This is a genomic window from Dyella japonica DSM 16301 (assembly GCF_001010355.1).
GTDB classification, from domain to species: domain Bacteria; phylum Pseudomonadota; class Gammaproteobacteria; order Xanthomonadales; family Rhodanobacteraceae; genus Dyella; species Dyella japonica.
Window position 1 is genome coordinate 57,672 of record NZ_JPLA01000049.1, and the last position, 52,854, is coordinate 110,525.

Here is a 52,854-nt window from a genome sequence, read left to right on the forward strand (position 1 = left end):
GCACCTTGTGCCCGAAGGGTTCGGCACTGCTCGATATTGTGCATGCGCCCACGCGCCTCAAAGAGCCGCGTTACCGCGCGCCCGGCGGCACCGAGTTCAAGACCGTTTCCTGGGACTTCGCGCTCGATCGCATCGCGCGTCTGATGAAGGACGACCGCGACAAGAACTTCATCGCGAAGAACGCCAAGGGCGACACCGTCAATCGCTGGACCAGCGTGGGCATGCTGGCGGCGTCGGCGTCGTCCAGCGAAACCTCCTACCTGACCTGGAAGGTGGTCCGCTCGCTCGGCATGGTGGTGTTCGACAACCAGGCGCGTGTCTGACACGGACCGACGGTGGCCAGTCTGGCCCCATCATTCGGTCGCGGTGCAATGACCAACACCTGGCAGGACATCAAGAACGCCAACGTCGTGATCGTCATGGGTGGCAATGCCGCCGAGGCGCATCCGTGCGGCTTCAAATGGGTGATCGAGGCGAAGATCGAGAACGGCGCCAAGCTCGTGGTGGTCGATCCGCGCTTCACGCGCACGGCCTCGGTGGCCGATTACTACGCGCCGATCCGCCCGGGCACCGATATCGCCTTTCTCAATGGCGTGATTCGCTACCTGCTGGAGCACGACAAGATCCAGCATGAGTACGTGCGCTCGTACACCAATGCCAGCCTGATCGTGAAGGACGGTTTCGATTTCCAGGATGGCCTGTTCACCGGCTACAACGAGGAAACGCGTACCTACGACAAGTCGACCTGGGACTACGACCTGGACAAGGACGGTTTCGCCCGCTCTGATGACACCTGGCAGGATCCGCGTTGCGTCATCAACCTGCTCAAGCATCACGTCTCACGCTATACGCCGGAGATGGTGTCGCGCATTTGCGGGACGCCGCAGGACAAGTACCTGCACGTCTGCGAATTGATCGCCAGCACCAGCGCACCCGACCGGGCCATGACCAGCCTGTTTGCGCTCGGTTGGACGCAGCACTCGGTGGGCGCGCAGAACATCCGCAACATGGCGATGATCCAGCTGCTGCTGGGCAATATCGGCGTGGCGGGCGGCGGCATGAATGCCTTGCGCGGGCACTCCAACATCCAGGGTTTGACCGACGTCGGCCTGCTGTCCAACCAGATGCCGGGCTATATGAACCTGCCCACCGACAAGGAAACGGATTTCGACATCTACATGTCGACCCGTCAATTCAAGCCGTTGCGCCCGGGCCAGATCAGCTATTACCAGAACACCCGCAAGCTGTTCGTGAGCTTCATGAAGGCGTTCTACGGCGACGCCGCCACGCAGGAAAACCACTGGGCGTTCGACTGGCTGCCCAAGCTCGATATCCCGCTGTACGACATCATCAAGGCGTTCGAGATGATGAACGCCGGTCAGATGACCGGTTACATCTGCCAGGGCTTCAATCCGCTGCAGGCGTTCCCGGATCGCGGCAAGATCCGCCGCGGCCTGAGCAAACTGAAGTTCCTGGTGACGATGGATCCGCTGGATACCGAGACCTCGCGTTTCTGGCAGGATTTCGGTCCGCAGAACCCGGCCGATTCGGCCAAGATCCAGACCGAAGTATTCCAGCTGCCCACCACCTGTTTCGCCGAAGAAAACGGCTCGCTGGTCAATTCGGCGCGCTGGCTGCAGTGGCACTGGAAAGCGGCGGAAGGTCCCGGCGATGCGATGTCCGACATCTGGATCATGAGCGGCATCTATCACCGCCTGCGCGAGCTGTATCGCAAGGAAGGCGGCGCCTTCCCCGATCCGCTGCTCAACCTCACCTGGAAATACACCGACCCGCTGAGTCCCGATCCGGAAGAGCTGGCGAAGGAAATGAACGGTCGCGCCCTGGCCGATCTCACCGACGCAACCAGCGGCGCAGTGACCAAGGCCGGCACGCTGCTCGATGGCTTTGGACAGTTGCGCGATGACGGCACGACCTCGTCCGGTTGCTGGATCTTCTCCGGCTCGTTTACCGAGAAGGGCAACCAGATGGCGCGGCGCGACGCCACCGATCCACGCGAGCAAGGCATCGCGCCGAACTGGGCGTGGGCGTGGCCGGCGAACCGGCGCATCCTGTACAACCGGGCCAGCGCCGATCCCACCGGCAAGCCGTGGAATGCGGCCAAGCCGGTGATCTCGTGGAACGGCACAAAGTGGGTGGGCATCGATGTGCCCGACTACACGCCCACCTTGGCCCCGTCGGCGGGCGCCAGTCCTTTCATCATGAACGACGAAGGCCTGGGTCGCCTGTTCGCCCGCAAGCTGATGGCGGAAGGGCCGTTCCCCGAGCACTACGAGCCGCTGGAATCGCCGGTGGAGAACCCGCTGCATCCCAAGGTGCAGAACAACCCGGCCGCCCGCGTGTTCGCCGATGATCGCGCCGCGTTTGGCAGTCCAAAGAACTTCCCCTATGTGGCCACCACCTATCGCCTCACCGAGCACTTCCACTTCTGGACCAAGCACGCGCTGATCAACGCGATCCTGCAGCCGGAGGAATTCATCGAGATCGGCGAGGTGCTGGCCAAGGAGAAGGGCATCGAGCAGGGCGGCTGGGTGAAGGTGTCGTCCAAGCGCGGCGAAGTGATATGCAAGGCCTATGTGACCAAGCGCATCAAGCCGCTTACGGTGGACGGCAAGCCGACCCACGTGATCGGCGTACCGCTGCATTGGGGCTTCACCGGCCAGGCCAGGAAGGGCTATGGGGCCAACACGCTGACGCCGTCCGTGGGCGACGCCAATACGCAGACGCCGGAGTTCAAGGCGTTCCTGGTCAACATTGAAAAGACCACGGCGCCCGTCGCCGCCTGAGGAAGCCGTCATGTCCGATCTGCAATCGCAAGATTACATCCGGCGCTCCGCCTCCACGATGACGCCGCCGATGGCGCGCAGCACCGAGGAGCAGGTGGCCAAGCTCATCGATGTGACCCGCTGCATCGGCTGCAAGGCCTGCCAGTCGGCCTGCATGGAGTGGAACAACCTGCGCCAGGACATCGGCCACTTCGAAGGCTCTTATCAGAATCCCAATGATCTGAGCCCCGACGTGTGGACGCTGATGAAGTTCGCCGAGTACGAAAACGAGGAGGGCAATCTGGAGTGGCTGATCCGCAAGGACGGCTGCATGCACTGCGAAGATCCCGGCTGCCTCAAGGCCTGCCCGGCGCCCGGTGCGATCGTGCAATACGCCAACGGCATCGTCGATTTCATCAGCGACAAATGCATCGGCTGCGGCTACTGCGTGAAGGGTTGCCCGTTCGATATTCCGCGCATCAGCAAGAAGGACCACAAGTCGTACAAGTGCACGCTGTGCTCCGACCGCGTCGCCGTCGGCCTGGAGCCAGCCTGCGTCAAGGCATGCCCCACCGGCGCCATCATGTTCGGCACCAAGACCGACATGGCGCATTGGGCCGGCGAGCGCATCGTCGATCTCAAGTCACGCGGCTTCGAAAAGGCCGGCCTGTACGACCCGCCGGAAGTGGGCGGCACCCATGTGATGTACGTGCTGCATCACGCCGACAAGCCCTCGCTGTATTCGGGCCTGCCTGACAATCCGCGCATCAGCGCCGCGGTGGAAGCGTGGAAAGGCATCGCCAAGCCGCTGGCCATGGTGGGCATCGCGCTGGCTGCGGTGGTGGGCTTCTTCCATTACATCGTGAAGGGTCCCAATGAAGTGACCGAAGAGGACGAGGTACAGGGCGAGCGTGCGCTGGAAGATGCCGCGGAGAAGACGCCATGAACCACCCCAAGACCGTCATCATTCGCTACACCACGTCGCAGCGCGTCAATCACTGGATCAACGCCATCTGCTTCACCCTGATGGTGCTGTCGGGCCTGTCGATGTTCCACCCCATCATGTTCTGGCTGTCCAATCTGTTTGGTGGCGGCCAATGGACGCGGGCGATCCATCCGTGGATAGGCTGCGTGCTGATGGCCAGCTATATCGGGATGATCGTGCAGTTCTGGCGCGCAAACCTGTGGCGCCAGGAAGACACGGCTTGGATGAAGTCCGTGCCGGCGGTGGTCGAGGACGACGAGGAACATATCCCGGCGGTGGGCCACAACAACGCCGGCCAGAAGCTGGTGTTCTGGTCGATGACGCTGCTGATTCCGACCTTGTTCCTCACCGGGCTGGTGATCTGGGAAGTGTATTTCGGCGAAGCCACCTCGATTTCGGTGCAGCGTGCCGCCGTGCTGATCCATAGCACCGCGGCCTTCCTTGCCATCATCATCTGGATCATCCACGTCTATGCCGGCATCTGGGTGCGTCATTCGGTGCGCGCGATGACGCAGGGCTATGTGACACCGGGCTGGGCCTGGCGCCATCATCGCAAGTGGCTGTGGGAGCTGGCATCCGGCCAGAGCGGCAAGAACAGCATCAGGAAGCGTCCATGAAGCAGGCAGGCGCACCGCCCGAGGGCAAATGGACTGGCCCGCAGCACGCCGGCGTCCGTTCGCCCGATCCGATTCTGCTGGCCGATCCAGCCAGGCGTTTTTCAGCCACGGCGCAGCGCCTGCAGCAACTGGCCGACGGGCATCCGATGCAAGCCTGGCTGCAGTTCATGGCGATGCTCTCGCGTGCGCAGCACGAGGTGGCAACCACGTTGGCGCCGGCAGCGGAACTCAGCGCGGCGTGGGTGGCCCAGGCGGTGGAAGCGCGCCTGCCGCCGCTGGCTGCAGACGGTCATCGTCGCGATGCGTCCTGGCGCGCCGGACTGGCGCTGCTGCTTGAGCGCATCGATCGCAGCGGTCTGCCACCGGCGGCCGTGCACGCGATCGAGCAACTGCAACGCAGCGATGCCGCCATGCTGGACGAACTGGCCGATCACTTCCTGCGTGGGGAAGTCGATGCCGGCGAAGTGGCCGCGATGGTCTTCATCGCCGCGGCGCTGCAAGTGTATTTCACCTGCTCGGCGGCGCGCCTGCGGGCCGGGGATTTGCGCCTGCTGGAAGAGCGCGCGCTCTGCCCATGCTGCGGCTCGCCCTCGGTGTCGGGGGTGATCACCGCCACCGGCGTGACGCCGGGCACGCGCTATCTCTCGTGTTCGATGTGCTCCAGCGCGTGGAACCACATGCGTGCGGTCTGCATCACCTGCGGCGGCACGCGCAAGCTGTTCCTGCAGGGCATCGAAGATGACCCGGGCATCGTCAAGGCCGAGACCTGCGCCGAATGCCACACCTACGCCAAGGTCCTCTACCAGCTGAAGGACACGCAGGTCGACCCGTATGCGGACGATCTCGCCTCGCTGGGCCTGGATATTCTGGTCACCGAAGCAGGCTTCGCCCGCCACGCGCCCAACCCGCTGCTGCTGGTGGGCGATGGCGAAGCGGTGGCCGAGTAGCCACCGCCATCGCGTGCCTCAGTGCAGGCTCAGCCCTGACGCGAGCGCGCCACCCAGTATGCCGAAGCCGACCACGGCAGCGGCGATCGTCATCAGCAGTTGCAGATTGAAGGAACGCCCGACCATCACCAGCGAGGGCAGGCTGACCGGCGGCAAGGTCATCATCAAGGCCGCCGCGGGTCCGGCGCCGATGCCCAGTGCCAGCATGGCCTGCACGATCGGCACTTCGCCCGCGGTGGGGATCACGAACAGCATGCCGGCAATCGCCAGGGCCGCGATCCAGAACCACTGATTGCCGATCTCCGGCCCGATATGCGGGAACATCCAGGCGCGCGCCGCCCCCAGCAGCAACACGATCACCACGTATTCGGGGATCAGCCGCACCGTCATCCTCAGGAAGATGCGCCCCCAGCGCTTCAAGGTGTCGCCCCATGACACGGGTTCGGACTCCAGCGGCAGCGCCGGGATCGGCACGTCCGCGCCCGGCGTCGACATCCGGTTCGCCAGATAGCCCAGACCGAACACCATCGGCACGCTCAGCAGCAGGCGCAGCCCGGTCCAATACCAGCCGAGCACGAAGCCGGTGAAGATCAGGGTCGCCGGATTCAACATCGTGTTGCCCAGCCAGAACGCGACCGCGGCGCCCGGCGTCGCCCGATGCGCACGCAGGCCCACCACCACCGGCGAGGCGCAGCAGGTGCACATCATCCCCGGCACTGCCAGCAGCCCGCCGGCCAGCACGCTGCCAAAGCCGTAACGGCCGAGCACGCGCTCCACCCAACGCACCGGCAGCAAGGCCTGCACGCCCGAACCCAGCAGCAGACCCAGCACCATTGCCTGCCAGATGGCCTTGCCGTAGGCCAGGGCATAACCGAGCGCGGCGCTCCAGGACGGCGCCGGTGCGCTGGCCTGGTCGCCCATCAGGATCGAGTGGCCGATCGAATGCTGGGACGCGGCCACAAAGGCACGCCCGTAATACGGATGCCACTTCACATAGAACAGGCCGGCAATGGCCAGCAACAGGAACACGGACCAGCGGACATGACGCGCTGTTTGAAGTGCGGCAGACATGGACATCCCCACGAACAGTCGTGACATCACGGCCCTGACAGGGCACGCCATTGCCACCTCTGCCACAGGCCGGACGCACTGTGCAGGGGCAAGCCCATCGCGGCTGCTGGTGCAGTCGCGCGAGTGAGCATGCTACGGCATTCGGCCAATGTCACCCTAGCGAACGCCATAGCCACGCCCGCTCGTGAACCCGATGTGCACGCGGGTACGATGACGATGCGCCTTGACCGGCTTCAGCGCGCCCAGCAGCATAGGGACAACCCTAGCCATCATCGGCGTGCACTGAAGAGTGCCGTTGATGTCACTGGAAAAGCGCCATGGCGGAACCTGATGTCGTCTCGCTGCGCCAACTTCCTGCGGTTGCCACCGTGCTGGCAACGGCCGAAGCGGCGCTTTTGCTGGAACGGCACGGACGCGTGGCGACCACCGACGCCATCCGCCGGATGATCGACGACGCCCGCGCCGCCTTGCGTGCGGCATCTGGCGCGGCGCCCGGCGCCGACGAACTCGCCCAACGCGCCGGCGCCTGGCTGGATGCACGCACGCCCGGCCTGCGCCCGTTGTTCAACCTTACCGGCACCGTGCTGCACACCAATCTCGGTCGCGCAGTGCTGGCCGAGGCGGCCATCGATGCGGCGGTGGATGCGATGCGCCACGCGGTGACGCTGGAATACGACCTGGACGAAGGCGGTCGCGGCGAGCGTGACGATCACCTGCGCTCCCTGCTGTGCAGCCTGACCGGCGCCGAAGACGCCACCGTGGTGAACAACAACGCCGCGGCCGTGCTGCTTTGCCTCAACACCTTTGCGCTGGGCCGCGACGCCGTGGTTTCGCGCGGCGAGCTGATCGAGATCGGCGGCGCCTTCCGCATGCCGGACATCATGGCCCGCGCCGGCGCGCACATGGTGGAAGTGGGTACCACCAACCGCACGCATGCCGCCGACTATCGCAGTGCGCTCAACCCGCGCACCGGCATCGTGCTCAAGGTGCATACCTCCAACTACCGCATCCAGGGCTTTACCGCGGAAGTAGGCGCCGCGGAGCTGGCGACCATCGCCGATGCCGCCGGCGTGCCGCTGCTCAATGACCTGGGCTCCGGCAGCCTGGTGGATCTGTCGCGTTACGGGCTGGCCAAGGAGCCGACCGTGCGCGAGGCGGTGGGCGAGGGCGCGCGACTGGTCACCTTCTCCGGCGACAAGTTGCTGGGCGGCCCGCAGGCGGGCTTCATCGTCGGCGACCGTGCGCTGATCGAACAGATCAACCGCAATCCGCTCAAGCGTGCACTGCGCGTGGACAAGCTGCGCCTCGCTGCGATCGAGGCCACGCTCAAGCTCTATCACGATCCGGACCGCCTGGCCGAACGGCTGCCGACGCTGCGTTTTCTCGCACGCCAGCAGAGCGATATCCAGGCGCAGGCACAGCGCTTGCTGCCTGCGGTGATAGAGCGTCTCGGCGACGCCTTTGCCGTGGAGGTCGAGGACTGCCTGAGTCAGGTGGGTTCCGGCGCCTTGCCGCTGGATACGCTGACCAGCGCCGCCCTGGCGATTCGTGCACGTGGCAGCCAAAGCGCGCTGGAGCGCTTGACCGCCGCGCTGCGCGCACTGCCGCGTCCCATCATCGGGCGCGTGGCCATGGGTGCCTTGCGCCTGGATCTGCGCTGCCTGGCCGCGCAGGACGAGCGCGCGTTCCTCGACGCGCTCGCCCAGCTTCCAGCCGCCGCCACGCACGCTCCATGATCGTAGGCACCGCGGGCCATATCGACCACGGCAAGACGGCGCTGGTGCGCGCCCTGACCGGCGTCGAAGGCGATCGCCTGAAGGAAGAACAGCGCCGCGGCATCACCATCGACCTGGGCTTCGCGTTTCTTCCGCTGGAGGACGGCAGCATCCTCGGCTTTATCGACGTGCCGGGCCACGAGCGTTTCGTGCACACCATGGTGGCCGGCGCCAGCGGCATCGATATCGCGCTGCTGGTGGTGGCGGCCGACGATGGCGTGATGCCGCAAACGCGGGAGCATCTGGCGATACTCGACCTGCTGAAGGTCGAGCGTGGCCTGATTGCGCTGACCAAGGTCGACAAGGTGACGCCCGAGCGCATCGCCGAAGTCAGCGCCCAGATCAGCGAGGCGATCGCAGGCACCGTGCTGGAAGGCGCCGAGCTATGGCCGGTTTCCTCGGCCACCGGTGCCGGTGTCGACGCGCTGCGCGATCGACTCGTCGCCCAAGCGCAGGCCCTGGGCGAACGCGCCAGCGACGGTCGGTTCCGCCTGGCCATCGACCGCGTGTTCACCTTGTCCGGCATCGGGCTGGTGGTGACCGGTACCGTGTTGTCGGGCGTGGTGCGCGTCAAGGACCAGGTGTTGCTCAGTCCTTCAGGGCTCGCCGCGCGTGTACGTTCGGTGCACGCGCAAAATCGCGAAGTCGAGTGCGGGCGGGCAGGTGATCGCTGTGCACTCAACCTCGTCGGCGAAGATATCGGCAAGGACGCGATCCATCGCGGCGACATGGTGGTCGATCCTCTCCTGCACGCACCCACCGACCGCATCGACGCGCGCCTGCAACTCCTGCCGGACGAACCCAGGCCAATCGGCCAATGGTTTCCGGCGCGGCTGCATCACGCCGCGGTGGAAGTGGGCGCTCGCATCGTCCTGCTCGAAGGGCAGCAGCTATTACCCGGACACATGGCCGATGTGCAGTTGGTGCTGAGTCGTCCGATTGCCGCTGCGGCGTTCGACCGCTTTGTGCTGCGCGATGTCTCCGCCCAGCGCACCCTGGGTGGCGGGCAGTTTTTCGATCTGCGCGCACCGTCGCGACAACGGCGAACGCCGGCGCGTGAAGCACAGCGTGCGGCGCAAGCGTTGTCCGATCCGCAGCTGGCCTTTGCCAGCCTGCTGGAGGCACCGCCGTTCGCCTGGGATCTGCTGGCCTTCGCCCGCGATCGCGCGCTCTCCGACACTGTGATCGACGGCATCGTTGCAGCCCTGGCACCGGTCATCTTCCAAGCCGACGACGAACGCATCGCCATCAGCCAGACGCATTGGCCGTCCTTCGTCGCCAACCTGATCGAGCGGCTGGCAGCGTTTCACGCGGGCAATCCGGATGTCCAAGGCATGGGGCGCGAGAAACTGCGGCTGGCCGTGCAGCCGAAGTTGCCGCCGGCGGCCTTCGCGCTGGCCTTGCAACATGCCGACCTGGTGGGGCGTGTGGTTCGTGACGGTGCCTTCGTGCGATTGGCGAGTCATTCCCTGCAGATGAATCCGGCCAGCGAGGCGATGTGGCAACGCATTGCGCCGCTCCTGGGCGGCGATGAACGCTTCCGTCCGCCGCGCGTGCGCGACATCGCCGGTGTGCTGTCGCGCCCCGAGGTGGAGATTCGGCAGCTGATGCGCCTGGCCGCACGCATGGGCCTGGCCGACGAAGTGGCACACGACCACTTCTTCCTGCGCGCAACCATGCACGAGATGGTGATGATCGCGGCGGATATCGCCGCCCATGCCAACGACGGGCGATTTACCGCGGCGCAGTTCCGCGATCGCCTGGACAATGGTCGTAAAGTGGCCATCCAGATACTAGAATTTCTCGACCGGCAGGGCGTTACGCTCAATCGCGGTAGCATGCGCAGGATGCAGGCGCGCTCCCTCGACTTGTACGGACCCGCCTCGTCGTGATCGCGCAACTTAGGAAGAGCATCGTCTCCGGTGGGGCGTCCGGACTTCAAATCCGGGTGAGGCAGATAAGACTGTCTCGGGTGGGTTCGACTCCCATGCTCTTCCGCCACTCCTGGCGGTCGCCTTACACCACCTCGATGCCTGGCGCGCCGTCACTGAGCGTGCCGATGATGCTCGCACAGGGATAACCCGCCGCCTCGATCTGCGCGCGTATCGCCTCGGCCCGTTCGGGCTTGCACGCCACCAGTAGGCCGCCCGAGGTTTGCGGATCGGTCAGCAGGGCGCGGCGCCAGTCCGGCAAATCCGCGGGCAGGGTGACGCCGTCGCTGTAGCTGTTCCAGTTGCGGTTGGAAGCGCCGGTGACGTAACCCGCCTCGGCCAAGGCCGGTGCCTGTCTGAAGTACGGAATGCGCGCCTGTTCCAGGCGTATGCGCAGGCCGCTGCCACGCGCCATCTCCAGGCCATGCCCCAGCAGACCAAAGCCGGTGACATCGGTGATCGCATGCACATCCTCGTCCTTGCCCAGTTCGCAACCGATACGGTTGAGCAAGGTGGTGGACACCAGCATCTCGGTATACGCGTCGGCGGGCAGCGCCTGCTTCTTGAAGGCTGCCGAATAAATGCCGACACCGATGCCCTTGGTCAGGATCAGCGCGTCACCGGCGCGAGCCGTGGAATTGCGCCGCACGTTACGTGCCGCGCACAGACCGACCACGGCAAGGCCGTAGATCGGCTCGGCCGAATCAATCGAGTGGCCGCCCGCCACTGGAATACCCGCCTGCGTGCAGACCGCTTCACCGCCGGCAAGAATCGCTCGCACCGTCTGCACGTCGATCTTGTTCAGCGGCATGCCCAGGATGGCCAGGGCCATGATCGGCTTGCCGCCCATGGCGTACACATCGGACAGCGCATTGGTGGCGGCGATGCGGCCGAAATCGTAGGGATCATCGACCACCGGCATGAAGAAGTCGGTGGTGGCGATGATGCAGGTACTTTCATCCACCTGCCACACGGCAGCATCGTCGCTGGATTCCGTGCCCACCAGCAGATGCGCGTACGGCATGGTTGCAGGCTTGTTGGCGAGCAGCTCCTGCAACACCGACGGCGCCAGCTTGCAGCCACAGCCACCGCCGTGGGCCAGATCAGTCAAGCGAACGGAGGTCATGCACGCTCCTCCCGAAGGCACGTGGGCCAGGGTTCGCGCAGCATAGCGAAAAGCGGCTAATGGTGAAGTGTCGCTGGGCGTCAGGCGTGCGGACTGCGCATGACCGCCGAACCCTTGAGCCGCCAGGGGCAGCCGCCGAGGCTGGCTTGTCACAAAGAGGCAAGGGCCGCGCCACCCGCCGGAGGTCGCCATTCGGGCCTCGGCGGCAGACCTCGCCGACAGCATGCCCGCTATTCGGGTACTTGCTCAGTGAACGGGAAACCACAGCACGAAACGCGTGATGCCCTGGAGCTGACTGTCTACCGTGACCTGGCCGCCATGAAGTTCCATGATGCTTTTCACGATGGACAGGCCCAGCCCGGTCGAGTTTGCCGAGTCGCTGCGGGATCGATCCACGCGGTAGAAGCGGTCAAACAGCTTGTCCAGATGCTCTTGCGGGATACCTGCGCCGGGATTTTCCACCGCGACCGTAACCGCATCATTCGTCTGCCGGGCAAGTAGCGTGATGGTTTGGTCCGGCGGGGTATAGCGCAGGGCATTGGATAAAAGGTTGCCCACGGCACGGCGGAACAGTTCGCGATCGGCCATGAGCGTGGCGGAGCCCTGAATATCGATGCTGACGCGTGCGTCCGAAGCGATGCCTTCGAAGTAGTCGGCAATACGCTGCAACTCCTCGCCCACATCGAGCGCCGAGCGCTGCAGCGCGAACTGGGGGTTGTCCGCTCGCGCCAGGAACAGCACGCTTTCGATGGTCCGACTGACGCGGTCGCATTCCTCGATATTGGATCCGAGCAAGGCCTGGTACTCCGCCGGCGTACGCGTGCGGGCCAACGCAACCTCGTTGGTGCCGCGCAGGTTGCCCAGCGGCGTGCGCAGGTCGTGGGCAAGGTCGACGGTGAACTGCCAGACCCGCGCGAAGCCGCCCTCGAGACGGTCGAGCATCTCGTTCAAGGCATGGGAGAGGGCGTGGAGCTCGGTCGGCGCGTTGCCGGCCGACAGGCGTGTATGAAGATTCTGCGCATGGATGGTGGCAGCTTCGGCGGCCATGGATCGCAAGGGCCGCAGTGCCCGGCGCACCAGCAGATGACTCAGCACCATGGCCGCGAGCATGCCCGCCAGCAGGCGCAATGCCATGTCTCGCCGATACCGTCGCAGCAGCACCTCGCGGTCAGCGAGCGAGCGCGCCACCATGATGGTCACATGCGCACCGTCGCGCATTTGCCCCACCACGGCCACGCCACGAATGGGCAGGCCCTGATCGCCATGCCAAGTGTGCAGCATGGTGGCGACGATGCGCTGACCGACGGGCACGGCACCGTTGGCGTCGAGTGGAAAGCCCATGGGATTGTGGTCAACGATGACTTGTCCCGCATCATCGATCATGCGCAAGGCATTGCTGTTGTCACCGAGCACGCTGACCACCATCCGATCCTGATGGGTCTTCAGATCAGCGATGGAGTCCAGCTCGGCGACCAGCCGGCGAAGATGGCGTGCCGAAAGCACGAGGTTGGTCTCGTCCTGCTCCAGGATGCGTTGCTCGGCCGCCCGATAGAGCAGCCAGCCCACCAGGATGAAACACACCGCGGTGATCACCGTGAAGGTGACGGTCAAGCGCGTGGCGAGGGAGAGGCGACGCATCAGTCGTCCCCGCGTTCTTCATCGAGCACGTAGCCCATGCCGCGTACGGTATGGATCAGCTTGGTGTCGTGACCGTCGTCGATCTTTGCGCGCAACCGGCGTATGGCGACCTCGACCACGTTGGTATCGCTGTCGAAGTTCATGTCCCACACATAGGAGGCGATCTGGGTGCGGCTCAATACCTCGCCGCGCCGTCTCGCCAATAGCTGCAGCAGCGAGAATTCCTTGGGCGTCAGATCGATGCGCTGACCGTTGCGCCGCACACGCCGCCGCACGGCATCGATCTCCAGATCGCCGATATGGACGTGTTCGATATCGCGCGGCGGTCCGCGTCGGAGCAGGGTGCGGATGCGCGCAAGCAGCTCCACGAAGGCAAAGGGCTTGACCAGATAGTCGTCGCCGCCGAGCTCGAGGCCGCGGACACGCTCTTCCAGTTCGTCGATGGCGGTCAACAGCAGGACCGGCGTGTCCTTCTTGGTGCGAAGCCGACGCAACACCTCCCACCCGTCCATGCCAGGAAGCATGACGTCGAGAACCACCAGGTCGTAATCCTCTTCGAGCGCCTGGTGCAGGCCATCGATGCCGTTGGCCACCACGTCCACGGTGAAGCCCGATTCTTCGAGTCCCTTCTTCAGGTACTCGCCGGCTTTCTTCTCATCCTCGATAACCAGCAGGCGCATGGGGGCTCTCGCGTGGTGCCTGGGCCGATCATACGCGGGGCGCCCGGGAGGCGTGATTACAGATTTGTCAGGTGGCGGTCAGGGGCATGCAAGCGCCTGGAATCTAGCCTCATCCCTGACCTGATCTGTCCAAGACGGAGCCTGCTATGTGGATCGTCCAACTGGCGCTGCGCCGGCCCTATACCTTCATCGTGCTCGCCCTGCTGCTGGCCATCATCGGCCCGCTCATGGTGCTGCGGACGCCGACCGACATCTTTCCCAACATCAATATTCCGGTGTTGAGCATCGTGTGGTCGTTCAACGGCTTCTCGGCCGACGACATGACCAACCGCATCACCACCCCCTATGAGCGCGCCCTGACCTCCGACGTGGACAACATCGAGCACGTGGAGTCGCAGACGGTCAACGGCACGGCGGTGATCAAGGTGTACTTCCACGAAGGCGCGGACATCAATCGCGCGATCGCCGAGGCGTCGGCCAATGCGCAGTCGATCCTTCGCGTGCTGCCGCCGGGTACCTTGCCGCCGCTGGTGATCTCGTACAACGCCTCCACCGTACCGATCCTGCAGCTCGCACTGTCCAGTCATACCCTGCCGGAGCAGCAGCTGTATGACCTGGGCAACAACTTCATCCGTACCCAGCTGGCGACGGTGCAGGGCGCCGCCATTCCGCTGCCATTCGGCGGCAAAGTGCGGCAGATCATGGTCGACATCGACCCCAAGGCCTTGCAGGCGCATGGTCTGTCGCCGCTGGACGTGGTCAATGCGGTGAACGCGCAGAACCTGATCCTGCCCGGTGGCACCGCCAAGATCGGCGAGCTTGAGTACAACGTGAACCTCAACGGCAGCCCGACCTCGGTCGATGCGTTGAACATGATGCCGGTGAAGGCGACGGACGGTGGCGTCACCTATCTGCGCGACGTGGCGACCGTGCGCGACGGCTTTGCACCGCAAACCAATATCGTGCGCGTGGACGGTACGCGATCGGCCTTGCTGCAGGTGGAGAAGTCCGGCGACGCCTCGACGCTCGACATCATTGCCTCGGTGAAGGGCATGCTGCCGAAGATTGCCGCGGGTCTGCCCAAGGCGCTGGATATCAAGCCGGTGTCCGATCAGTCGGTCTTCGTGAGTTCGGCCGTGGCGGGTGTGGTGCGCGAGGGCCTGATCGCCGCCGGACTCACCGCCGTGATGATCCTGCTGTTTCTCGGCAGCTGGCGATCAACGCTGATCATCGCGATCACCATTCCCCTGTCGGTGATGACATCGTTGATTGCACTTTCCGTGCTCGGTCAGACCATCAACATCATGACCCTGGGTGGCCTGGCGCTGGCGGTGGGCATCCTGGTCGACGATGCCACCGTGGCCATCGAAGCCATCAGCCACCACCGGGACCTGGGCAAGTCGCTGCATGACGCGATCATCGATGCGTCGGCGCAGATCGCGCTGCCGACGCTGGTATCGACGCTGTCGATCTGCATCGTGTTCCTGCCGATGTTCCTGCTGTCCGGCGTGGCGCGCTATCTGTTCGTGCCGCTGGCCGAAGCGGTGGTGTTCGCGATGCTGGCGTCGTATTTCTTCTCGCGCGCCCTGATTCCCACGCTGGCCATGTACATGCTCCGCAACGATCGCGCGGCTGATGGTGCTGGACAGGGGCGTGCCGGCGCACTGCGTCGATTCCAGCAGCGCTTCGAGCGCGGCTTCGAAGGCTTTCACGGGCGCTACCAGGGCGCGTTGCGGACGGTGCTTGCCCATCCGCGCCGGTTGGCGGTGATATTCGCCCTGGTCTGCGGCGGTTCGCTGTTGCTGGTGCCATTCCTTGGCCGCGATTTCTTCCCGACCTCGGATACGGGCGAAATCCGCCTGCATCTGCGGGCCCACACCGGTACGCGCATCGAGCAGACGGCGCGGCTCGTCGATCTGGTGGAGCAGCGCATCCGGGTCATTATCCCGCAGCGCGAGCTGGGCAGCGTGCTGGACAACATCGGCCTGCCGGTCAGCGGCATCAATATGACCTATGACTCTTCCTTGCCCGTCGGTTCGGCCGATGCCGATGTGCTGATCTCGCTCAAGCCCGACCATCGCCCCACGGAGGAGTACGTCAGCGCGCTGCGCGAGCACCTCAATCACGATTTCCCCGGTGTGACGTTCTCGTTCCTGCCGGCCGACATCATCAGTCAAACGCTGGACTTTGGTCTGCCGTCGCCGATCGACGTGCAGGTGGTGGGCAATGACAAGGAGGGCAATCGCAAGGTTGCCGAGCAATTGTTGGCCCAGCTGCGCCACGTGGATGGCCTGGTGGATCCGCGCATCCAGCAGCCGAACGACGCGCCATCCATCAATGTCGACGTCGATCGCGTGAAAGCGATTGAAGCGGGTTTCCAGCAGCGCACGATTGCGCAGAACCTGCTCATTGCATTGTCGGGCAGTGCGCAGACCACGCCCAACTTCTGGTTGAACCCGAAGAATGGGGTGAGTTATCCGCTGACCACGGAAGCGCCGCAGTACACCATCGATTCGCTGCAGGCGTTGGGCAATATTCCGTTGAGCGCAGGCGGCAGCAAGCAGGTGGTGCCGCCGATCCTTGGCTCGCTGAGCACGCTCAGCCGCACTTCGCAGGACGCGGTGGTGTCGCACTACAACGTGCAGCCGGTGATCGACATCTTCGCTGGCGTGCAGGGACGCGACCTGGGTGCGGTGGCGGGCGATATCGATCGTCTGGTCGCGACGGCCAAGGCGCAGCTGCCGGCGGGCTCCAGCATCGCGGTGCGCGGCGAAGTGCAGACCATGCAATCCTCCTTCAAGGGCCTGATGCTCGGGCTCGCGTTTGCGGTACTGCTGGTGTACGCGCTGATGGTGGTGAATTTCCAGTCCTGGACCGATCCGCTGATCATCATCAGCGGACTGCCGGGTGCGCTCGCCGGCATGGCCTGGATGCTGTTCGTGACCCGTACGACGATCAGCGTGCCTGCACTCACCGGCGCCATCATGTGTATCGGCATCGCCACGGCCAACAGCATCCTGGTGGTCAGCTTTGCGCGCGATCGGCTCCAGGAGGGCGCGACGGCGCTGCAGGCGGCTTTCGATGCCGGCAGCACCCGTTTCCGTCCCGTGCTCATGACGGCGCTGGCCATGCTGATCGGCATGCTGCCGATGGCGCTGGGCCTGGGCGACGGCGGTGAGCAGAACGCGCCCTTGGGTCGCGCCGTGATTGGCGGCCTGATGTTCGGCACCGTGGCCACGCTGGTGTTTGTCCCGGTGGTGTTCGCCGCCGTGCACGCGTGGCTGGGCCGCCGCCAGCAGTCCTTGCCCGCACTTCCTTCCCCGCTTCCGACGCCCTGATGGGAGAGTCACCATGACCGCGCTCATTCCAGTTCCGACATCGTCACGTTCGCGTCTGCCCATCGTTCTGCCGCTGGCCGCCATCTGCCTGGCGCTGGCCGCCGGTGGATTGCCGAGGCTCTCTGCACACGCGGCGGTGGTACGCCAGACGGCGGCGCTCAGCACGCCCACGGTCGCCGTCGTTGCCCCCGATGCTGCAGCGCTCCACCAATCGCTCGTCTTGCCAGGCGACGTGGAGGCCTTCCAGGAAGCCAGCATCTATGCGCGCACCAGCGGCTACCTGGGGCAGTGGCTGACCGACATCGGCACGCATGTTCACAGCGGACAACTGCTCGCCGAAATCCAATCGCCCGAAGTTGACGCACAGCTCGCGCAAGCCCGCGCGGACGCAGCGACGGCGTCGGCCAATTACCAGATAGCCAAGGTCACCGCCTCCCGCTGGGAGAGCATGCTCAAGAGCAACGCGGTATCCGAGCAATCCAGCCAGGAGAACGTGAGCACGATGAAGGCCAAGCAGGCCATGCTTGCGGCCGCGCAGGCGAACGTGGACCGATTGCAGCAGCTGCAGTCGTTCGAGAAGGTCTACGCGCCTTTCGACGGTGTTGTTACCGTGCGCAATATCGATGTCGGTGCGTTGATCGATGCCGGCAACGGCGGCACGCCGGCCGCGCTGTTCAAGCTGGCCGAAACGGACAAGCTGCGCATCTTCCTCAACGTACCGCAGGACGATGCCGCCGATGTCCAGTTGGGTGCGCGGGCAACACTGACGCTGCCGCAATATCCGGGACGAACCTTCGTGGGCAGCGTCGCCCGCACCGCAGGCGCGATCGATCCGGTCAGCCGCACCCTGCGCGTGGAGGTGGATATGGACAACGCCGATGGCGCCGTTCCGCCCGGCGCCTATGCCCAGGTGAGTCTGGCCCTTGCAGCACCCAAGGCCATGCTGTCGTTGCCGGCCAATACGCTGCTGTTTCGTCCCTCGGGCGTGCAGGTGGCGACGGTCGATGGCAAGGGGCAGGTGCGCTTGATGCCGGTCACGCTGGGGCGGGACTTCGGCACGCGTGTCGAGATTCTCAAGGGCTTGAGTGGCAAGGAGCGCGTGATCGTCAATCCGGGTGATGCCGTCAGCAACGGGCAGAGCGTGAGCATCAACGCTCACCCGGCCGATGCGAGTTGAGCGAGGAGGCATAGTCATGCGCAACCCATCTCTTTCACGCGTTGTCTGCACGCTGGCCGTGGCTGTCGGGCTCGGTCTGTCGGTGGGCTGCACGCCGGGACCGGCCTATGTGCGGCCATCGATCAGCGTGCCGGACCATTTCAAGGAGGCCGTGCCTGAGGCATCCGAACCACAGCGTGCGGCGCCAGGCTGGGTTCAAGCCCAGCCGAACGACACGGCGCGCCGCGGCGACTGGTGGACCTTGTTCCATGACCAGACGCTCGACCAGCTCGAGGCACGCGTCGACGCAGGCAATCAGTCGATCGCCAAAAGCATCGCCAATCTGCAGGCCGCCAAGGCCGAGGAAAAGGAAGCACGTGCCGCGTACTACCCGACCATCACGGCCGGTGTCGCTGCTGACCGCAACCACACCTCACAGAACGTCGTGGGTCGTTCGTTGGCCGGCAAGACCGTGTCGGACTATCAGGCCGGACTGGACGTCTCCTGGGAACCGGATCTGTTCGACCGCATCGGTCACCAGGTCGACGCTGCGAAGGCGCGTTACCAGGCCGACGAGGCGGATCTCGCCTCCGTTCGACTGGCCATGCATGCGGAACTCGCCATCGATTATGTGGACCTGCGCAGCGTCGACGCAGAGACGGCCTTGCTGCAGCAAACCGTGGCCGACTTTACGCAGGCGCGCGATCTCGTGCAGGTACGATTCACCGGCGGCATTGCATCGGATTCGGATCTGGCCGAAGCAGAGACCCAGTTGCAGGTCGCCAGCGCGCAGCTGGTGGACCTGGGCGAGAGTCGCGCACGTTTTGAACATGCCATCGCCACCTTGATCGGCGTGGCACCGGCCGAGTTGTCCATTGCCGCATCCACCAGTGCGATCGCCATGCCGGCTGTGCCTCCGGGCCTGCCATCGACCTTGCTGCAGCGACGTCCCGACATTGCTGCCGCCGAGCGGAGGGTGGCCGCCGCCAATGCCGATGTCGGCGAGGCGACCTCCGCTTTCTTCCCCGACTTGCTGCTCTCTGCATCAGGCGGTGTCGAAGCGTCGCGGTTCACCCAGCTGGCAACGCTGCCCAGCCGCTTCTGGGCGATTGGACCGGCCCTCGTGGGCACCTTGTTCGACGGCGGTCGCCGCAAGCAGGCGCTGCACCAGGCCGAGGCCCGCGAAGACGGTGCCGCTGCCGATTATCGACAGACCGTGCTGTCGGCGTTCCAGGATGTGGAGGACAACCTGTCCTCGGTGCACGTGCTGGGCGAGGAGGCGGGCACGCAGCAGCGAGCGGTCGAGGCCTCCGGTCGTGCCGAGCAACTCGCACTGACGCGCTACAAGGCGGGAGCCACCGATTACCTCGAAGTGGTCACCACGCAAAGCGTGAGCCTTGATCAACGGCGCGTCTACGTCGAACTGTCACGCCGCCAACTGGAGTCGGACATACGCCTGATCAAGGCGGTGGGTGGCGATTGGGACGCTGGCAGCTTGTCGGGCAACGTCGGAACCGTCGCGCAAGAGCACAGCTGAAATCACCTGAGCAACAGTGACGCCACAACGCACCACGCGACGGCGATCAGGGCGGGCCATCGCGCCCAGGTGAGCCCTGCAAAGGCGACGGCGGCAATGGCCAAGTCCTTGCCGCCGTGCACTGCGCTGACCCACACGGGGTTGTAGAGCGCCGCTGCAAGCAGACCCACCACGATGGCGTTGACGCCGGCCAGCATGCGCGCCGCCCATGCCTTCGAAGCCAGTGCGCGCCAATACGGAAGCGCGCCGGAAACCAGGAGCAATCCCGGCGAAAAGATCGCCAGCACGCTCACCGTGGCGCCCAACCATGCCGAGTGTCCCTGGTAGATCTGCTGACCCAGGAAGGCCGACACGGAGAACATCGGGCCCGGCATGGCTTGTGCGGCGCCGTAACCGGAGAGAAACGTGCTGGGCGTGACCCAGCCCGGATCCACCATCGCCTGCTTGAGCAAGGGCAAGACCACATGCCCGCCACCGAACACGAGCGCGCCGCTCCGATAAAACGCGCACGCCACTTGCACCAGCAAGGGCAGGGCAGAAGTTGCTGCAAGCGCGACCGCCAGCAACAGACCATGGGCGAGCAGCAGCCAGCGGCCCGACTTCGCGCCATAGCGCAGGGAAAAGGCTTCACCTGGCCGACCATCCACATGACGGCACACCCACAGGCCAAGCGTCGCACCACACACCACAGCGGCCAGTTGCATCCATGGGCTCGCGCTGACGACACATACGGCAGCCGCGGCGAGCGCAAGCAGTGCGCGTTGCCAATCAGGGCACAGTGCGCGAGCCATGTTCAATACGCCCTGCGCAACCACCGCGACAGCGACCAGCTTCAGGCCATGAATCGCGCTCTCGCCCCAAGGCCCCGCCAGGTGGCTGCTCCATGCGGCAAAGGCGAACATGAGCAGGGCGGAGGGCAGGGTGAAGGCGACAAAGGCCGCCAAGGCACCCATCCAACCTGCGCGCAGTAGTCCTATCGAAAACCCGAGTTGGCTGCTGGCCGGCCCTGGAAGGAATTGGCACAGAGCGAGCAATTGGCCGAAGTGCTCCTCATCCAGCCAGCGGTGTCGCTCCACGAACTCGCGATGAAAGTAACCGACGTGCGCGATCGGACCGCCAAACGAGGTGAGCCCGAGTCGCAGAAAGACGCGCCCGACTTCCAGGGGATGGCCGATATCGTCGGCATGGGCAGGCTGGGTCGGAAGCGAATCCATGTGCCACGGAAGCATGCGTCAAAGGAAGCCGCTATGAGACCGCATCGTGCGCAAGAAGGGGAGTGCCACGGCACGATCGGCTGCGCCCAGATAAAAAACTGGACTGCGCCATGCACCGACTCCGAGGGGCATCGGTGCCTGCGCAGCCAGTCGTCCGAAAGTCCCGTCGCCTGCCAGGACGAAAAGGAACAAACACGGATCACCTGGCCATCCGCCTGCTGGCCAGGTGGTATGGCCACGGAAGCTAAGCGCTCTGCGATGTCGACCGGATCGCCAGGCGACGCAAGGCCAGGCGAAGGCCGATGCGGTAGCCGCTTTCGATATTGCCGTTGATGATGACGGTGGCGACGGGAGGCTTGTGCAAGCCGGCGCAGCATTCGATGCCATCGCCGAAATCGTCGTGCACGTCGATATAGGGCGCACGCAGATCGTCGATCGCCGCACTCAGCCCGGCTTCGGGATGCGCGCGCATCTCGGGCGCCAGGTCGCCCGGATCGAGCAGCACGAATTCGGTCGCCTCGGACTTGGCCTCACCTACCAGTGCTATGAAGTTGCCCAAGGCGCCGCAGGCACGCATTTCGAGGATGCGTCCGGCCTGCAGGGCTTGTTGCTGAAGGTTGTAGAGCAGATCAGCGGTGAGGGAATGGCCGCTACTGTGCGGCCCACGGACAATCAAGATACTCACGACATCGCACTCGACACGGCTACTCAGAGCGAACGTCCCATAGTGCGGCTGCGTGCCGTAAAGGCGCTACGTCAGAACAGGCGCAGCGGCGTAAATTTCCCGCAAGATGGGAGGGCGCGGCACAGGGTGCGGTGAGCCGATGGATGGAGTCTTTGGCGCCACGGGGCAAGGTAAATCCGCATCGAGCGATCCCTACTCGCCCGCATACAGGGCGATGGCGATCGCCGCCTTGCGCGCCGCGCCAATCGCGTCGATCTCTCGTCGATAGGTGAGTGGCGTGCTGCCGGACATCATCGGCCGCCCCCGGGGCATCACCCAGAATGTCCCGCGAAACTCGCGGCGACCATGAACCATCTCGAGCACGGCATCGACGTCGAGCGATTCGATAAGACCATCAGTCATGGGGCATGCATTGCCAGACGCGGGGGGCCGCACATAGTGCTGCATCCACATGTCGAACGGATGTCAATCGCAAGAACCGGATGGAGATCGTCGCAATCCACGAGTTCGTGCGGCAATGCGCCGCCATCAAAGTTTCCAGTGAGCTAGATCGCAGCAGGTACTAGCGTCGCCACGTCACGCCGGGGCGGGGCGCCGAACATGCGCGAGTACTCGCGACTGAACTGCGAAGGGCTTTCATAACCCACTTGATAAGCCGCCGACTCCGCCGTGGCGACACCGCTCACCATCAGGTGCCGGGCTTCCAGCAAGCGCAATTGCTTCTGGTATTGCAGTGGCGTCATGGCGGTCAGTGCCTTGAACTGGCGATGGAAGGCGGAGGGGCTCATCTGCGCGATGGAAGCCAGGTCTTCGATACGCACGGCCTCGGCAAACTGATCGCGCAAGGCATGGATGGCCCTGATCACGCGTTCCGCGTGACCGTTCGCCAGCGCCAGGCCAGCCACCTCGCCACCGTGTGGACCGGTGAGCAGCCAGTAGCAAAGTTCGCGCATGATCATCGGCGCGATCACCGGGATGGCCTGCGGCGTGTCGATCAGGCGCACCAGCCGGTACACGCATTCGGCCATGTATCCCTGGAAATGGGTGACGAAAATGCCGTGCTGCACCTTGCTTACCGGTGGCGGCGGCGCCTCGAGTCCTTCCAGCACCTCGCGCATCACCGCCAGATCAAACTCCACGATGATGCCCAGGTATGGCTCGCTGGGACTGGCCTTGACCACACGGCTCAGCGCCGGTGTCTCCACGCTCACCACCAGCGCCTGCCCCGGTTTGTAGTCAAACCGCTGGCCACCAAACGTGGTCCATTTGGCGCCCTGCACGACGACGCAAAGCGCCGGCTTGAAGACCAGGTGCGCGGGGTGCTTGCGATGATCCGAGCGCAAAAAGGTGAGGCCCGGGACCGGAGTCTCGAAAGGGCCGGACCCCGCTTGCGAGTCGGTGTAGCGTTTGACGATGTCGGTCAAGGCGTCTGGCATAAGGCGCGCTCCCAGCGTGCAGAACGCCATGCTAGCCCCATTTTTGGCGGCCCGATCACCGCCGGGCAGGATTAGGCAAGAAGGTGGTCAGTTCCGGCATTTGGTGCGGACAGAGGCGCGCCTAAGCTGATGCCCATCCTGATCACCTTGGAGATAGGCATGACCATCCTCGCTGCACGCACACCGGAACAGAAGATCGCCATCGTCACCGGCGGGAGCCGCGGACTGGGACGCAACACCGTGCTCAACCTCGCCGCGCGCGGCGTCGACAGCATTTTCACCTACCGCTCCAACGAGGCCGAAGCCGCGGAGGTGGTGAAGCAGGTTGCGCAGTCGGGGCGGCAGGCGGTCGCCCTGCGTTTGGATACCGGCAACGCGGCGGATTTCGATGCGTTCGTGAGCCAGGTGCGTGACGCACTATCGACGCTGGGCGCCGAGCGCTTCGACTACCTGGTCAACAATGCGGGCACCTCGCATCACGCATCGATCGACGCCACCACCGAGCAGGAGCTGGACAGTCTCTACCAGGTCCACTTCAAGGGCGTGTTCTTCCTCACCCAGAAGCTGCTGCCGCTGATCAACGACGGTGGCCGTATCCTGAACATTTCCAGCGGCCTGACCCGCGTCACCATCCCGGGCAGCGCGGCGTACGCCTCGATGAAGGGCGCCGTCGAGGTACTTACCCGTTATCTCGCCAAGGAACTCGGCGCGCGCGGCATCGCCGTCAACACGCTGGCCCCGGGCGCGATTGCCACCGATTTCAGCGGCGGCATGGTCCGCGACAATCCCGAACTCAACCAGCGCGTCGCTGGCATGACGGCACTGGGCCGCGCGGGCGTACCCGACGATATCGGCCCGCTGATTGCGTCGCTGCTGGGTGAGAGCCATCGCTGGGTCAATGGGCAGCGTATCGAGGCATCGGGCGGCATGGTGCTCTAAAGCCTGGCCTGCGTTACGCCGCCCGCGATCTCCAGGATCAGGCCGGCGTAAACGCAGCGATGTGCTCGCGTGCGAATTCGGCTGCGGTCATGGGTGCGCGGCCCACCAGTTGCTCAAAGGCGTCGGTCATCCGGTCGTAGCGATGTTCGCGGTGCAGCTGAGCCATGACGACAAGATGTGCGATCAGGTGCGCTGGCTGTTGGGCTTCGTGCAGCTTGGCTTCCCACATCTGCGATGGCACATTGACGTATTGGATAGTGCGGCCCAACGCCTCGCTGAACTCTTGCGCGAGCTCGGTCATGGTCAGCGATTGGGGGCCAGTCAGTTCGTAAATTTTGCCGATATGCGGTGCTGGGTTGGTCAGCACGGCCGCAGCAGCTGCACCCACATCGGCCGCGGCGATGGGCGAGGTCCTGCCATCGGCAAACGGAAAGCGGATGGCGTTGTCGTCGCGTATGCCCTTGGCGGCCTGCAGCAGAAACAGGCCGTCGAAAAACGCGGTCGGGCGCAGATAGACCACGGGCAGGCCGGACCAGCGCAGCATTTGTTCGGCGAGCCAGTGCTGTTTCTGTTGCGGGCTGCGGGTGGTTTCTGTCTCGCTCATCTGCGACAGGGTCATCTGCGCGAGATTGACGAACGCTTTCACGCCCAGGCTTTTTGCGGTGACGGCGACGTTGGTCGCTGCCTCCAGATAATCCGGCGATACCGACATCGTGAAGTAGACAACGCTGCAGCCTTGCATGGCCGCACGCACGGCAACGATATCGAGCATGTCAGCCACCACGACGTCGGCGCCCAGCGCCCGCAGCCTGTCTGCGCGTGAGTCTTCCCTGCGAACCATGGCGCGCACGCGATGCCCTTGCTTCAACAGGATGCCGATGGCCGTTCGTGCCGTCGAGCCGACACTGCCGGCGGCGCCGGTCACAAGGATGGTTTCCTGATGCATCTCTTTCTCACTTTGGAGGGGAGCGGGAACAGATCGATGGAAGCCATGGCGCGCCCACGAATGGCCAGCGCGCTTCTGCTACGATCTATGTAGGAAAATACATAGTGGCATCACGTCCTAACTATGTCAAAAAATACATAGATACCCGTGCGGGTGGCTTGGAGACGGTGGGATAAACACATGATTGATAAGAAAGAAACCGCAGCAGGCAAGGAAAAGCCGCTGAAGCATGTCCTGCTCGCCGGCATCCATAACGAGCCGCGGTCGGGCTATGAGCTGACCAAATGGCTGCAAATCGTCGGCCAGCATTGCTGGTCGGTCGAGCACAGTTCGGTCTACCCGGCTTTACGCGAGCTTGAACAAGACGGACTCATCCAATCGCAGCGCGCGCCCGGAACGCGTGGACCGGAACGTTCGATTTACAGCCTGACCGATGCGGGCCTTGAGAAACTGCGCACCTGGGTGGCGCAGGGCTCGCCGCGTCCGACGATCAAGGACGAACAGATGCTTCGCGTGTTGTGTTTCGATTTATTGCCACGCGAAAAAGCTTTGCAGCAAATCCGTGAAGTACGTGCCGAGCATCAGGCGCAACTGGATTTCTTTCTCGCCAGGCAGGCGGTGCTGACCGAGCAACAGCTTGGGCCGCTGTTGGTGACACGCCGTGGCGTCATGGCGGAACAGGCTTATATCGCCTGGTGCGATGAGGTGGCGGACATGATCGACCGCAGGCCGGCTTAGCGCGCACCAGGCGCGCATTTGTCACTGATCGGACATCTGCATTGTCATATTCACCCGGCCTTTGCATAGATTCATAAAGCCTTCGCGTTATCCAACTGACATAAGCTACCGTTACCATTTTTCGGGATATGCGAGTGACCGCGTTCGATGCAAGAACCCGTCATTCGGTCTTCTGGAAGCACTTCATGTCGCACGCCTGGTGGGCGCTCGTGTTGTCGGGTTGGCTTTGTTGGGGGACGAGCCATGCAGGTGGATTACAGGCATCAATCGCTGCTGGCAGTGCCGTCGGTGTCTATGCGTTCGATATCGGTCCGCAGCCGTTGAGCACCGCGGTGAAAGCGTTCAGTGATATCACCGGGCAATCGTTGCTGGTGGATGAGCGGTTGCTGGTCGGCAAGGTGTCGCCGGGAGTGCGTGGCCAGTTCACGACCGAAGACGCGCTGCGCCGGTTGTTGGCCGGTACCGGCCTGCGCGAGCGCTATGCCTCCGACAAGGCGTTCACGCTGGAATCGTTCGGCAGCAGCAGCGCGCAGGGATGGAATGAGAACGACGCCCAAGGCGCGATCGACAATACCTGGGAAGTGTATGGCGCCTCATTGCAGGCAGCCCTTGAACGGGAATTGTGCCGGGTACCGAATGCCAAACCCGGTACTTACCGGCTGGCCTTGCAAGTATGGATAGACGAAGAGGGCAGGGTGAATCGGGTGCGTTTGCTGGGCACGACCGGATTGCAGGCACGCGATGCCACCATCAGTGGCGCGCTTGAAGGCGTGCATGTGGAACCGCCGCCGGCAGGCCTGGGTCAGCCCATGACGCTGCTGCTCCTGCCCGCGAACAAAGCGCACCCGCTGCGCTGCGAGGCCCCCGTGGCCTCGCGCAGCTGAGGCATCGCGATGGTGCCTTCGTCCCTGTCCTTGCTTGGCTTGTTCATGGAGTGGCAGCCGGAGCTGCGCCGCCGCCTGCGTCGCCGCCTGGGCTCCGAAGAACTGGTGAACGACGTCCTGCAGGAAACCTATCTGCGCGTGGAGCGGATGGGCGACAGCTCGGTCGTCTCGCACAATCCCGAGGGCTATCTGTTCCGGATGGCCTTGAACGTGGCTGCGGACCAGCGGCAGGCCGACGCGCGTTACCTGACCGGCGAGGAAGTGGAAGATCTGCTGCACTTCGCCGATGACGCGCTCGATCCGGCACGCATCGTCCATGCGCGGATGGAGGTGGCCGCGCTCGAGCAGGCCATGGCCGAGCTGACCGAGCGCCAGCGCGCCATCCTGATCGCGGCGCGGGTCGACGACCTGCCGCAACAGGACATCGCCGACCGGTTCCGGATCTCGGTCCGCATGGTGGGCAAGGAATTGAAGCGGGCGCTGGAACATTGTGGACGGCGTCTCGATCGGCGCGTGGTCCAGCGGTTCGGTCCCGGGGCCGGAAAAGAGTCTTAAGGGTATGAGTTCACGTTCTTCCGCCATGGGCCACGATTCGGCGCTGCACCGCGAGGCGCGCGATTGGCTGCTCGTGCTCACCTCGGGGCGCGCCACTACGGACGATGCCTCCGGCTTCAAGCAGTGGTGCGCGCAGAGCACGGCTCACGCCCAGGCCTTCGCCGAAACGCGTCTGCTCTGGGAAAACCTGGGCACGGCGGCACGCCATCAGCGCGAGCAGGAACAAACCGTAGCCAAGCGCGCGCGGATGAGTCGCCGCGCCTTCCTGGGCGGCGCCGTGGCCGCGTCGGCGGCGCTGCTGGTGGCCCGCTCGCCCTTGAACCTGTGGCCGAGCCTGCCCGACGTGATGGCCGACTACCGCACCGCCACGGGCGAGCAGCGCCAGATCGAATTGAGTCCCGGCGTCGTCGTGGAAATGAACACGCAGACGGCGATGAACGTGCGCATGTCCGAAGGACGCGCCGTCGGGATTGAACTGCTGACGGGGGAAATCCAGTTGCAGGTTTCGGGCGGGCATGCCGGCATCTTCGAAGTGAATGCATTGCAGGGAGGCATCCACGCGGCCTCGGGCACGCTGTGCAACGTGCGTTGCCTTGATGGCCGGGTCCAAGTGACCGGCCTGGACGGAAACATCCGCGTGGCTTACCAGGGACGGTCGGAGCAGTTGGGGCGTGCGCAACAGACGGGCTATGGCAGTGAGGGCCTCTCGCCCGTGGCGCCAGCCGATACCGAGGAGGCCATTGCCTGGCGTCGTCGCGTGCTGGTGTTCGACAACCGCCCGCTGTCGGACGTGATTGCGGAGATCAATCGCTATCGGCCCGGCAAGATCATCCTCACCAACGACGAACTGGCGTCACGCAAGGTGCACGCCCAGGTATCGCTCAACCAGCTTGGCGACGTCGCCTCGCTGATCCACCAGGCCTTCGGTGCGTCGGTGCGCTCCTTGCCCGGCGGCATCGTACTGGTCAGCTGATCCTTTCCCATGACGTCTATCGATGGCCGCGCCTGGCGCGCGTGCCACGTGCGTGATCGTGCGCCCGTTGCGTGACGGCTTGAATGACAGTTTGGTGTCTGCAACTGCGAAAACAGGCTGAAACAGTCGCTGACATGAATTTTTCGTGACTTGGTTCAGTCCCTTCGTCAGTCCTCCGTCTTTCTGGGCAAGGACGAATGCTGGGGCTGGGATGCCCACTTTCTCTTCCGTTCGGGATGGTCCCGGGCGGCCGTATCGGCAAGAGGGAAGGGTGAGCCTGCGGGCTCGCCCAGGGAAGGCTTTGCGTGATGGGATCGAACGACGTCTGGCCGTTTGGAAGGCCGTCCACAGGAAGTGAGCGCGGCGCCGTTCATCGACGTGGCCATGTTGCGCATGGCACGGGATTGAGCGTCGCCGATACATTCGAAGCGAATCGGACATCCTCTTGTCGCCTTCCGGTTAGAACCGCGGGCATACCCTTGCCTGTCGCGCTCGCGCGAAGCGTGCCGCGAACGCTCAGGGGGCGGGTGTGCGCATGATCGATGGCAAGGGAATGGCATGGCCGGCGCGTTTCAAGCCGCTGGCCTTCGCGCTGATGTGCGCTTTTGGCGTCGCACATGCACAGCAAGGCGGTGGTGCTGCCGCGGCGCCTGCGCGCTTCGACGTCAACGAATACCTGGTGCGCGGCAACCATCTGCTCGACGCCGTTGAGATCGAGCAGACCGTCGAGCCGTATCTCGGCCCGGGCCGCAGCCTTGACGATGTGCATGCCGCGCGCGACGCCCTGCAGAAGGCCTACCAGGCCAAGGGCTATCAGTCGGTCGTGGTTGAAGTGCCGCCGCAACAGGTGAAGGACGGCGTGCTGTTGCTGCAGGTCACCGAGAACAGCATCGGCCGCGTGCGCGTGGAAGGGGCGAAATACCACTCGCCTGAAGCGATCCGCGAGGCCGTGCCTTCGCTGGCCGAAGGTCATGTTCCGAACTTCACCCAGGCGCAGGCCGAACTGGCGCAGGTGAACACGCAGCCTGGCCAGCAAGTCGTGCCGATGCTCAAGCCCGGTACCTTGCCGCAGACGATGGACGTGACGCTGAAGGTCACCGACTCCTATCCCTTGCACGCCAGCGTGGAAGTGAACAACGACCACAGCGCCGACACGCCGGAGCTGCGCACCGTCGCCAACGTGCGCTACGACAATCTGTGGCAGGCGGGTCACACCATTTCCGCCACGTATATCGTCGCGCCGCAGGATCGCCACGCGGCCGAGGTCTATGCGCTGTCCTATCTCGCGCCGCTCAACAGCGATTGGGCCTTGCTGGGTTCGGGTTACAAGTCCAACAGCAACGCGAACACGCTGGGCGGCACCACGGTGCTGGGCAAGGGCAACTCCGAAACCCTGCAGGCGACGCGCAACCTGCCGCTGTTGGGTGCCTACAGCCAGTCGTTGTCGTTCGGCATCAGCCACAAGCACTTCGACCAGAACATCACGCTGGGTGAGCAGACATCCAAGGTACCGATCACCTACTACCCGCTCAGCGTGACCTATAACGGCCAGCGCAGCGGCGACAGGTCGAACCTGGCATTCACGCTCACCGGCAATCTCGGCTGGAGCGGCCTGGGCAGCTCGCGCACCGAGTTCGACAACCTTCGCTACAAGGCGAAGGACAACTACATCTATGTGCATTCGGACATCAACTACACGCACTTGCTTGGCGGGGACTTCTCCATCGCCGTGCGTGGCAGCGTGCAGCTGGCCGACTCGCCGCTGATCTCCAGCGAACAGTTCGCCGCCGGCGGTGCCAGCAGCGTGCGCGGCTATCTGTCGGCCGAGGAAACCGGCGACAACGGCGCGGTGGCCTCGGTGGAACTGCGCAGCCCGTCACTGGCCAGTGCGGTCGGACACTTCGTCGACGACTGGCGCTTCCATCTGTTTCTCGACGGCGGACGCGTGCTGCTGATCGATCCGCTGCCCGACCAGCAAAGCCGCTTCAACCTGGTCAGTACCGGCGTCGGCACGCGCTTCAGCCTGTTCCGCGTGCTCAACGGCGAGCTCGAATTTGCCTATCCGCTGCACGACGGCACCCGCACGCGTGCCCACAACGGGCAGGTGCTCTTCAGCCTGAAGGCCAACCTGTGAAGGACCTGGCCGCGAACCGCTCAAACCATGGATTCCCGACGCTTAGGGGTGGAACTACGATGCGTTACCTGATCTTTGCATGCCTGCTATGCCTTTCGTGGATGGCGCGTCCTGCCCTGGCCGCCGACGTTTCCTGGTGGAACGACGACTGGACCTACCGCAAGCCCATCACCATCGATACAACGCCCAAGGGCGCCAGCATGACGCCGGCCACCGGCCGCGTGCCTCTGCTGGTGCGCCTGCATTCGGGCAACTTCCAGTTCGACGGCGTAGCCAAGAATGGAGCCGACCTGCGCTTCATCGCCGCCGACGGCAAGACGCCGCTGAACTACGACGTGGAAACCTTCGATCCCGTCATGGGCGTGGGCCAGGTCTGGGTCGACACCGCCGACCTGCCGTCCAACGGCCAGCAGACCATCTGGATGTACTACGGCAACACCAAGGCGCCGGTGCAGAGCAGCGGTGCCGCCACGTTCGATGCCGACTACACGCTGGTCTATCACTTCGACGAAGCCGCCGGCAGCCCGCCCAAGGACGCCACCGCCTACGCCAACAACGCGCAGAAGGGCGTGGTGCGCACGGTCGACGGCGGTATCGTCGGCCGTGCCGCGCGCTTCGATGGCACCGCAGCGGTCGAAGTGCCGGCGAGCACCTCGCTCAACGTCTCCGACGGCGGCGCCTTCACGTTCAGCAGCTGGATCAAGCTCGATGCCGTGCCGACCGCGCCCACGGCGATCTACGTGCGCCGCCAGGAAGGTCGCGCCTTCATCATCGCGCTGGCCGATGGTGCACCGTACGTCGAGGTGGATGGCGAGCAGCCGCTGCGCACCCCGGCGGGTGAAGCGCTGAAGCCGGGCCAGTGGACGCATCTTGCGGTGACGGGTGAAGCCGGTCACGTGCATCTTTACGTCAACGGTCGCTCGTATGGCGAAGTGGCGGCATCGATGCCCGCCCTGAGTTCGATCGCCACCCTCGGTGGCGATACGGCTACCGCCTCGGGTGCGCCGCTGGCCAATCTCAGCGGTGAGATCGACGAGCTGCGCCTCTCGCGCGTGGCGCGTCCCGCCGCCCTGATAGCCATGGACGCCGCCTCGCAGGGCGCCGAATCGCGCCTGCTGCAATACGGCGAGGACGAGAAGAAGTCCGGCTTCGGCTTCGGCTACTTCGGCATCATCGTCAAGTCGGTGACGGTCGACGCCTGGGTGGTCATCGCGATCCTGATGGTGATGGGCCTGATCTCCTGGGTGGTGATGTGGAACAAGGGGCGCTATGTCAGCACCGTCACCAACGCCAACGATCGCTTCCTCGATCGCTTCCGCAGTCTGGGCAGCGACTTGTTGGGCATGTCCGATGGCCAGAATCTGGGCAAGGAATTTGCCGAGTCCTCGCTGTATCGCCTGTATGAAGTGGGCAAGAAGGAAGTGTGGCGCCGCCGCGACGGCCACGGCCGCGTGGTGATCGCCAGCGAATCGATCGAAGCGATCCGCGCCGTGATGGATTCCACCCTGGTGCGCGAAAACCAGAAGCTGTCGCGCTCCATGGTGATGCTGACCATCGCGATCTCCGGCGGTCCGTTCCTTGGCCTGCTCGGCACCGTGGTCGGCGTGATGATCACCTTTGCCGCCATTGCCGCGGCGGGCGACGTCAACATCAACGCCATTGCGCCGGGTATCTCGGCGGCCTTGCTCGCCACCGTGGCCGGCCTGTTCGTCGCGATTCCCGCGTTGTTTGGCTACAACTACCTGTTGACCCGCAACAAGGCAGTGACCGCGAACATGCAGGTGTTCGTGGATGAATTCGTCACGCGCCTCGCCGAGCTCCATCGGGATATCGACCAGACCACGGTCACTGCCTGAGGAGAATGGCCATGCAGGTTCAAGACGACGACAAGCCGTACGACGACATCAACATCACGCCCATGCTCGACCTGGCGTATGTGTTGCTGGTGATCTTCATCATCATGACCACGGCCTCGGTGCAGGGCGTGAAGGTGAACCTGCCCAAGGCCAGCACGTCGGTCAGCCTGGCCAAGCCGCAGACCAAGGCGATCACGGTGTCCGACAGCGGGCAGATCTTCCTCGATGCGTTCCCGGTGTCGCTGAGCGAGCTGGAGCAGCGCCTGCGCACGCAGAAAGCCGTGACGCCGGATTTCCCGGTCATCGTCAAGGGTGACTCCAACGTGCAGTACCAGAAGGTGGTCGACATTCTCGATCTCCTGCGCCGCCTGGATCTCTCGCAGGTCGGCCTGGTCACCGGCAAGCAGCAAGGCTGACGGTGCGAGGGCCACCCATGAACGCACCGGCACCAAGGAATGGCGGATGGAAACGCTGGCGTGGACGCATCGGCGTCGCCTCTGCCGTGATCATCGCCGGGCTGCTGCTGTGGCAATTCGCCGGCCATCAGGTGGGTGTGCGGCGCTCGGCGCCGCGCATCGCCACCATCACGCCCTTGCCGCCACCGCCACCGCCGCCCAAAGAAAAGCCACCCGAACCGAAAAAGGTCGAGGAAACCAAGCAGGAATTGCCCAAGCCCAACGAACCGATGAAACCGGTCGATGCGCCCAAGCAGGCACCCGACCTGGCCAAGCAGGTGACCATCAACGGTCCGGCGCAGGCGGGCAACGACTCGTTCAACATCGGCGCGGGCGATGGCGGCGGCATGGTCGGCAGTGGCGGCGGCAACGGTGTCGGCGGCGCGTCGTATGAGCAATACCTCGGCTACGCGCTGCAGCAGGCCATCGAACGCGACGACCGCACGCGCCGTCTCGCCTTCGACGTGAAGGCCAGCCTGTGGATCGCGCCCGATGGCCGCGTGTCGCGCATCGAGCTGATCACGCCGAGCGGCTCGTCCACCACCGATCACGCGCTGATCGAAGTGCTGCAAGGCCTGCATATCGATACGCCGCCGCCTCCGACCATGCGCATGCCGATACGCGCGGCCATCCGTGGACGTCGACCGGTATGAACCTCACTTCTTTGTTCTTGTTTTGCTTGCCGCAGGGCAACACCACGCATTGGAGAAAGTCATGAGTTCCAGGAATGCTCTGCGCGCAGGCGCGCGCCTCACGCGCCGTGCACTGTGCGCCAGCATCGCCATGCTGTTGGCAGTCACCTCGCTGTCCACGCTGGCGCAGGATGCCGCGCCGTCGCCCAACGCCACCATCAACCTGATCCGGCTGATGGTGAAGAAGGGCTTGATCACCCAGTCCGACGCCGACGGCCTGATCTCGCAGGCCAATGCTGAAGCGGTACAGGCGCAACGCACGGCGGCCACCGCGCAGGCAGCGCGGCCGCCGGTCGACGGTGCGCAGCCGGGTGACGTGCGCGTCACCTATGTGCCGCAAAGCGTGCGCAACGAAATCCGCGAGCAGGTGAAGCAGGAAGTCGTCGCACAGGCCAAGACCGAGCACTGGGCCACGCCCAATGCACTGCCGGAATGGCTCGATCGCATCAGCTGGTCGGGCGATATCCGCGTACGCGACGAATCGTGGCTGTATAGCCGCAGCAATTCGCCGTACTTCATCGACTACGCCGCGCTCAACAAGAACGGCCCGTTCGACATCAACCAGATTTCGCAGGGCGTCAATCCGCCGATTCTCAACTCGCAGCAGAATCGCATGTCCATCCTGGACATGCAGGCGCATCTGGCGATGACCGCCAAGGTCGCCGACACGGTGACAGCGGGCGTGCGCATCGGCACCGGCAACGACAACAACCCGGTGTCCACCACGCAGGCGCTGGGCGGCGGCCTGGTGAAGAAGGATCTCTGGCTGGATCGCGCCTGGATCCAGTGGCAGCCGTACAGCTGGGGCTCGCTCACCGCCGGCCGCATGGCCGATCCGTTTTTCGTCACCGACCTGATCTATTCGCCGGAACTCAACTTCGACGGCATCGCCGGCAAGTTCCATGTGCCGTTCAACAACGAAATCGACGGCTTCGCCACGGCGGGCTTGTTCCCGATCCAGTACACCGGCAACAACACGCCGTCGCAGGCGTTCGGTTACGACAAGAACCATTCGGACGAGCGCTGGATGTCCGCGTTGCAGCTGGGCGCAACCAGGCATATCGACGACGACATGAAGTGGAGCGCCGCGCTGGCGTACTACTACTTCGAGGGCATGCGCGGCAAGTTGTCCGAGCCGTGTCCCATCTATACCGGCATCAACTATTGCAGCACGGACGACGATGCGCCGTCCTACATGCTCAAGGGCAACACCTTGTTCCTGCTGCGCGACATCGTGCCCGATCCGGCCTCGCCGAGTAACTATGCGCAGCCGCAGTTCGTCGGCCTGTCGTATGACTACCACCTGGCCAACGTCACCTCCACCTTCGACTTCAAGATCGGCGAAACGCCGGCGCGTATCCAGGCCGACTACGTGCGCAACATGGCGTATCACGCCAAGGATGCGCTGACGCGCTACGCCAACGGTCTGGGCACGCCCGTGAACAACTACGACAGCGGCACGTCGGCCACGGAGACTGGCCCGTACAAGAGCGGCCCGGTGGGCTGGCTGGTGCGCGGCATCCTGGGCAATCCCAACCCGATGGCGGCGAACGATTGGAACGTCACCTTCGGCTACAAGTACCTGCAGCCCGATGCCGTGCTCGACGGCCTCACCGACGTGAACTTCCACCTCGGCGGCACCAACGCCAAGGGCTTCATCTTCACCGCGGACTACGGCATCGCCACGCGTACCTGGCTGTCGGCGCGCTACTTCAACGCCAAGCAGGTCTACGGACCGCCGTTGGCGATCGACGTGGTGCAGCTTGAGATCAACACCAAGTTCTGAGGAGGTTGCCCATGAAAGCCAAGTCACGTTTCTACCTGTTGCTGATCCTGCTTGGGCTGACGGGCTCGCTACATGCGCAAAGCCTCGAGGAACAGTTGCGCAGCCAGCTGCGTGATGCGCGCAGCCAGCTGCAGGATGTGCAGAACGACCAGGCCAGCTGGCAGGCGCAGAAAGCCTCGGCCGAAAGCGAACGCGACCAGGCCCGCAAGGCGCTGGAGCAGGCGCAGGCCGAGCTGGCCCGTTACAAGTCCGGGGCGGCCGGCGACGGCGTGGCCTTGAAGAGCGAGCGCGATGCGCGGCAGCGTGCGGAAGAAGCGCTGCAGCTCGATCACAAGGCCGTCGCGGAGCATGCGGCGCGCCTGCAGGATCAGCAGACCCGCAACACCGCCTTGACGACGCAGCTGGATGCCGCCACCAAGGAGTTGAGCACGTGCACCGCGCGCAACGAGGCGCTCTACAAGATCGGCAACGAAGTGGTCGATGCGTACGCGCATGTCGACATGACGACGATAGTCGCATCACGCCAGCCCTTCGCCGCATCGGCACGCGTCAAGCTGGAGAACGCAGCGCAAGGGTATGGCGATCGCCTCTACGAGCAGCGCTACAAGCCCGCTGTCGGGGCAGCGCAGCCGTGAAGGCGCGGCGCGCAGGCGAGCGAAAGCCGCCTCGCGCGTGGCGGTACATCGTTTTGTTGGGGGTTCTGGCGTCCGCATGCGCCGAACAGGTGACGGCGGCCGAAGGGCCGTCGTCGTCTTCTTCGGTCGCCTCGCCCAGCTGCGTGGACGTGAGCATCAACCAGCATGCGGTGCTCGCCTTCGACTGTCTCAGCCGCGCGCTGGCCACCGGCTCGCAGCAGCCTGCCGCGCCGCCGCCTGTGCTCGACGCGGTGGCGAACGATCCGTCGAACCGGCAGGTGGGTCAGTACAACTTTTCCGCGCTGAGCCATCGCATGGGCTCCAACCTCGGCAAGTCGGTGTATCCGCAACGTCCGCCGGCAGCCGTGCCCGCGCCGCCCGCCGTGCAGCTGGCGCCGGGGCATTGAATGCGCGCGCATGACAGCCGATGTGACGGCTGGGTGTCGATGCGGATGCCCATCACAGGCCGTGTGCGCGCTCATGAAGTTTTGGTGACAACGGTTCAGTCCCGCCACATGGGGGACGTCTTTACTTCCGACATGCGGCGTATTTGAGCGGGGCTTTCCGAGAGGGAAGAGGGTCTCGTCGCGTCAGACACGCGAACGCCAGCAGCCATGCATCGACAAGGATAAGGTTCTCGTGAGCAAGCCGGTCAGGTCGCAACAAGTTTCCACCCCATCGTCGCGCGCCATACCTGGCCGACGCCCCCTGGCGCAATGGATTGCCGCCGCACTGGCGATGAGCGCCATGCACGCGCATGCCGGCGCGCCGCCGCTGAGCCAGGCCTGGCTCGCCGGGCAGCGCAACGCCAATACGACACCCACGCCCAACGCCGGCGCCGCCAACGGCAACCTGCCGGACACCAGCGGGCTTGCCGCGCAAACCTCCGGTCAGCTGCTGCAGCAGCGCGTGGTGCAGCAGTCCATCGCCAACCTCAACAACGCCGCCGCCGCCGTCGCCGCGCAGATCAGCGCGCAACAGGCCGCACAGCAGGCCGCGCAGTCGCTGACCTCGCCCGTACCCGACGGCATCACTGCGGGCGGCCTGCAAGTGGCCGCAGGCGTCGCCGGCAATCCCTTGCTCTGGCAGAACGCCAACGCGCCGACGCAAGCGGTCGCTGGCGGCAAGACCACCGTCGAGGTAAAACAGACGGCGCAGAAAGCCATCCTCACCTGGGACAGCTTCAACATCGGCCGCAACACCACGCTCTATTTCAACCAGAGCGGCGGCACCCAGTCGGACAAGAGCAACAACTGGATCGCGCTCAACCGCATTACCGATCCCACCGACAAGCCCAGCCAGATCTTTGGTCAGATCAAGGCCGAGGGCACGGTGTACCTGCTCAACCGCAACGGCATCTTGTTTGGTGCGGGGAGTCAGGTGAATACGGGGTCGTTGCTGGCGTCGTCGCTGAATCTGTTCAGTAGCGATGTGACGGCAAGCAATGCGGCGTTCTTGAGTGGGGGTATCAATAGCGCTTCGACGATCGGTGGATTTCTGTTCGACGGCATCTTCACCGATGGCCGCAATCATGATGTCGTGGTCGAGAAGGGTGCTTCGATCACGACCGGCAAGCAGGGCTTTGCATTGATCGCTGCACCCAACGTGTCCAATGCAGGCTCGATCATCGCGGACGATGGACAGGCGATACTGGCGGCTGGTACGCAGTTCGGCAATGCCAACCAAGGGAGTAGCACCGGTGGGCTTCAGGTGATCAACATGGGTGGCGGCGGGCTGGGCGCTTCACATGTGCCGACCACCGCGACCAATACAGGTCTCATGCAGGCGCGACGTGGCCAAGTACAGATGCTTGGCTATAACGTGAATCAGTCCGGAGTGGCCCTGGCCTCAACCAGCATCAGCTATCCGGGCAGCATCGATCTCGAGGCGGGTGACGGAACCAACCGCACACTCTCGGGTACGACCTATCAAGCTCACGGTTCGTTGGTGCTCGGTCCCGGTTCGGTCACCGCGATTCTTCCAGAGAAAGATGGCGGCACGACATCCTCAACGGCGGCTGCGGATGCAGCGTTCAAGGGAAGCAGTATTTCGCTGGCGGGAGGTATGGTGACGCTGCAGTCGGGATCGCTGCTGGAAGCGCCGAGTGCGAATCTTTCGATAACCGCTGCACAGGACACCATTGACCCCCGTGCCACCGCCGGACGTATCTATGTCGACGACGGTGCCGTGGTAGATGTCTCTGGTCTTGCCAACGTCGGCCTGCCCATGTCGGCCCTACTAGTCAGCGTGCCACGCGTCGGCCAGAACGAACTGGCCGACTCGCCGCTGTTGAGGAACAGCTTCCTCTACACGCAGAAGAATGTATTGGTCGACAGCACGCAAAGCGGCACGCGGGCAGACGGCCTGGACTGGGTGGGCAGCCCCATCCTCAACGTGGCCGGTTACGTGCAGAACGTGCCGCGCGACATCCTGCAGATGATGATCAAGGGCGGCGACATTTCGCTCAATGGTCAGGAAGTCATCGTTCGCAGTGGTGCTCAGCTCAATCTCGATGGTGGCTATGTCGCCTACCAGCCGGGTTGGGTCACCACGCCGAATCTGCTTGGCGCCAATGGGCGGATTTACAACATCTCCAGCGCCGACCCCAATATGGATTACGTGGGTTTTGCCGGAGATTTCAATGTCGATCACGCGCGTTGGGGCATCAACGAGAACTACCTAAATCCATTGCTTGCCGGCGTGGGGCGTTGGGATCCGGGCTTCATTGTCGGCAGCGACGCGGGTTCGCTCAGCGTGAAGACTGCCGGCGCGTTGGCATTGGATGGTGAGATCACGGCACAGGCATTCGCTGGCCGTGATCAGGTGGGGCAGGGCAAGCAGCCGGACGGCGGCAGCTTCGATCTTTCGTCGAACTACAGTGCCTACTATCAGCGCACCAACTACGCCAGCGGGATCCTGCTCCAACAGTCGACATTGCTGCTGGAAGATCGCGTTCCCGATTTTGGCGCGCAGACGTCCTGGGACGACGTGCTGTCTTCTCAGCCCGCCGATACCTCCAATGATCAGAACCTGCGTTACTGGGTTCCCGTGTCGGCAGACATGGTGCGCAACGGCGGCTTTTCGCATTTCAGCATCGACGGAAGCGGAAACGGGCAGATCGTCGAGCAGGCCGGTACGCAGCTCGGCGTGATGCCAGGTGGAAGCATTTCACTGACCGGCTCGCATATCGACGTCTTCGGCACGCTGAGCGCACCTGCTGGATCCATTTCGATCACGTCGACCGGGCCGCGCAACTTTGCCGGTTTGCCGCAGGGCCTCCAGATCGATCCCGACGTAACTGACGACGGCAACATCACTATCGGTAGCGGTGCTCTCCTCAGTACGCGGGGCTTGTGGGTGAACGATGGCGGCAAGCCCGCCGATGCGCTGATCGGCGACCGCTACATCGACGGCGGATCCATTTCGCTTCAAACGCAGCAAGCGGCTGCTGGTCAAGACGGAAGCAGCGACGGTACAGGCTCCATCATCCTGCAGGCCGGCAGCACGCTGGATGTTTCCGGCGGTGGCTACGTCAAGCCGGACAATCAGGTCGAGCTGAACCAGGGCGTGCCTGTGGGGCATGGTGGTGACGTGTCGCTGACTACGTATGCGAAGGTCGATGGGAGTGATGTGTTCACCAACTCTCACGCGCCTGCATCTCTGGACAGTGGCTCGCTGGTTCTCGATGGCACGATCCTGGGCGATGGTTTCAGTGGTGGCGGTACGCTGAGTCTTGGCGCGGCATCCATCACCATTGGCGGCGATCCCGCCGCTGTACCCTTGCCGAATGGCTTGTACCTTGATCCGTCGTTCTTCAGCGGCAAGGGATTCGACAACTACGCATTGACGGCAATCACCGATGGCATCATCGCGCCGGGTGCGCAGATTCATGTCACTCGCGACAACCTACTGCCGAACTACCAGACACTTCTGGTCGCACCCACCGGCACCGATCTCTATGCGACAGACGCCACGCATCCTGACGGCATCTACGCGTCGATAGGCACGCTGGACGCCTATCACCGCTACGAGACACGCGATACGTCGGGCGGCCATGGGCCAGGCTTTTCGCTGAGCGCCGGCAGCTATCTCGATTGGAATAGCAATCTTCCCACACCGTTGCCCGCGCCCGTTTACGCGGGCGTGAGCGGCTCGGTGACGATGGGACTTGGCGCGAGCATCACCACCGATGCCGGTGGCGACGTAGCGCTGGCCGGGTCGCAGGCAACCACCGTGTTGGGGCAGATTGATGCGCCCGGCGGTTCCATCGCGATCTCGACCAATAACCTCAAGCGCGCCAACAATTGGCCCGTGGTCAATCCGGAGGTCTGGCTGGGATCGGGCGCCGTGCTGGACGCATCGGGCGTTTCGCTGATCAATCCCTGGGCTGGCGCCGTGACGGCGGTGGATCCGTCGACCGGACAGCTCAGCCAGCGCGTGCCACGCACGGGCGTCGTGCTGGATGGCGGCACGGTTTCCCTCACCGGCGAAGACGCTTACTTGGTCGCGCAGGCGGGAAGCGAGATCAATGTCTCGGGCACGTCCGACCGGTTCGACCTGCCCGTCGGCAGTGGCGCGCTGGGCTCCACGACGCAGTATCTGTCGTCACCGGTGTGGAGCGACGCGGGCAACATCAATCTCGCTGCGGCGGCAGGCATGTATGTCGACAGCACCCTGCAGGCCCATGGCGGTGCGCCAGAGGCGGAGGGGGGCAACCTCACCATCATCGCGCTTACCCGCAATAACTCGAAGTCGCCGGCCCCTGCGGCCACGGCCATCGTGTTCCAGCAGTCGGGCAATCTGGTTCCGGAAGCATGGACGCCAGACAGCCCGGTGGAGAACGGCGCACCCTCTGGCGTGCTGCATTTTGCGGCCGATCGACTCATCGACTCCGGGATCACTTCGCTCACGATTGGGCCTGACCCCTCCACGGGAGCGGGCGGCAGGCAGACTATTGTCCCATTGGCGTTCGCAGGCGACGTCAAGCTCTCGCTCGGTCGCTCGTTCACCGCCAATGTAACAGCGTTGCAGGCGCTTCCCGACGGATCAACCACGCTTGCTTCCGATGCTGGCTTCACGAGCGGCAACGGCAACGTTCAGATAAACGCGCCGTACGTCAGCATCACGGGTACGCAGATCGTGGATGCCAATGTTGCGACGTCGTCAGGTGCCCCGGTGGCACTGGCAGGCGACGGCACGCTCCGCGTCAACGCCGATTTCATCGATCTGGGCGGCTGGCTCAACCTGCAGCGTTGGGCGAACGCCGACTTCACGTCGAGCGGCGACATCCGTTTCTATGCACCTCCGCTCCAGGCCTATTCGAATGTCGGCGAAAAGGCCGGTCTGTTGTTCACGACGGGCAACCTGCAGTTCCAGGCAGCGCAGGTCTACCCCGCCACCGATTACCGGTTCGTCGTCGACGCGAATGCGTCCGGCCTCAAGGATGCTTCGGGCCAGGCGCTGTCCACCACGGTGGCGTTCCTGCCCAACGGCAGCAGCACGGCGCCGCTGTCGGCAGGCGGCGGATTGCTGATCAGTGCGGATCACATTGAACAGGGCGGCACCCTGCGCGTGCCGTCGGGTACGCTGGTGCTGGGCGTGAGCGATCCCACGGCGCAGGCTGCTGCGTTCGGCATCGATCCTGCGCAGTATCCGCTGGGCATCACGCAATCCGTGCATCTCGCGCCGGGCAGTCTGACGTCCGTTTCGCTGGATGGCCAAACCGTTCCATTCGGCACGACAGTGGATGGTGTCGAGTGGCGCTACGACGGGGCTCCGGGCGTCACCTCCGCCGATCTCACGGCGGCACCGGCCAAGCAGATCGAAATCAACGGAGCCACGCTGTCTTTGGATGCGGGCGCAGGCATCGATCTTTCCGGTGGCGGCCACCTGCAGGCGTCCGAATGGCTGGCTGGCACGGGCGGCACGCGCGACGCGCTCGCGCAGTCCCAGATCAGCTATGCAAACAGCACTGCGGGCGTGCAGGTGCCGCAGTACGCGGACGGTCGTGCGATCTACGCGATTCTGCCAGGTTATTCCTCGCCGGTTGCGCCGCACGATGCAGCGTTCGACAAGCTGGGCAATGCCGCGCCGATGGTCGGTCAGCAGGTTTACCTGTCGGGCGCGCCGGGGCTGCCGGCGGGCTACTACACGTTGCTGCCGGCTCAGTATGCGACGCTGCCCGGTGCTTATCGCGTGGTGCAGGACACCAGCGCGGTCGACACCGTGCTCGGCCGCAGTGCCGTGCAGAACGACGGAACGCTGAGCGTCAACGGTTATTTTGCCGACAGCCTCACCGGCGCACGCGCGGCGCGCAGCACCACCTTCCTGCTTCAGTCCGCACCGGTGTGGCAGCAGTACTCGCAATACACGCTGACCGATGCCGATACCTACTTTGCCAACCTCGCGTCCAAGAGCGGGTTGATCGCGCCGCCGTCGGTGGCCGATGCGGGACGCGTCGCACTGGCGGCCACGGAGACACTCAACCTTGGCGCGACGTTGACGGCGACGCCCACGACGGGGGGCCGCGGTTCGCTGGTGGATATTTCGGCCAAGGCCATCGACATCGTCGACGCGGGTCAGGCCGGCGATGACGGCTATCTCGTGTTGTCGGTGGACGGCCTCAATGCACTTGGCGCCGGCAGCCTGTTGCTCGGTGGTTCGCGTCAGTTCACCGATGGTGGCTATCAGGTCACCGCCTCGGCCGACAGCGTGGTGCTCGCCAACGATGCGGCGCATCCCTTGCAGGGGCCGGAGATCCTGTTGACGGCCAATGGCGCCGGCCATCCGGGGGCACGGGGCGTCGTGCTGGAGAATGGCAGTGCCCTCTCCGCCACGGGCAATGGCACGGGTACCACGAGCGTTCCGTTGATCTTCGGCCAGGTCGCCGGCACGGATGCCAGCGGTAATGCGATCGCAGCGATCGATGGCGACGGCGCGTTGCTGCGCGTCTCGCAGAATGGCGCCGCCAGCGTGGTGCGCAACGACACCTCGACGGCCGGCGTAGGCCAGCTCACCATCGGTGCCGGAGCGCATGTGAATGGTGGCAGTGCCCTGACGCTCGACGCCACGGGCGCCACCTCGGTGGACGTCACGGCGGCATTGTCTGCGCAGGCGATCGACAGCTACAGCAATCAGGTGTCGTTCGTAGGAAGCGACGCATCGGTAGTGCCGGGCACCGGCGGTTTCGTGATCGGCGCCGCGACGCTGGGCCAGCTGGGCAATACGCAGAGCCTGACCTTGCGCAGCCGCGGCAACATCGGTTTCTACGGCGACGTGGACATCGATCTTCCCAACGACCTGAGCCTCAGTGGTGGTGCGTTCACCAGCGATGGCGGCACGGTGAACATCCAGGCCAATCGCCTGAGCCTGTCAAACGATCTTGGCGCCAGCAATGGCACGTTCTCGTCCGGCAACGGACAACTTTCCATCCACGCGAACGAGCTGGATTTCGGCAACGGCAACACGGGGCTCAGCGGTTTTGGCGCCTTCGCCGCCACGGCCAGCCAGGGCATGAAGGGGCAGGGCAGCGGTACCTTCGACTTCGGCGCGCTGGACGTCCATCTCACCACGCCGTGGTTGCTGGCGGACAACGCCGCCGATACATCGCTGACCACTACGGGTGCCTTCGAGGTGGCGGGCACGGCAGGCGTAACACCCACGGACGCCATGGGCGGCGCGCTGCAACTGACGGGCGCCTCCGTTTCCATCAACACCAACGTGGCGGCGCCCGCGGGCAACCTCACCATCGAGGCCACCAGCGGCGACGTTGTCCTGGGTAGTGGCGGCAAGCTCTCGACGGCGGGCATCAACAAGACCTTCTACGACACCACCACGTATGCGCCGGGTGGTGCGCTCACGGTCACTTCCGATCATGGCGCGGTGAATTTCGCGCAGGGTTCGTCCGTCGATTTCTCCGGTGCCAGCGCAGGTGGTGACGCGGGCAGCCTGACCGTCCAGGCGGGTACGCAAGCGACGTTCGGTGGCGCCTTGTCGGGCGGCGCCAACAGCGGTTACCGCACAGGTTATTTCACCCTGGGCAGCAACGATGCGGTCGATCTCGATGCCTTGGTGGATATCGCTGCCAACGCAGGCGCCACCGGTTTGTTCCAGGTCAGCACGAATGCGGGCAATCTCGAACTCTCCGCCGGTCATACGCTGGCCGCGCAGCGCGTCTACCTGAGCGCCAACGGCAGCGATGCGGCCGGCGGCCAGGTGCTGATCGATGGCACCGTCAACGCAGGCGGCCCGTCGGGCAGCAACATTTCGCTGTTCGGCAACAAGGGCGTGGACATCGAAGGCAGCCTGGTCGCGACCAGCAGCATTCCGTCGCAGCGCGGCGGCACGGTCACCCTTGGCACCAGCGGCATGCCGACCGACAACAGCTACAACGTCACCTACGGTTACGAAAACGTCGATCCTTCCGCCTCGGGCTATATCCATGTGGGCAGCCAGGCGGTGATCGATGTGTCCGGCGGCTCGACCGATGCTTTCTCAGGTGGCTCCGTTAGCATGCGTGCGCCCTTGCTCAGCGATGGCGACGTGAATATCGCTGTCGACAACGCTTCCTCGATCAAGGGCGCGCGCGTCGTCACCATCGAGCCGTATGCGACGTGGAGCACCAAGGACACCACCACGGGCTACCAGCATTTCGACGGCATCATCGATCCGGCGGGTTGGTACAACAACAATCCGCAAAGCGGTGCGCCGACCATGATGGCGGGCACCTGGGCCGACGCCAACGGCAAGATCTTGCCGGCACCCACCAGCGCCGACCAGCTCAAGCAATACCTGCAGAACGATTACTTCATCCCGGATCAGGTCAACACCGATCACGCCGGTTTCTACGGCTACGTCGACGGCGACGCAAGCAAGGGCGCCGGCACGCTGATGAGTTATGTGCAGCAGCCGGGTTACAGTTTCGGCGATCGTTTCGCGGGCATCGCGAATGTGCAGTTGCGTCCCGGCATCGAACTGGACAATCCGGCCGATGGTGCGCAGCAGGGCAAGATTGCCGTGCTCACCAACTGGAACCTGGGTGCGGGTACCACGCAGTCCGATGGCAGCATCGTGCTTGCCTATCGCTACCAGGGGCTCGCTCCCATTCTTACGGTGCGTGCCGCAGGGGATCTGGATGTCGAGGCCAGCATCACCGACGGCTTCTACCAGCAGAACAACGGCGCGACGCTGGCCAATCCGCCGCCGCCGCCGGCTCCGCCGGTTTCCGACAATGGCTACGGCGACGCGCTGTCGACGTATCAATCCACCCAGCAATACCTGGATGCGAACAACATCTGGAACGGCACGATCAACCTGAGGGCGGGTACGGCGGCGCAGGGTGCGACGCCGGGCGGTGGCACGATCAGCATCACAAGCGATCCGTATTACCAGGCGATACAGGCACCGTTGTCCGCGCAGTCGGCGAACTATTACACCAACTACGAGGCGTACCTTGGCGATATCGGCAAGGGCACGACCGGTACCTGGTCGTTTGACTTCAATTTCATCAACAACACGGCAAGCCGTTACTTCCTAGCCTATTCGCCAACGACGCTGGTGGCGCCGCAGCCCACGGCCTACACCACCTATGCTGCGTACGTAACGGCCTACCAGAGCTGGCTGCAAGCCAACTTCGCCTCGTCACCCATCGCCAAGCGCAGCACGACGCCATCGCCGCTGTTGCTGCCGACGGATGCCGATTACGCCGACTACACCACCGACTACGCTTCTTACATCACCGGTCACAAGGCTTACTACACCTATATCTTTCAGCGCGTTGGCACATCGGCAACTGGCGTGCAGCTGTTCTATGCACCATTTGCACCGGCATCCGATGCCGCGTCATCCGGCGGCGGCACCCCGACCACCATCGATGTTCCGGCAAGCGCCGCGAACAACAGCCCGTCGAACATGCCTTCGCTGGGCAGTCCTGCGTCGCTGGCCTCGGCGACGTTGCTCGGAGGTTCCAGCACGTCCTATCGCTTCATCGCTGGCGCGGATGCGAACGCGGTCGATCCGCTTGCCACCACGGCCGGTGCGGGTAACGTCACGTTCGACGGTCATTTCAGCGTGGTGGACAGCCTGACGCCGCCGACCAACCCGACCGGTGCTTTCAACGGCAAGACCATGCTGCTGCCGACCACCGTGCGCACGGGCAGCGGTTCGATCGATATCGCCTCGGGTGGCGACATCGACTGGCTCGATATCAGTTCGCCCGCGGTCGTGTACACCGCGGGCGTGCCGGCCGACGGTACGACTGTGAACACCAATGTCTCAGTGATCCGCCCGTATTGGCTGGCGCCGACGCTCGACATGAACTTGCCGGACATGCTGAGCACGGGCCAGGTGAGCCCGGTGCAAGGTGGTGATCTCAACCTTGCCGCCAGGGGCGACATCAATGCCATCCAGGATGTTGTCGATGCCACCGGCAACGTGACGAAGGGAGCAAAGGGCTCCAACATTTCGCAGTACTGGTGGCAGTGGATGCAGACGGCCAATGCGGCCGACGGCAGCGCCTCGTCGATCAACTTTGCCGATTTCGGCCAGGGCGTGATGAGCGTGGGGGGCAACGTGTCGGTGACGGCAGGCGGCGATATCAGCCAGTTGTCGGTGTCCTTGCCCACCACCTGGTATGCCAACGCGGACAAGACCGGCATCACGACGCTTGGTGGCGGCAACCTCAACGTGGCGGCGGGTGGCGACATTCTCAGCGGCACGTATTTCGTTGCCAAGGGCACTGGCAATATTCAGGCGGGTGGTCGCATCGGCAGCGACTTCAGCTACACCGTGCCGTCGACCAATTTCAATTACGGCGGCCTTTCCAGCGACGTCTCGACACTGCTCGCCTTGCAGGATGCGCAATTCGATGTGCAGGCGCGGTTGGGTGCGGACATCGGCGGTGTCTATAACCCGTCGTATCTCGCCGGAACTCGAGGGAGTCCTGGCAGCGCGAGTGCAATCAGCCAAATCCTGCCTGCCAAGCACTTTGACTCGCAAAGCTATAGTGCCGATTCGTCGGTCCAGTTGAGCGCTTCGCAGGGCGATGTGGTGCTCGACAGCCTCAGCATGCCTGGCATGCTGTTCGATTCGGGCAACGCGCAGGCAAGGACAGACCCTGGCTTCGATCCGGGTTCGATCCTCCCGTCCACGCTCACATTGCAGGCCCTGGGCGGCAACGTGGACATTCGTGGCGCAGGTGCCCTGTATCCCTCGGCAACCGGCAACCTGACGCTGCTGGCCGCGGATAACGTGCAATTCAGCCAGCAGGTCTACACCATGCAGTACAGCGGCCCGTCGACCTACGGCTTCGGCCTGATCGATGCACCCGCCGACGCGCTGCCTTCGGCGCTGGAGCCTCTTGGCGCGAACGGCTCGTCGAACTTCGTCAGTCTATGGAGAAACGGTTACCTTTACGGGCAGAATCCGAGCCTTCTGCATTCCGCTGATCCGTTGCATGCGGACGAGACAGATCCGGTCAGGATCTATGCGCTGGCGGGCGACCTGATCAATGGCATTACGGGGCCTGGCGGACTGGCCTATCGCTCTCTGCTGCTACTGCCCAACAAGCCTGCGATGGTGTACGCGGGTAGGGATATCGTGAACCTAGCCTTTGCGGGGCAGCAGCTCAGGGACGCCGACGTCACCCGCATCGTGGCAGGCCGCGACATCTACGACACGCAGATCACCACGAACGTCTTGATCTCTAACGCAGCTGACCCTGGCCCCTATGTGCTTGCTCCCGCTCTTCTGTTGAGCGGCCCCGGCAGTTTCCAGATCCAGGCCGGACGCAACATCGGGCCGCTGACCAGTCAGGCCGACTTGGCGATCAACGCGGCTGTAACCACCATCAACGGCGACAAGTACACCGGCATCGACAGCATTGGCAACCAGATCAACCCCTATCTGCCGCATGACAGCGCGGACATCAACGTGCTATACGGGGTCGGCCCCGGTGTGGCCGTCAACAGCTTTGTCGCCAGCTATCTGGATGGAACGACCGATGGCATCAACCTGATGCCAGAGCTCGTGGACTTCATGGAACGTCGTGAGGCTGGCCAAGTCATCGATACCGGCTTTGCACAGGACAAGTTGACAGTGACGCTGACGTCCGAACAGGCGCGTGAACTGTTCAACGAACAACCCGACTATGTGCAACGCCAGTTCGTCTCCGAAACCCTGTTCAAGATCCTGGCGCAGGTAGGCGCGGACTATAACGACGCCGCCAGCCCGTACTTCGGCAAGTACGCCCGTGGTTACACCGCCATCGACACGCTGTTCCCCGCATCGCTGGGATACACGTCCAACGGCAGCGGGCAGGGTGGCCTCAACGGTGCGGCGCAGACCGTCGATACCGGCGACCTGGATATCCGCAGCTCCACCATCCAGACCCAGCAAGGCGGCAACATCACCATCCTTGGGCCGGGTGGCCAGGCCTTGCTGGGCAGTGCGTCGGCACCGCCTGTCATCACCAAGAACGGCCAGGTGGTGGCCGGCCCCAACAGCATGGGCGTGATCACGCTGGAAAAGGGCGACATCAACATCCTCACCGATCGCAGCGTGTTGCTGGCGCAAAGCCGCATCTTCACCGAGCAGGGCGGCAACCTGGTGATGTGGAGCTCCAACGGCGACATCAATGCCGGCCAGGGTGCCAAGACCACGGCGGAAATTTCGCCGCCGAGCTATCAGTGCACGATCGACGCATGGTGTCGCATCGACGCGCGCGGCCAGGTGAGCGGCGCCGGCATCGCGACGTTGCAAACGATTCCGGGCGCGCCCGTAGGCAACGTCTACCTGATTGCACCACGCGGCACGGTGGATGCGGGCGATGCAGGCATCCGCGTATCGGGCAACCTGATCGTTGCCGCTGCACGAGTGGCCAACGCCGACAACATCCAGGTGCAGGGCGAAAAGATCGGCGTGCCAGTCGCGGCCTCCGTCAACATCGGCGCACTCAATGCAGCGAGCGCCGCAGCAAACGCGGTCAACAAGGCCGTCGATGACGTCAGCAGGCAGCAGCAGGACGATGCGCGCAACAAGATGCCTTCGGTGATTTCGGTGCAAGTGCTTGGCTTCGGTGATGGCACGGGCGCGATCGATGACAGGGATCGCCGTCGTCGCTACGACCCCAATAGTCCCGTGCAGGTGCTTGGCGCCGGGCAGCTCAGCATGCGCGCGAAGGAGCAGTTGACGGCGGAAGAACGCGCGCGACTCACTGAATAAAAAGGTTGCAAAGGCAGTATCCAGCGGCGGTCGGGATGTAGTCTCGTCATCGGCCGCCGCAGGGGCACCAACGAATGGACGTCGGCTGATTCCCTATTCACCGAAAACTGGAATTCAACGATCCCGGCATGCTTGCTGCACGCCGAACGGGGTTCTTTGTTCTGATGATTGAATAATGAACTCGAATATCGTCTAGGTATCATTAATTCCGATGGTCATGGAAATACCTCGAGAAGTCAGGGATGGCAGTCGTTTGGCTGCATTTTCGCAAGCGCTGAGGCAACTCATTGAGGCGCATCAGGACAAGTTCGCGGAAAGGCTCGTAAATCAATGCAGCCGGGCATTTTCCAGGCAGCTGCTTGATTATCCGATGGTGGCCTGGCATGCGCGTTCCAGTTACGTGGTGCGCAACCGTCTTCGCAGAAAGACCGACACGGCGCCCGAAGAACTCGCCGCCGATACGCTCGTGCCGTTGGTGCAACTGCTCAGTGTCTGGTGCCAGGAAGGCAGGCGTGGCGCGATCCGCAGTGTGGTGCGCGAATTGAATAGCGTTGACCTGAGCGAGCTTTCATCCAAGCCCGGTCTCGACCATGAAGTGGTGACCATCATTTTCGAATTTATCGAATAAGCAAAAAGTGTGATTTGCGTCGTGATTTTCAATGCACGAAGCATTCATCGCTCTATCACATGCATGACATCGTTTATGTCGATGCGAAATTGTCTAATTGATTTAGTGATCGCGGGTAATCGGATCGTAATTTTCTTCTACTTCTATTCTTAATCGCGGTGTCACTGCTGACACGTAAAAGATATTAGGCCTCCATTCCGGAGGTATTTATGCCAAGGGGTAATGTCATGATTTTCGGGTTCAATGGAAATGCCCGCATGAAGACGCTCGCGGGTGCACTGGTTCTCAGCATGGCCGCTGTTGCGACCGCCCATGCCGGTACCCTCGTGGGTGGCGGCGCCACGCTGCCTGCCATCGGCTACACCGGCGATGACGTTTCGCATCGCCTCCTGACGCCGCAGCCGGGCTCGCTTCTCGGCGAATACACCGCGGCCGGCAACTCGGCCACCTCGTACTGCCAGACCGGCAGCGGCGCCGGCAAGAACATCCTCGCCGGTGGCACGATCAGTGGCACGAGCTACAACGTGCAGAACACCTGCCCGGACAGCCCGACGCCGACCGGTTTCGGTGCGGGTCAGGTGGGTCGCTCGGATCTGGCCCAGCCGAACTTTGCTGGTGCGGATTCGCCGCTCGCCCTCGGCGACTACAACAACTACGTTGCCAACACCACCGTTCACAGCGGCAGCTTCCCGGTGCAGTTCCCGGCCGTGGGCGGCGCCATCGCCGTTGCTTTCAACAAGAGCGATAGCCACGGCCAGCCGATCTCCCTGAACTTGACCGATGATCAGATCTGCAAGGTCTTCTCCGGTCAGACCACCACCTGGGCGGCTCTCACGGGCGATAACAGCCTGACGGGCAACATCCAGATCGTCTACCGTTCCGACGGCAGCGGCACCACCTTCGGCTTCAGCAACCATCTGTCTGCCGTGTGCGGCGGCACGACTGCCTCGCATTTCGTCACCGACCAGGCCTTCACCACGGTGGTCAGCAAGTTCGGCCTGCCGGCCAGTGCAAATGGCCAGAGCGGCAATCCGGCCGTCGCGGCAACCATTGCGTCCACGGACGGCACGATCGGTTACGTCGAAGCCGCAAACACGCTGCCGCCGGGTGCCGCGTATGCCACTGTCAACGGTTTTGATCCGTTCAACGACTTCGGCAACGCCGCACTGGATGTGAGCTCGAGCGTTGTCTACAACTCCGTGATCAACGGCGCCAATGCGAACACCGGCCGTCCGGTCGTGTCCGCCCTGTCGACGCTTGTGACCGGTGCTCCGACCACGCAGTGCATCGCTCTGGTCGATCCCTCGTCGTACGCCGCGCCGTCCAGTGGCTACCCGATCGTCGCCGTGTCGTACTTCCTGGCCAACAGCGCTCACAACGGTGCCGATACCTCGGCCGTGCAGAACCTGCTGTGGGCTCCGTACAACTCGACCATCACCAGCAACGTATTCACGATCGGCTCCGGTACGGGCCTGTCGTTCCTGAACGCTGGTCTCTCCCAGTCTGCCGTGACGGGCTGCGTTGCCAGCATGTAATTGAAGTCTTTGTTGCCGTGAAGCGTGGGAGAGGGCTTGTCCTTCTCTCACGCTTTTTTGCCGTGATTGATTTGAGCGTTGAGGTTCTTGCAGTGCTCTTGAGGACGTTCACGGATCGGTGAGCGTCCTCGTTCTTTTGCATGTGGAGGAGGCGGTTTCCTCACGGGTTCTCAGGAAACGCAATCTGTCATGGTGCTATGGCAGCCTGCGATCGTTCACTGCGTAATGGATGGATCATGTCGTCGCAGGCCGCTACCCGTACTCAATACGATGTTTTGCCTGCGGACGAGACATTGCTCTTCCGCGAACTGCTTTCGCGGGGCCGGTTGAAGGAAACGGACCTTGTGCGCGCCCGTCGCCTGCACGAGGAATCTCCCGACGGCACGCTCACGGCGCTGATGGCTCGCCTTGGCTTGGTGTCCGAACGCGATCTCGCCGAAGCGTGGTCGGATCTGCTGCACACGCCGCTGCTGTCGGCGCGCGACGCACCGGATATGCCCCCGGCCGAGCTCGACGTCTCGGCGCGCTTTCTCAAGCAGCAGCATGTGGTGCCCGTGCGCGTGGGTGAGGATGGGCTGGGCCTGGTTGTCTCCGACCCCGCTGATCCGTATCCGTTGCAGGCGATCCAGCTGGCGGCCGGGCGGCCGGTGGCGATGCGTATCGGGCTGCGCTCGGAAATTGACGACCTGATCGAGCGCTACTACGGCACCGGTCGTTCCGCGATGGGCACCATCGTGGAAAACCTCGACGGCAGCGCCGCCGTGGAAGACGACGTGGAACATCTGCGCGATCTCGCTTCCGAGGCGCCGGTGATCCGCCTGGTGAATCTCATTCTTCAGCGTGCCGTCGAACAGCGCGCCTCCGACGTGCATATCGAGCCGTTCGAAAATCGCCTGAAGGTGCGTTACCGCATCGACGGTGTGTTGCATGAAGTGGAAGCGCCACCGTCCAATTCCACCGCGGCGGTGATTTCGCGCGTGAAGATCATGGCCAAGCTCAATATCGCCGAGCGCCGCCTGCCGCAGGATGGCCGCATCCAGTTGCGCGTGCAGGGCAAGGAGTTGGATCTGCGCGTGTCGACGGTGCCGACCAGCTTCGGCGAGTCGGTGGTGATGCGTATCCTCGATCGCGAGTCGGTGGTGTTCGACTTCGCCTCGCTGGGCTTTACCGACAACTTCCAGCAGCGCTTCGTCGATGTGCTGGAGCGCCCGCACGGCATCCTGCTGGTGACCGGTCCCACGGGTTCCGGCAAAACCACGACGCTCTATACGGCGCTGTCGCAAATCAACACGCCGGACGTGAAGATCATCACCGTCGAAGATCCGGTGGAATACCAGATCGAAGGCATCAACCAGATCCAGGTGAAACCGCAGATTGGGCTGGATTTTGCCGGCGCGCTGCGGTCCATCGTGCGCCAGGATCCGGATGTGATCATGATCGGTGAAATGCGCGATCTGGAGACGTGTCGGATCGCGATCCAGTCGGCGCTCACGGGCCATCTGGTGCTCTCCACGTTGCACACCAATAGTGCCGCCGGCGGCATCACGCGCCTGCTCGACATGGGTGTGGAGGATTACCTCTTGGGTTCCACCGTCAACGGCATCCTGGCGCAGCGCCTGGTGCGCCGCCTGGATCCGGAGACGGCGATTCCCTATGACGCGCTGCCCGAAGTGATCGAGCAGTTTGAACTGCACAAATACACCAGCGAGCGTCCGATCCGCTTGTGGAAGCCCGGCACCAGCGCGGCCAATCCCACGGGTTATCGCGGCCGTCGCGCCATCATGGAATTCCTGGTGATGACTGACCCGCTGCGTCGCATGGTGATGCAGCGGGCTGATGCGGGCGAGATCGAGAAGCTCGCGCGTGCTGAGGGCATGCGCACCATGTACGAGGATGGCATCGCCAAGGCGGTGGCGGGCGTGACCACCCTTGAGGAGGTGCTGCGTGTCACGCAGGAAGGC

General features: G+C 64.0%; 35 protein-coding genes and 1 tRNA gene (1 of these 36 cut by a window edge). 27 read left to right on the top strand and 9 right to left on the bottom strand.

Annotation, left to right across the window (positions count from 1 at the left end):
* The 5 genes in view from Y882_RS21055 to fdhE are tightly spaced (at most 12 nt apart) and all read left to right on the top strand, a layout consistent with a single transcriptional unit that may run on beyond the window.
* On the top strand, positions 1-323 hold the 3' portion of the coding sequence (locus tag Y882_RS21055; protein WP_046972997.1) for a sulfate ABC transporter substrate-binding protein. 271 nt of this gene lie to the left of the window's left edge; the window shows 323 of its 594 coding nt (coding positions 272-594); the start codon falls outside the window, past its left edge; the stop codon is at positions 321-323.
* Positions 324-335: 12 nt separating this feature from the next.
* Complete coding sequence (gene fdnG, locus Y882_RS16290) at positions 336-2,804, top strand: formate dehydrogenase-N subunit alpha (protein WP_484488292.1); 2,469 nt, start codon at positions 336-338, stop codon at positions 2,802-2,804.
* A 10-nt stretch (positions 2,805-2,814) separates the two neighbouring features.
* Complete coding sequence (gene fdxH, locus Y882_RS16295) at positions 2,815-3,729, top strand: formate dehydrogenase subunit beta (protein WP_082121155.1); 915 nt, start codon at positions 2,815-2,817, stop codon at positions 3,727-3,729.
* A complete protein-coding gene (locus Y882_RS16300; RefSeq protein WP_046972999.1) occupies positions 3,726-4,385 on the top strand; it encodes a formate dehydrogenase subunit gamma in 660 nt (219 codons plus the stop codon). The genes fdxH and Y882_RS16300 overlap by 4 nt, the downstream gene beginning before the upstream one ends.
* Entirely contained in the window at positions 4,382-5,332 is a 951-nt protein-coding gene (gene fdhE, locus Y882_RS16305) for a formate dehydrogenase accessory protein FdhE (RefSeq protein ID WP_046973000.1), read from the top strand. The genes Y882_RS16300 and fdhE overlap by 4 nt, the downstream gene beginning before the upstream one ends.
* Before the next feature lie 18 nt (positions 5,333-5,350).
* Here fdhE and Y882_RS16310 read toward each other — a convergent pair whose 3' ends face one another.
* Positions 5,351-6,403, bottom strand: coding sequence for a permease (locus tag Y882_RS16310; protein WP_046973032.1), 1,053 nt, complete (start codon positions 6,401-6,403; stop codon positions 5,351-5,353).
* 317 nt (positions 6,404-6,720) lie between these two features.
* On the opposite strand from Y882_RS16310, the gene selA reads away from it, so the two are divergent.
* The 3 genes from selA to Y882_RS20115 all read left to right on the top strand — a co-directional run bounded on the left by selA (position 6,721) and on the right by Y882_RS20115 (position 10,179).
* Positions 6,721-8,139 carry an L-seryl-tRNA(Sec) selenium transferase gene (gene selA, locus Y882_RS16315; protein WP_046973001.1) on the top strand — a complete coding sequence of 473 codons (1,419 nt, stop codon included), beginning with the start codon at positions 6,721-6,723 and terminating at the stop codon, positions 8,137-8,139.
* Positions 8,136-10,070 carry a selenocysteine-specific translation elongation factor gene (gene selB, locus Y882_RS16320; RefSeq protein WP_046973002.1) on the top strand — a complete coding sequence of 645 codons (1,935 nt, stop codon included), beginning with the start codon at positions 8,136-8,138 and terminating at the stop codon, positions 10,068-10,070. Before selA ends, selB begins: the two co-directional genes overlap by 4 nt.
* 12 nt (positions 10,071-10,082) lie before the next feature.
* A tRNA-Sec gene (locus Y882_RS20115) sits at positions 10,083-10,179 on the top strand.
* Between the two features lie 15 nt (positions 10,180-10,194).
* Here Y882_RS20115 and selD read toward each other — a convergent pair.
* The 3 genes from selD to Y882_RS16335 all read right to left on the bottom strand — a co-directional run bounded on the left by selD (position 10,195) and on the right by Y882_RS16335 (position 13,553).
* On the bottom strand, positions 10,195-11,235 hold the full coding sequence (gene selD / locus Y882_RS16325) for a selenide, water dikinase SelD (RefSeq protein WP_046973003.1): 1,041 nt from the start codon (positions 11,233-11,235) through the stop codon (positions 10,195-10,197).
* 246 nt (positions 11,236-11,481) lie between these two features.
* Positions 11,482-12,873, bottom strand: coding sequence for a heavy metal sensor histidine kinase (locus tag Y882_RS16330; RefSeq protein WP_046973004.1), 1,392 nt, complete (start codon positions 12,871-12,873; stop codon positions 11,482-11,484).
* Complete coding sequence (locus Y882_RS16335; protein WP_046973005.1) at positions 12,873-13,553, bottom strand: heavy metal response regulator transcription factor; 681 nt, start codon at positions 13,551-13,553, stop codon at positions 12,873-12,875. Before Y882_RS16335 ends, Y882_RS16330 begins: the two co-directional genes overlap by 1 nt.
* A 146-nt stretch (positions 13,554-13,699) precedes the next feature.
* Here Y882_RS16335 and Y882_RS16340 point away from each other — a divergent pair, with 146 nt between their 5' ends.
* From Y882_RS16340 to Y882_RS16350, 3 genes are read left to right on the top strand one after another with little or no spacing between them, the layout of a single operon-like run.
* Positions 13,700-16,891 carry an efflux RND transporter permease subunit gene (locus Y882_RS16340; protein ID WP_046973006.1) on the top strand — a complete coding sequence of 1,064 codons (3,192 nt, stop codon included), beginning with the start codon at positions 13,700-13,702 and terminating at the stop codon, positions 16,889-16,891.
* A gap of 13 nt (positions 16,892-16,904) precedes the next feature.
* The gene (locus tag Y882_RS16345; protein ID WP_052950086.1) at positions 16,905-18,068 is read left to right on the top strand and encodes an efflux RND transporter periplasmic adaptor subunit; all 1,164 of its coding nucleotides are present in this window, start codon (positions 16,905-16,907) and stop codon (positions 18,066-18,068) included.
* A 16-nt stretch (positions 18,069-18,084) separates the two neighbouring features.
* A complete protein-coding gene (locus tag Y882_RS16350; protein ID WP_046973007.1) occupies positions 18,085-19,584 on the top strand; it encodes an efflux transporter outer membrane subunit in 1,500 nt (499 codons plus the stop codon).
* A 2-nt stretch (positions 19,585-19,586) separates the two neighbouring features.
* Here the strand turns inward: Y882_RS16350 and chrA are convergent, their stop codons facing one another.
* The 4 genes from chrA to Y882_RS16370 form a co-directional block, all read right to left on the bottom strand.
* Positions 19,587-20,798 (bottom strand): chromate efflux transporter, encoded by a 1,212-nt coding sequence (gene chrA / locus Y882_RS16355; protein ID WP_046973008.1) that lies wholly within the window; start codon positions 20,796-20,798, stop codon positions 19,587-19,589.
* 244 nt (positions 20,799-21,042) lie between these two features.
* The gene (locus Y882_RS18995) at positions 21,043-21,483 is read right to left on the bottom strand and encodes a hypothetical protein (protein ID WP_156171526.1); all 441 of its coding nucleotides are present in this window, start codon (positions 21,481-21,483) and stop codon (positions 21,043-21,045) included.
* 192 nt (positions 21,484-21,675) lie between these two features.
* Positions 21,676-21,885, bottom strand: a complete 210-nt coding sequence (locus Y882_RS16365; RefSeq protein WP_046973009.1) for a hypothetical protein — start codon at positions 21,883-21,885, stop codon at positions 21,676-21,678.
* A gap of 143 nt (positions 21,886-22,028) precedes the next feature.
* On the bottom strand, positions 22,029-22,919 hold the full coding sequence (locus Y882_RS16370; RefSeq protein ID WP_046973010.1) for an AraC family transcriptional regulator: 891 nt from the start codon (positions 22,917-22,919) through the stop codon (positions 22,029-22,031).
* A gap of 159 nt (positions 22,920-23,078) precedes the next feature.
* On the opposite strand from Y882_RS16370, the gene Y882_RS16375 reads away from it, so the two are divergent.
* On the top strand, positions 23,079-23,858 hold the full coding sequence (locus Y882_RS16375; RefSeq protein ID WP_046973035.1) for an SDR family NAD(P)-dependent oxidoreductase: 780 nt from the start codon (positions 23,079-23,081) through the stop codon (positions 23,856-23,858).
* A 37-nt stretch (positions 23,859-23,895) separates the two neighbouring features.
* Here the strand turns inward: Y882_RS16375 and Y882_RS16380 are convergent, their stop codons facing one another.
* Entirely contained in the window at positions 23,896-24,804 is a 909-nt protein-coding gene (locus Y882_RS16380; protein ID WP_046973011.1) for an NmrA family NAD(P)-binding protein, read from the bottom strand.
* 180 nt (positions 24,805-24,984) lie between these two features.
* On the opposite strand from Y882_RS16380, the gene Y882_RS16385 reads away from it, so the two are divergent.
* The 15 genes from Y882_RS16385 to gspE form a co-directional block, all read left to right on the top strand.
* Positions 24,985-25,542, top strand: coding sequence for a PadR family transcriptional regulator (locus Y882_RS16385; protein WP_046973012.1), 558 nt, complete (start codon positions 24,985-24,987; stop codon positions 25,540-25,542).
* Positions 25,543-25,676: 134 nt separating this feature from the next.
* Positions 25,677-26,426 carry an STN domain-containing protein gene (locus Y882_RS16390; protein WP_156171527.1) on the top strand — a complete coding sequence of 250 codons (750 nt, stop codon included), beginning with the start codon at positions 25,677-25,679 and terminating at the stop codon, positions 26,424-26,426.
* A gap of 45 nt (positions 26,427-26,471) precedes the next feature.
* The gene (locus Y882_RS16395) at positions 26,472-26,981 is read left to right on the top strand and encodes an RNA polymerase sigma factor (RefSeq protein ID WP_244466371.1); all 510 of its coding nucleotides are present in this window, start codon (positions 26,472-26,474) and stop codon (positions 26,979-26,981) included.
* Positions 26,982-26,985: 4 nt separating this feature from the next.
* Complete coding sequence (locus tag Y882_RS16400; protein ID WP_046973014.1) at positions 26,986-27,954, top strand: FecR family protein; 969 nt, start codon at positions 26,986-26,988, stop codon at positions 27,952-27,954.
* 535 nt (positions 27,955-28,489) lie between these two features.
* Entirely contained in the window at positions 28,490-30,088 is a 1,599-nt protein-coding gene (locus Y882_RS16405; protein WP_052950094.1) for a ShlB/FhaC/HecB family hemolysin secretion/activation protein, read from the top strand.
* Between the two features lie 59 nt (positions 30,089-30,147).
* Entirely contained in the window at positions 30,148-31,944 is a 1,797-nt protein-coding gene (locus tag Y882_RS16410) for a DUF2341 domain-containing protein (protein ID WP_046973015.1), read from the top strand.
* Between the two features lie 11 nt (positions 31,945-31,955).
* A complete protein-coding gene (locus Y882_RS16415) occupies positions 31,956-32,360 on the top strand; it encodes an ExbD/TolR family protein (protein ID WP_046973016.1) in 405 nt (134 codons plus the stop codon).
* Between the two features lie 17 nt (positions 32,361-32,377).
* Positions 32,378-33,052, top strand: coding sequence for a TonB C-terminal domain-containing protein (locus Y882_RS16420; protein WP_046973017.1), 675 nt, complete (start codon positions 32,378-32,380; stop codon positions 33,050-33,052).
* Between the two features lie 61 nt (positions 33,053-33,113).
* Complete coding sequence (locus tag Y882_RS16425; protein ID WP_046973018.1) at positions 33,114-34,877, top strand: putative porin; 1,764 nt, start codon at positions 33,114-33,116, stop codon at positions 34,875-34,877.
* An 11-nt stretch (positions 34,878-34,888) separates the two neighbouring features.
* Entirely contained in the window at positions 34,889-35,512 is a 624-nt protein-coding gene (locus Y882_RS16430) for a hypothetical protein (protein WP_046973019.1), read from the top strand.
* A gap of 149 nt (positions 35,513-35,661) precedes the next feature.
* The gene (locus Y882_RS16435) at positions 35,662-35,919 is read left to right on the top strand and encodes a hypothetical protein (RefSeq protein WP_162207426.1); all 258 of its coding nucleotides are present in this window, start codon (positions 35,662-35,664) and stop codon (positions 35,917-35,919) included.
* 232 nt (positions 35,920-36,151) lie between these two features.
* Positions 36,152-48,730 (top strand): filamentous haemagglutinin family protein, encoded by a 12,579-nt coding sequence (locus tag Y882_RS16440; RefSeq protein ID WP_156171532.1) that lies wholly within the window; start codon positions 36,152-36,154, stop codon positions 48,728-48,730.
* 253 nt (positions 48,731-48,983) lie between these two features.
* On the top strand, positions 48,984-49,358 hold the full coding sequence (locus Y882_RS20120) for a hypothetical protein (RefSeq protein WP_162207427.1): 375 nt from the start codon (positions 48,984-48,986) through the stop codon (positions 49,356-49,358).
* 257 nt (positions 49,359-49,615) lie between these two features.
* Positions 49,616-50,893 (top strand): substrate-binding domain-containing protein, encoded by a 1,278-nt coding sequence (locus tag Y882_RS16450; protein ID WP_046973022.1) that lies wholly within the window; start codon positions 49,616-49,618, stop codon positions 50,891-50,893.
* A 236-nt stretch (positions 50,894-51,129) separates the two neighbouring features.
* Positions 51,130-52,854, top strand: a 1,725-nt coding sequence (gene gspE / locus Y882_RS16455) for a type II secretion system ATPase GspE (RefSeq protein ID WP_046973039.1), incomplete at its 3' end; no start/stop codon positions are given.

Excerpts from the sequence above, each read along its gene's own strand:
- fdxH (WP_082121155.1), top strand. The coding sequence starts at position 2,815 with ATGTCCGATCTGCAATCGCAAGATTACATCCGGCGCTCCGCCTCCACG.
- Y882_RS16300 (WP_046972999.1), top strand. The coding sequence starts at position 3,726 with ATGAACCACCCCAAGACCGTCATCATTCGCTACACCACGTCGCAGCGC.
- fdhE (WP_046973000.1), top strand. The coding sequence starts at position 4,382 with ATGAAGCAGGCAGGCGCACCGCCCGAGGGCAAATGGACTGGCCCGCAG.
- Y882_RS16310 (WP_046973032.1), bottom strand. The coding sequence starts at position 6,403 with ATGTCTGCCGCACTTCAAACAGCGCGTCATGTCCGCTGGTCCGTGTTC.
- selA (WP_046973001.1), top strand. The coding sequence starts at position 6,721 with ATGGCGGAACCTGATGTCGTCTCGCTGCGCCAACTTCCTGCGGTTGCC.
- selB (WP_046973002.1), top strand. The coding sequence starts at position 8,136 with ATGATCGTAGGCACCGCGGGCCATATCGACCACGGCAAGACGGCGCTG.
- selD (WP_046973003.1), bottom strand. The coding sequence starts at position 11,235 with ATGACCTCCGTTCGCTTGACTGATCTGGCCCACGGCGGTGGCTGTGGC.
- Y882_RS16330 (WP_046973004.1), bottom strand. The coding sequence starts at position 12,873 with ATGCGTCGCCTCTCCCTCGCCACGCGCTTGACCGTCACCTTCACGGTG.
- Y882_RS16335 (WP_046973005.1), bottom strand. The coding sequence starts at position 13,553 with ATGCGCCTGCTGGTTATCGAGGATGAGAAGAAAGCCGGCGAGTACCTG.
- Y882_RS16340 (WP_046973006.1), top strand. The coding sequence starts at position 13,700 with ATGTGGATCGTCCAACTGGCGCTGCGCCGGCCCTATACCTTCATCGTG.
- Y882_RS16345 (WP_052950086.1), top strand. The coding sequence starts at position 16,905 with ATGACCGCGCTCATTCCAGTTCCGACATCGTCACGTTCGCGTCTGCCC.
- Y882_RS16350 (WP_046973007.1), top strand. The coding sequence starts at position 18,085 with ATGCGCAACCCATCTCTTTCACGCGTTGTCTGCACGCTGGCCGTGGCT.
- chrA (WP_046973008.1), bottom strand. The coding sequence starts at position 20,798 with ATGGATTCGCTTCCGACCCAGCCTGCCCATGCCGACGATATCGGCCAT.
- Y882_RS16365 (WP_046973009.1), bottom strand. The coding sequence starts at position 21,885 with ATGACTGATGGTCTTATCGAATCGCTCGACGTCGATGCCGTGCTCGAG.
- Y882_RS16370 (WP_046973010.1), bottom strand. The coding sequence starts at position 22,919 with ATGCCAGACGCCTTGACCGACATCGTCAAACGCTACACCGACTCGCAA.
- Y882_RS16375 (WP_046973035.1), top strand. The coding sequence starts at position 23,079 with ATGACCATCCTCGCTGCACGCACACCGGAACAGAAGATCGCCATCGTC.
- Y882_RS16380 (WP_046973011.1), bottom strand. The coding sequence starts at position 24,804 with ATGCATCAGGAAACCATCCTTGTGACCGGCGCCGCCGGCAGTGTCGGC.
- Y882_RS16385 (WP_046973012.1), top strand. The coding sequence starts at position 24,985 with ATGATTGATAAGAAAGAAACCGCAGCAGGCAAGGAAAAGCCGCTGAAG.
- Y882_RS16395 (WP_244466371.1), top strand. The coding sequence starts at position 26,472 with ATGGAGTGGCAGCCGGAGCTGCGCCGCCGCCTGCGTCGCCGCCTGGGC.
- Y882_RS16400 (WP_046973014.1), top strand. The coding sequence starts at position 26,986 with ATGAGTTCACGTTCTTCCGCCATGGGCCACGATTCGGCGCTGCACCGC.
- Y882_RS16405 (WP_052950094.1), top strand. The coding sequence starts at position 28,490 with ATGATCGATGGCAAGGGAATGGCATGGCCGGCGCGTTTCAAGCCGCTG.
- Y882_RS16410 (WP_046973015.1), top strand. The coding sequence starts at position 30,148 with ATGCGTTACCTGATCTTTGCATGCCTGCTATGCCTTTCGTGGATGGCG.
- Y882_RS16415 (WP_046973016.1), top strand. The coding sequence starts at position 31,956 with ATGCAGGTTCAAGACGACGACAAGCCGTACGACGACATCAACATCACG.
- Y882_RS16420 (WP_046973017.1), top strand. The coding sequence starts at position 32,378 with ATGAACGCACCGGCACCAAGGAATGGCGGATGGAAACGCTGGCGTGGA.
- Y882_RS16425 (WP_046973018.1), top strand. The coding sequence starts at position 33,114 with ATGAGTTCCAGGAATGCTCTGCGCGCAGGCGCGCGCCTCACGCGCCGT.
- Y882_RS16430 (WP_046973019.1), top strand. The coding sequence starts at position 34,889 with ATGAAAGCCAAGTCACGTTTCTACCTGTTGCTGATCCTGCTTGGGCTG.
- Y882_RS16450 (WP_046973022.1), top strand. The coding sequence starts at position 49,616 with ATGAAGACGCTCGCGGGTGCACTGGTTCTCAGCATGGCCGCTGTTGCG.